Origin of the sequence: Mesorhizobium sp. M7A.F.Ca.US.011.01.1.1 (genome assembly GCF_003998295.1) — a bacterium.
Lineage (GTDB): Bacteria > Pseudomonadota > Alphaproteobacteria > Rhizobiales > Rhizobiaceae > Mesorhizobium.
The window spans coordinates 68,650-125,419 of record NZ_RZRT01000012.1; the positions used below are offsets into that span (position 1 = coordinate 68,650).

General features: G+C 63.2%; 51 protein-coding genes and 1 tRNA gene (2 of these 52 running past the window's edge). 22 read left to right on the top strand and 30 right to left on the bottom strand.

Annotation, left to right across the window (positions count from 1 at the left end):
* Positions 1–1,885: the 3' portion of a M23 family metallopeptidase gene (locus tag EOA13_RS14860; protein WP_023811173.1), read on the top strand. The gene continues 83 nt to the left of window position 1, outside the view; 1,885 of the gene's 1,968 nt are visible here — the last part of the coding sequence; the start codon falls outside the window, past its left edge; it ends in the stop codon at positions 1,883–1,885.
* 6 nt (positions 1,886–1,891) lie between these two features.
* Here the strand turns inward: EOA13_RS14860 and EOA13_RS14865 are convergent, their stop codons facing one another.
* The 9 genes from EOA13_RS14865 to EOA13_RS14905 all read right to left on the bottom strand — a co-directional run bounded on the left by EOA13_RS14865 (position 1,892) and on the right by EOA13_RS14905 (position 15,422).
* Complete coding sequence (locus tag EOA13_RS14865) at positions 1,892–3,451, bottom strand: MFS transporter (protein ID WP_127293591.1); 1,560 nt, start codon at positions 3,449–3,451, stop codon at positions 1,892–1,894.
* 220 nt (positions 3,452–3,671) lie between these two features.
* Entirely contained in the window at positions 3,672–5,177 is a 1,506-nt protein-coding gene (locus tag EOA13_RS14870; RefSeq protein WP_127293687.1) for a L,D-transpeptidase family protein, read from the bottom strand.
* 148 nt (positions 5,178–5,325) lie between these two features.
* Entirely contained in the window at positions 5,326–5,691 is a 366-nt protein-coding gene (locus tag EOA13_RS14875; protein ID WP_127293593.1) for an MmcQ/YjbR family DNA-binding protein, read from the bottom strand.
* A 115-nt stretch (positions 5,692–5,806) separates the two neighbouring features.
* Entirely contained in the window at positions 5,807–8,413 is a 2,607-nt protein-coding gene (gene clpB, locus EOA13_RS14880) for an ATP-dependent chaperone ClpB (RefSeq protein ID WP_127293595.1), read from the bottom strand.
* Positions 8,414–8,632: 219 nt separating this feature from the next.
* Positions 8,633–9,556 (bottom strand): DUF4167 domain-containing protein, encoded by a 924-nt coding sequence (locus tag EOA13_RS14885; RefSeq protein WP_127293597.1) that lies wholly within the window; start codon positions 9,554–9,556, stop codon positions 8,633–8,635.
* Positions 9,557–9,859: 303 nt separating this feature from the next.
* Complete coding sequence (gene prmC, locus EOA13_RS14890; protein ID WP_127293599.1) at positions 9,860–10,732, bottom strand: peptide chain release factor N(5)-glutamine methyltransferase; 873 nt, start codon at positions 10,730–10,732, stop codon at positions 9,860–9,862.
* The gene (prfA, locus tag EOA13_RS14895; protein ID WP_127293601.1) at positions 10,725–11,804 is read right to left on the bottom strand and encodes a peptide chain release factor 1; all 1,080 of its coding nucleotides are present in this window, start codon (positions 11,802–11,804) and stop codon (positions 10,725–10,727) included. Before prfA ends, prmC begins: the two co-directional genes overlap by 8 nt.
* A 10-nt stretch (positions 11,805–11,814) precedes the next feature.
* Positions 11,815–14,085, bottom strand: coding sequence for a phosphoenolpyruvate--protein phosphotransferase (gene ptsP / locus EOA13_RS14900; protein ID WP_127293603.1), 2,271 nt, complete (start codon positions 14,083–14,085; stop codon positions 11,815–11,817).
* Between the two features lie 83 nt (positions 14,086–14,168).
* Entirely contained in the window at positions 14,169–15,422 is a 1,254-nt protein-coding gene (locus tag EOA13_RS14905) for an aspartate kinase (RefSeq protein ID WP_127293605.1), read from the bottom strand.
* Positions 15,423–15,679: 257 nt separating this feature from the next.
* On the opposite strand from EOA13_RS14905, the gene EOA13_RS14910 reads away from it, so the two are divergent.
* The 3 genes from EOA13_RS14910 (at position 15,680) to EOA13_RS14920 (ending at position 18,850) form a co-directional block, all read left to right on the top strand.
* Complete coding sequence (locus tag EOA13_RS14910) at positions 15,680–17,521, top strand: CHASE3 domain-containing protein (RefSeq protein WP_127293607.1); 1,842 nt, start codon at positions 15,680–15,682, stop codon at positions 17,519–17,521.
* A gap of 211 nt (positions 17,522–17,732) precedes the next feature.
* Complete coding sequence (ubiG, locus tag EOA13_RS14915) at positions 17,733–18,482, top strand: bifunctional 2-polyprenyl-6-hydroxyphenol methylase/3-demethylubiquinol 3-O-methyltransferase UbiG (RefSeq protein ID WP_023811162.1); 750 nt, start codon at positions 17,733–17,735, stop codon at positions 18,480–18,482.
* Between the two features lie 50 nt (positions 18,483–18,532).
* The gene (locus tag EOA13_RS14920) at positions 18,533–18,850 is read left to right on the top strand and encodes an MmcQ/YjbR family DNA-binding protein (RefSeq protein WP_245490379.1); all 318 of its coding nucleotides are present in this window, start codon (positions 18,533–18,535) and stop codon (positions 18,848–18,850) included.
* On the opposite strand, the gene EOA13_RS14925 is transcribed toward EOA13_RS14920, so the two are convergent.
* On the bottom strand, positions 18,847–19,773 hold the full coding sequence (locus EOA13_RS14925) for a DMT family transporter (protein ID WP_127293611.1): 927 nt from the start codon (positions 19,771–19,773) through the stop codon (positions 18,847–18,849). The two genes, EOA13_RS14920 and EOA13_RS14925, sit on opposite strands and share 4 nt — an antisense overlap.
* A gap of 96 nt (positions 19,774–19,869) precedes the next feature.
* Between EOA13_RS14925 and EOA13_RS14930 the strand changes: the two genes are divergently transcribed.
* A complete protein-coding gene (locus EOA13_RS14930; RefSeq protein ID WP_127293613.1) occupies positions 19,870–20,355 on the top strand; it encodes a MarR family transcriptional regulator in 486 nt (161 codons plus the stop codon).
* 4 nt (positions 20,356–20,359) lie between these two features.
* Here EOA13_RS14930 and EOA13_RS14935 read toward each other — a convergent pair whose 3' ends face one another.
* From EOA13_RS14935 to EOA13_RS14950, 4 genes are read right to left on the bottom strand one after another with little or no spacing between them, the layout of a single operon-like run.
* Entirely contained in the window at positions 20,360–20,785 is a 426-nt protein-coding gene (locus EOA13_RS14935; RefSeq protein WP_127293615.1) for a DUF1178 family protein, read from the bottom strand.
* Entirely contained in the window at positions 20,782–21,648 is an 867-nt protein-coding gene (locus tag EOA13_RS14940) for a carbon-nitrogen hydrolase family protein (RefSeq protein WP_127293617.1), read from the bottom strand. The genes EOA13_RS14935 and EOA13_RS14940 overlap by 4 nt, the downstream gene beginning before the upstream one ends.
* 10 nt (positions 21,649–21,658) lie before the next feature.
* The gene (grxC, locus tag EOA13_RS14945) at positions 21,659–21,928 is read right to left on the bottom strand and encodes a glutaredoxin 3 (RefSeq protein WP_127293619.1); all 270 of its coding nucleotides are present in this window, start codon (positions 21,926–21,928) and stop codon (positions 21,659–21,661) included.
* 27 nt (positions 21,929–21,955) lie between these two features.
* Complete coding sequence (locus EOA13_RS14950) at positions 21,956–22,756, bottom strand: ComF family protein (RefSeq protein WP_127293621.1); 801 nt, start codon at positions 22,754–22,756, stop codon at positions 21,956–21,958.
* Between the two features lie 65 nt (positions 22,757–22,821).
* Here EOA13_RS14950 and EOA13_RS14955 point away from each other — a divergent pair, with 65 nt between their 5' ends.
* A complete protein-coding gene (locus EOA13_RS14955) occupies positions 22,822–23,697 on the top strand; it encodes a methyltransferase domain-containing protein (protein WP_127293623.1) in 876 nt (291 codons plus the stop codon).
* 28 nt (positions 23,698–23,725) lie between these two features.
* Here the strand turns inward: EOA13_RS14955 and EOA13_RS14960 are convergent, their stop codons facing one another.
* The 5 genes from EOA13_RS14960 to argJ all read right to left on the bottom strand — a co-directional run bounded on the left by EOA13_RS14960 (position 23,726) and on the right by argJ (position 26,896).
* Entirely contained in the window at positions 23,726–23,905 is a 180-nt protein-coding gene (locus EOA13_RS14960) for a Flp family type IVb pilin (protein WP_127293625.1), read from the bottom strand.
* A gap of 109 nt (positions 23,906–24,014) precedes the next feature.
* Positions 24,015–24,329 (bottom strand): hypothetical protein, encoded by a 315-nt coding sequence (locus EOA13_RS14965; protein ID WP_127293627.1) that lies wholly within the window; start codon positions 24,327–24,329, stop codon positions 24,015–24,017.
* 128 nt (positions 24,330–24,457) lie between these two features.
* Positions 24,458–24,880, bottom strand: a complete 423-nt coding sequence (locus EOA13_RS14970) for a (deoxy)nucleoside triphosphate pyrophosphohydrolase (protein ID WP_023811151.1) — start codon at positions 24,878–24,880, stop codon at positions 24,458–24,460.
* Entirely contained in the window at positions 24,873–25,625 is a 753-nt protein-coding gene (locus EOA13_RS14975) for a GNAT family N-acetyltransferase (RefSeq protein ID WP_127293629.1), read from the bottom strand. The genes EOA13_RS14970 and EOA13_RS14975 overlap by 8 nt, the downstream gene beginning before the upstream one ends.
* Positions 25,626–25,654: 29 nt before the next feature.
* Positions 25,655–26,896 carry a bifunctional glutamate N-acetyltransferase/amino-acid acetyltransferase ArgJ gene (gene argJ / locus EOA13_RS14980; RefSeq protein WP_127293631.1) on the bottom strand — a complete coding sequence of 414 codons (1,242 nt, stop codon included), beginning with the start codon at positions 26,894–26,896 and terminating at the stop codon, positions 25,655–25,657.
* Here argJ and EOA13_RS38730 point away from each other — a divergent pair.
* Positions 26,826–27,329: a caspase family protein gene (locus tag EOA13_RS38730; RefSeq protein WP_245490380.1), complete on the top strand. Its 504-nt coding sequence runs from the start codon at positions 26,826–26,828 to the stop codon at positions 27,327–27,329. The two genes, argJ and EOA13_RS38730, sit on opposite strands and share 71 nt — an antisense overlap.
* A gap of 272 nt (positions 27,330–27,601) precedes the next feature.
* Entirely contained in the window at positions 27,602–28,216 is a 615-nt protein-coding gene (locus tag EOA13_RS14990) for a TetR/AcrR family transcriptional regulator (RefSeq protein WP_127293633.1), read from the top strand.
* 54 nt (positions 28,217–28,270) lie between these two features.
* Here EOA13_RS14990 and EOA13_RS14995 read toward each other — a convergent pair whose 3' ends face one another.
* Positions 28,271–29,188 (bottom strand): peptidylprolyl isomerase, encoded by a 918-nt coding sequence (locus EOA13_RS14995; RefSeq protein ID WP_127293635.1) that lies wholly within the window; start codon positions 29,186–29,188, stop codon positions 28,271–28,273.
* A 268-nt stretch (positions 29,189–29,456) separates the two neighbouring features.
* Here EOA13_RS14995 and secA point away from each other — a divergent pair, with 268 nt between their 5' ends.
* Positions 29,457–32,189, top strand: a complete 2,733-nt coding sequence (gene secA / locus EOA13_RS15000; protein ID WP_127293637.1) for a preprotein translocase subunit SecA — start codon at positions 29,457–29,459, stop codon at positions 32,187–32,189.
* A gap of 102 nt (positions 32,190–32,291) precedes the next feature.
* Here secA and EOA13_RS15005 read toward each other — a convergent pair whose 3' ends face one another.
* Entirely contained in the window at positions 32,292–32,576 is a 285-nt protein-coding gene (locus EOA13_RS15005; protein ID WP_127293639.1) for a hypothetical protein, read from the bottom strand.
* A gap of 89 nt (positions 32,577–32,665) precedes the next feature.
* Positions 32,666–36,202 carry an AAA family ATPase gene (locus tag EOA13_RS15010; RefSeq protein WP_127293641.1) on the bottom strand — a complete coding sequence of 1,179 codons (3,537 nt, stop codon included), beginning with the start codon at positions 36,200–36,202 and terminating at the stop codon, positions 32,666–32,668.
* A gap of 387 nt (positions 36,203–36,589) precedes the next feature.
* Here EOA13_RS15010 and EOA13_RS15015 point away from each other — a divergent pair, with 387 nt between their 5' ends.
* Entirely contained in the window at positions 36,590–37,990 is a 1,401-nt protein-coding gene (locus EOA13_RS15015; protein ID WP_127293643.1) for a lipopolysaccharide biosynthesis protein, read from the top strand.
* Positions 37,990–39,270 carry a GNAT family N-acetyltransferase gene (locus tag EOA13_RS15020; protein ID WP_127293645.1) on the top strand — a complete coding sequence of 427 codons (1,281 nt, stop codon included), beginning with the start codon at positions 37,990–37,992 and terminating at the stop codon, positions 39,268–39,270. The genes EOA13_RS15015 and EOA13_RS15020 overlap by 1 nt, the downstream gene beginning before the upstream one ends.
* Before the next feature lie 47 nt (positions 39,271–39,317).
* Here the strand turns inward: EOA13_RS15020 and EOA13_RS15025 are convergent, their stop codons facing one another.
* On the bottom strand, positions 39,318–41,063 hold the full coding sequence (locus EOA13_RS15025; protein ID WP_127293647.1) for an adenylate/guanylate cyclase domain-containing protein: 1,746 nt from the start codon (positions 41,061–41,063) through the stop codon (positions 39,318–39,320).
* Between the two features lie 629 nt (positions 41,064–41,692).
* Positions 41,693–41,777: transfer RNA gene (locus EOA13_RS15030), tRNA-Leu, on the bottom strand.
* A gap of 225 nt (positions 41,778–42,002) precedes the next feature.
* On the opposite strand from EOA13_RS15030, the gene EOA13_RS15035 reads away from it, so the two are divergent.
* Positions 42,003–42,590, top strand: coding sequence for a YqaA family protein (locus tag EOA13_RS15035; protein ID WP_127293649.1), 588 nt, complete (start codon positions 42,003–42,005; stop codon positions 42,588–42,590).
* A 34-nt stretch (positions 42,591–42,624) separates the two neighbouring features.
* The gene (locus EOA13_RS15040) at positions 42,625–43,143 is read left to right on the top strand and encodes a disulfide bond formation protein B (RefSeq protein ID WP_013529434.1); all 519 of its coding nucleotides are present in this window, start codon (positions 42,625–42,627) and stop codon (positions 43,141–43,143) included.
* A 361-nt stretch (positions 43,144–43,504) separates the two neighbouring features.
* Here the strand turns inward: EOA13_RS15040 and EOA13_RS15045 are convergent, their stop codons facing one another.
* A complete protein-coding gene (locus EOA13_RS15045) occupies positions 43,505–44,062 on the bottom strand; it encodes an HNH endonuclease (RefSeq protein ID WP_006328497.1) in 558 nt (185 codons plus the stop codon).
* Positions 44,063–44,190: 128 nt separating this feature from the next.
* Positions 44,191–44,832, bottom strand: a complete 642-nt coding sequence (locus EOA13_RS15050) for a DNA-3-methyladenine glycosylase (RefSeq protein ID WP_127293651.1) — start codon at positions 44,830–44,832, stop codon at positions 44,191–44,193.
* Positions 44,833–44,905: 73 nt separating this feature from the next.
* On the opposite strand from EOA13_RS15050, the gene gluQRS reads away from it, so the two are divergent.
* Positions 44,906–45,781 carry a tRNA glutamyl-Q(34) synthetase GluQRS gene (gluQRS, locus tag EOA13_RS15055; RefSeq protein WP_127293653.1) on the top strand — a complete coding sequence of 292 codons (876 nt, stop codon included), beginning with the start codon at positions 44,906–44,908 and terminating at the stop codon, positions 45,779–45,781.
* 143 nt (positions 45,782–45,924) lie between these two features.
* Positions 45,925–46,818, top strand: coding sequence for a DMT family transporter (locus EOA13_RS15060; RefSeq protein ID WP_127293655.1), 894 nt, complete (start codon positions 45,925–45,927; stop codon positions 46,816–46,818).
* A 127-nt stretch (positions 46,819–46,945) separates the two neighbouring features.
* Here EOA13_RS15060 and EOA13_RS15065 read toward each other — a convergent pair whose 3' ends face one another.
* On the bottom strand, positions 46,946–47,797 hold the full coding sequence (locus tag EOA13_RS15065) for a YihY/virulence factor BrkB family protein (protein ID WP_013529430.1): 852 nt from the start codon (positions 47,795–47,797) through the stop codon (positions 46,946–46,948).
* A gap of 55 nt (positions 47,798–47,852) precedes the next feature.
* Between EOA13_RS15065 and EOA13_RS15070 the strand changes: the two genes are divergently transcribed.
* The 7 genes from EOA13_RS15070 (at position 47,853) to EOA13_RS15100 (ending at position 53,368) form a co-directional block, all read left to right on the top strand.
* Positions 47,853–48,719, top strand: a complete 867-nt coding sequence (locus tag EOA13_RS15070; RefSeq protein ID WP_127293657.1) for an SDR family oxidoreductase — start codon at positions 47,853–47,855, stop codon at positions 48,717–48,719.
* Between the two features lie 24 nt (positions 48,720–48,743).
* Complete coding sequence (locus tag EOA13_RS15075; protein ID WP_013529428.1) at positions 48,744–48,935, top strand: twin transmembrane helix small protein; 192 nt, start codon at positions 48,744–48,746, stop codon at positions 48,933–48,935.
* Between the two features lie 25 nt (positions 48,936–48,960).
* Positions 48,961–49,542 (top strand): cob(I)yrinic acid a,c-diamide adenosyltransferase, encoded by a 582-nt coding sequence (locus tag EOA13_RS15080; protein ID WP_127293659.1) that lies wholly within the window; start codon positions 48,961–48,963, stop codon positions 49,540–49,542.
* Between the two features lie 28 nt (positions 49,543–49,570).
* Complete coding sequence (locus EOA13_RS15085) at positions 49,571–50,371, top strand: rhomboid family intramembrane serine protease (RefSeq protein ID WP_023811131.1); 801 nt, start codon at positions 49,571–49,573, stop codon at positions 50,369–50,371.
* Positions 50,372–50,552: 181 nt separating this feature from the next.
* Positions 50,553–51,302 carry an electron transfer flavoprotein subunit beta/FixA family protein gene (locus EOA13_RS15090; RefSeq protein WP_027038146.1) on the top strand — a complete coding sequence of 250 codons (750 nt, stop codon included), beginning with the start codon at positions 50,553–50,555 and terminating at the stop codon, positions 51,300–51,302.
* Positions 51,303–51,326: 24 nt separating this feature from the next.
* Positions 51,327–52,256, top strand: a complete 930-nt coding sequence (locus EOA13_RS15095; protein WP_127293661.1) for an electron transfer flavoprotein subunit alpha/FixB family protein — start codon at positions 51,327–51,329, stop codon at positions 52,254–52,256.
* Between the two features lie 233 nt (positions 52,257–52,489).
* Positions 52,490–53,368 carry a 3-hydroxybutyryl-CoA dehydrogenase gene (locus tag EOA13_RS15100; protein ID WP_013529423.1) on the top strand — a complete coding sequence of 293 codons (879 nt, stop codon included), beginning with the start codon at positions 52,490–52,492 and terminating at the stop codon, positions 53,366–53,368.
* 48 nt (positions 53,369–53,416) lie between these two features.
* Here EOA13_RS15100 and EOA13_RS15105 read toward each other — a convergent pair whose 3' ends face one another.
* The 3 genes from EOA13_RS15105 to EOA13_RS15115 form a co-directional block, all read right to left on the bottom strand.
* Positions 53,417–55,465: a PAS domain S-box protein gene (locus tag EOA13_RS15105; protein WP_127293663.1), complete on the bottom strand. Its 2,049-nt coding sequence runs from the start codon at positions 55,463–55,465 to the stop codon at positions 53,417–53,419.
* A gap of 133 nt (positions 55,466–55,598) precedes the next feature.
* Entirely contained in the window at positions 55,599–56,237 is a 639-nt protein-coding gene (locus EOA13_RS15110; protein WP_127293665.1) for an NrsF family protein, read from the bottom strand.
* 1 nt (position 56,238) lies between these two features.
* On the bottom strand, positions 56,239–56,770 hold the 3' portion of the coding sequence (locus EOA13_RS15115) for a sigma-70 family RNA polymerase sigma factor (RefSeq protein ID WP_127293667.1). Its footprint extends 20 nt past the window's final position; only the last 532 of its 552 coding nucleotides appear in the window; its start codon lies off the right edge, out of view; its stop codon occupies positions 56,239–56,241.

The following is a 56,770-nucleotide window of genomic DNA, read 5'->3' on the forward strand; positions in this document are numbered from 1 at the left end:
GCGCGAGGTTTCTGCACGCTGGCTGTCGGGAACATTTCTCACTGGCGTGACCTCGAGCGTGCTGATGGGCGTGGCGCTGTTCGCCGCCCTTGACGGCCGCCAGCAGCTGGCCACCCCACCCGAGATCGCCGAGTTGATCAGCCTTGCCGGCAACGGGGATTCCGGCGAAGTCGCCAAGACCACCAGGCTGGTGGCGCCGCGTCAAATCGCAAAGGCCAAGGACCGCCGTCGCATGGAAGTGTCGATGGTCACCAAGGTCGGCGACCGCGATGTCATCCACACCATGCCTTTCGTGCAGATCAAGATGGCCCTTGCCGCCGGCCACACCACCAGCCGCGCCTACCCACCCTTCGACCCGATGCAGGTGTTCGGCGACGACAGCGACGACAATGCCCAGCCGGCGACGGCCTCCGCCGCTTCCGGCCAAATCTACGGCGCCAAGGTCGAAAGCGAGATGAGCCTGAAGACCGTCGATTTTCCGATCGACACGGCTTCCTTCGACGAAAAGAGCGACCTCTCCGCCGACGAGGTGGAAAAGGTGGTGCGCGAAGCCGGCACCGACCTCAGCGACGGCGCCGTGCAGGTCGCTTCGCTCCACTATGTCGACCCGCAGCGATTCGGCGAAGCTTTTGCCGAGAGCATGGCCGGCTCCTACGACGTCAAGATCGTGCCGGAAAACGTCTCGGTGGCGCCGCGAGCCACCGTTGACGACCAGGCGCCGGCTTTTGCCGAGGAAATCATCCCCTTCACCAAGGATCTCGACGTCACCGAGGCTTTTGCCGATTCGGGCTACACAGGTGAAGATGCCACCGGAATGGCCGAAGCCATCGCCAAGTTGCTCAATGCGACGGCGCTCAAGGCTGGAACCGTACTGCGTGTCGGCCTCGAGGTTCACGGCGATGCCGCCAAGGTCGTGCGCACCAGCGTCTACGACCGGACCCAGCACATCGTCACCATCGCGCTCAACGATCGCGGCCAGTATGTGCCGGCGCAGGAACCGGATCCGAACCCCGAATTGCTGACGGCCTTCGATGATTCGTCGGCGCCGGTCGTGGTGCGCGGCAACCTGCCCAACGTCTATGACGGCATCTACCGCGCTGCCTATTCCTACGGCATGTCCAAGGCGATGACGCAGCGGTTGATCAAGCTGCTGGCGTCCGACGTCGACTTCCAGTCCCGCCTCAGCCCCGCCGACCGCATCGAAGTCCTGTTCTCGCAGCCCGACGGCGACGACCAGACCTCGGACAACTCCGAGCTTCTTTACGTCTCGGCGACGTTCGGCGGCCAGACCCGCAACTTCTACCGGTTCCAGATGCAGGACGGCGGCACCGACTATTTCGATGAGGACGGCTCGAGCGCCGAGCAGTTCCTGTTGCGCAATCCCCTGCCCGCCGGGAAATTCCGCTCCGGTTTCGGCGCCCGCAGGCATCCCATCCTCGGCTATGTCCGCATGCACACCGGCGTCGACTGGGCAGCCCCCATCGGCACGCCGATCATCGCCGCCGGCAACGGCACGGTCGAGAAGGTCGGCTGGGCCGGCGGTTACGGCAAGCAGATCATCATCCGCCACGCCAATGGCTACGAAACGTCCTACAATCACCAGAGCGCCTTTGCCAAAGGCATCGAACCGGGCGTGCACGTCCGCCAGGGCCAGACCATCGGCTTCCTCGGCCAGACCGGCCTCGCCACCGGCCCGCATCTTCACTACGAGCTGATCGTCAACGGCACCAAGGTTGATCCGATGCGTGTCCGCTTGCCGGTCGGCAAGGTGCTGAAGGGCGATGACCTCGTTGCCTTCAAGCGCGAGCGCGAGCGCATCGACGAACTGCTGAAGCAGGAAGACAGCGATTCGCTGAAGGTTGCGAGCGCCAAGATCGACGGTTGACCCGCTTCAGCCTGGCGTATCTTCGGCCTGTCGCGGCCATGGCAATCGCTCACCGGGAATGGTCGTCCAGGCGATGACAGCCGCAAGCAGGCAAAGCAGCGCGGTCACCGAAGAGACCGCGGCAAAAGCGGCGTCGCTGGCGGCGAGCCTCGCCGCATCGATGGCCGGCGCAAGCCCGGCTGGCGCCGGTTCACCAAATCCTGGGATGCCCGGCGTTGCGCTCGCGTCCAGCGCATTCGCGTAAACCCATGCGGCAAGCGAGCCCATCGCCGCCACCGCGATCAAACCGCCGATGCGTGAGACGGCATTGTTGATGCCGGAGGCCGCCCCCGTGTCCTTGTCTTCCACCGCCGTCATGATCGCGGTCGACAAAGGCGATACGACCAGAGCCATGCCGAGCCCCATCAGGCCCATCAGCGGGAATGTTCCGGTCCAGAAATTATGGATACCGGCGTAGGTGAGCAAGGCCAGCCCGGCAAACGCAAAAGCCACGACCAGGCTGCCGCAGGCGATCGGAAAACGCGGTCCGATCCGGTCCGACAGCTTGCCGACAGGTCCCGACAAAAGCGCGATCGCTGCCGACAAGGGCAGGAAGATGAAGCCGACCTCGGCCGTGCTCAGTCCCCAGCCGGCGATCAGCAGCATCGGCAGATAGAAAAGGTTGGCCGATAGCGCGAAATAGAGGAAGAACGTCGCCACATTGGCGCCGGCGAAAGCACCGACACGAAACAGGCTGAGGTCGATCATTGGCTCACGCTGCCGAAGCTCGAAGAAGATGAAGGCAGCCAGCAATACGACGCCTGCCGCAATGCTCGGCCCTGCCATGAGGCCCTCGCCGCTGGCCCTCATCGAGGTCAGCCCGTAGGCAAGCGCGCCGAAGGCCAATGTCGCGAGCGCTGCACCGCCGAGATCCAGGCTGCGTTTCTCCGTCGGCGTATCGGCTGGAACCTTGGCCAGCAGCAGCCAGATCGAAATAAGCCCGAGCGGCAGGTTGATGGCGAAGATCGCCCGCCAGATGCCGTCGCCGAAGGCTGACAGCACGAAGCCGCCGAGCACCGGGCCAAGTGCCGTGGTCAGCGCCGAAGCCGCCGCCCAGATGCCGATAGCGCGGCCGCGTTCTTTCTTCGGGTAGGCCTTGGCGATGATGGCGAGGCTGCCGGGCACCATGATCGCTGCGCCAATGCCCTGGACGGCACGAAATGCGATCAGCACTATGGCATTCGGCGCCAGCGCACAGGCAAGCGAAGCGACGATGAACAGCGCAATGCCGGCCACGAAGGCGCGGCGCAGGCCGAATCGGTCGCCGGCGGCACCCCCGGCCAGGATCAGCGCCGACAGCGTCAACGCATAGGCATTGGAAATCCACTGCGCCTCGGCTAGGCTGGCGCCGAGATTGACTCGGATCGCTGGTGTGGCGATGGCCAGGATCGAGCCGTCTATGAAGCCAAGCGCCGAGGCCAGAATTGCCGCGATCAGCACAAATCGCCGCTGCGACTGCGGACAGAACGTCCCATTCCTGACCGGGCTGGTCAGCGGGACGGCGGCAGCTTTACTCGGTGAATGCATGAAATCTTGCTTAAACCCCTAGCGCACCGGCAACAACCAGCCAGTGGCTTGCTGTCGCTGAAACCAGCCGTTTGGCCAGGTCGCACTCTGTCAGGGCGCAAATGGCACAGTCATGCTGGCGCCGTTACACGCAGCCGGCGGGGATTTCGATGAGGCGACCACTTGAAAGCTCGGCTTCATCCTGATCATGCAGCTGGTCTATGCCGCCGCACTTCACAGTTCACTGCTGCGCAAGGCTATCGGCTGAAGGTCCGCCGACAAACTCCACCGTGACACCCGGTGAAACCAGCTTGGCCAACTCCCGCGCATCCCAGTTGGTCAGGCGTACGCAGCCATGGCTTTCGGTCTTGCCGATCTTCGACGGATCCGGCGTGCCGTGGATGCCATAGGTCGGCTTGTCCAGGGCGATCCAGACCGAGCCGACGGGACCGTTCGGGCCCGGCGGAATGGTCAGGACCTTGTCGTTCTGGCCCTGCTTGAAATTGATGCTGGGATTGTAGGTGTAGTTCGGATCGAGCGCGACGCGCGACACCGTGTGAATGCCGGACGGTGACGGCGTGTCCGATGAGCCGATGGTTGCGGGATAGGCCGCGACCAGTCTGCCGCCGGCATCATAGGCGAAAACCTCTTTCTTGTCCTTGTCCGCGACGATGCGGGCCACCGGCGTCGAAACCAGTTTTCCAAAATTGGCGACCTTGATGGTCGCGCCGGGACGATTGAAATCGACGTCCGGGTTGAGCGCTTTGAGATAATTCTCGTCCATGTGGAAGCGCTCCGCGAGCGCCTCGGTCACCGACGTGTAACCCATGCGGTCGAGTTGCGCCTTCTGGCTGTAGTCTTCCGGGATCGACGCGACATAGGGACCGGCCGCATCCTCCGCTGTGATCGTGTAGTTGGCGAAGGCATCGCCGCCGGATTGCGCAAGTGCCGCCTGGATGGCGACCGCGTCGGTCGATCGCAGATTGGCGCCGGTGATCTGGTTGTAGGCAGCGAGCGCCTTGTCGACATTCGAACCGAAACGCCCGTCGATGACGCCAGGCGAAGCGCCACCCCGGTCGAGCAGCACCTGAAGGGCGGCGACATCCTGGCGCGCTCCCAGCGAAAGTGCCGGGGCAACAGTGGTCTTGTCGCCAGCCTTTGGTGGCAGAGCCGCCTGATCGGCGGGTATCGCCGGCTGGGCAGGGTCTATCGAGGCCTCGTTCAGCGGCTGGCGCTTGATGGTGCCCGGCTTCGCCGGCCGCGGCGCGTCGGGATAATTGTCGTCGTAGCTGCCATCGTCCCGCGGCGCCGGCGGGTAGGCTTCGACGGAATTGTCCCCATAGGGATCGTACTCGTCCGCCGGCGGCGGGATAACGCGGCCTTCCTCTTCCAACTGCTGGCGGCGGAACCGCGCCATGTCTTCCGGATCGTCGAGATAGTAGCGGTCGTCGCCGTCGGGGGCGCGGCCCAGTTCGCGCAGTCGTGTCTCACGGCGCAAGGCGCGGCGGTCGAGCCGGGTCTGCGGCGGCTGGATGGCGATGACCTTGCCGGTATCGGCGTCGACGATGACGCGATTGCCCCTGGCGTCGTAGTAGATGTCGAGATTGCCGTCCTGGGCGACAAGGATGCCCCCGGTATCGGCGGCACGGACAATCGGTGGTGCGCTGTCCTGCGTTGGGGCAGCGATTGCATTGGCAGACAAAAGCCCGCCGGCAAGTACCGAAAGGGTGAAGATCGTACGCAGCATAGTGGCGAAACTCTCCGGTCCGTAATTGCCGCCGCCCGGCATTGTTCTCTGGCGAAGCCCCTCGCCAGCAAACCAGTTACCCACCATATGGTTCCAACATGAACCGGGCATGAAGATGGCGGTTTTCCGGCGCCTCGAGGAATATAGACTAGCTTGCGGCAAGTCCCAATTCCTTGCGCGCCTGCCTGGTCAGTTTCAGGGCTACAAGGCGATGGCTCTCGCGCAAATAGTCCTTCAGCGCGGCATCATCAATGCTCTGGCTTGTCCGACGCTGGATCCATGTCATGCCGCGCGAGGCAAGATAGGGCGCGGGCCGCAGGCCCGGCTGCTCCTTGAGCACGTCATAGGCGATATCGGAGCATTTGAAGGTGACGAAGAGCTGCTGGCCCTGGTCCCAGCCGCCGATCGCGAAGACCTTGGCCCCGACTTTCCAGACATGGGCGCCGCCCCACTGGACGACATGGCTCGTCGCGGGCAGCGAGGCGCAGAAGCTGTTGTAATCGTCCAGTGTCATCCGCGCCCGCTTTTTTGCGCATGTCGCCCAAAAGTGGCCCCGGTTTTGGGAGAACGACATGCATATGACAAAGACCTAAAAAGCCGCGCGTCCGGGATGGACGCGCGGCTTTGGATCAGGCTGCCACTTCCGCCGCCACAATCGTCGGCTTCGAGCGGAAGTTCAGCCGGTCGGAACCGGCTGTTACCTTGACGGTCGAGCCGTCGAGGATGTCGCCGAGCAGGATCTTCTCCGCCAGCGGGTCCTGCAATTCCTTCTGCATCACTCGCTTCAGCGGTCGCGCGCCATAGGCAGGGTCGTAGCCCTTGGCCGCCAGCCAATCGACCGCCTCCTGGTCCAACGAAAGTGTGATCTTGCGGTCGACAAGCAGGCTCTCCAGCCGCTTGAGCTGGATCTCGACGATGCGGCCCATATCCTGCCGGCGCAGGCGGTGGAACAGGATCACCTCGTCGACGCGGTTGAGGAACTCCGGCCGGAACGACGCCCTGACGACACCCATCACCTCGTCGCGAACCAGATCGACGTCCTGATCATCGGTGAGATTGACGAGATATTCGGCGCCCAGGTTCGACGTCATGATGATCAGCGTGTTGCGGAAGTCGACCGTGCGGCCCTGGCCATCGGTCAGGCGGCCATCGTCGAGCACCTGCAACAGCACGTTGAACACATCGGGATGCGCCTTCTCGATCTCGTCGAACAGCACGACCTGATAAGGCCGGCGCCGCACCGCTTCGGTCAGCGCGCCGCCTTCCTCATAGCCGACATAGCCGGGAGGCGCACCGATCAGCCGGGCGACCGAGTGCTTTTCCATGAACTCCGACATGTCGATGCGCACCATCGCGCTGTCGTCGTCGAACAGGAAGCTTGCCAGCGCTTTGGTCAACTCGGTCTTGCCGACGCCCGTCGGCCCGAGGAACATGAACGAGCCGATCGGCCGGTGCGGGTCCTGCAAGCCCGCGCGGGCGCGCCGCACCGCTTTGGAAACAGCCTGCACCGCCTCGCCCTGGCCGACGACACGCTTGCCGATCTCGTCTTCCATGCGCAGCAGCTTGTCGCGCTCGCCCTGCAGCATCTTGTCGACCGGAATGCCGGTCCAGCGCGAGACGATATGGGCGACATGATCGGGGGTGACCACCTCTTCGACCATGCCGGCTTTGCCGTCCTGGGTTTCGGCCTCCTTCAGCTTCTTTTCCAGCTCCGGGATCTTGCCATAGGCAAGCTCGCCGGCGCGCTGGAATTCACCCTTGCGCTGGGCAATGGCAAGGTCGTTGCGCGCCTCGTCGAGCTGCTTCTTCAGATCGGCGGCAAGCCCGAGCTTCTGCTTCTCGGCCTGCCATTTGGCGGTGATCTCGGTCGATTCTTCCTCAAGGCCGACGAGTTCCTTTTCCAGGCGGGCAAGCCGATCCTTCGAGGCGTCGTCCGTCTCGACCTTCAGCGCCTCGCGTTCGATCTTGAGCTGCATGATGCGGCGATCGATCTCGTCCAGCGCCTCGGGCTTGGAATCGACCTGCATGCGCAGCCGCGATGCGGCTTCGTCGACCAAGTCGATCGCCTTGTCCGGCAGGAAGCGATCGGCGATGTAGCGGTTGGACAGCGTCGCCGCCGCCACCAGCGCCGAATCCGAAATGCGCACCTTGTGGTGCTGCTCGTACTTCTCTTTCAGGCCGCGCAGGATCGAGACGGTGTCTTCCACCGTCGGCTCGTCGACGAACACCGGCTGGAAGCGGCGGGCAAGCGCTGCATCCTTCTCGACATGCTTGCGATACTCATCGAGCGTGGTGGCACCGACGCAGTGCAACTCGCCCCGCGCCAAAGCCGGCTTCAACAGGTTCGACGCATCCATGGCGCCATCCGCCTTGCCGGCGCCGACCAGCGTGTGCATCTCGTCGATGAACAGGATGATGTTGCCGTTGGCCGAGGTGACTTCGGAGAGCACGGCCTTCAGCCGCTCCTCGAACTCGCCGCGATATTTGGCGCCGGCAATCAGCGCGCCCATGTCGAGCGCCATCAGCTGCTTGTCCTTCAGCGATTCCGGTACGTCGCCATTGACGATGCGCAGCGCCAGGCCCTCGGCGATCGCCGTCTTGCCGACGCCGGGTTCGCCGATCAGCACGGGATTGTTCTTGGTGCGGCGCGACAGCACCTGAATGGTGCGGCGGATCTCGTCGTCACGGCCAATGACCGGATCGAGCTTGCCGGCACGGGCATCCGCGGTCAGGTCGCGCGCGTATTTCTTCAGCGCGTCGTAGCCCTGTTCGGCACTCGCCGAATCGGCGGTGCGGCCCTTGCGGACATCGTTGATGACCTGGTTGAGCGCCTGCGCGGTGACGCCGGCCTTGGCCAGTATGTCGGCGGTCTTGGCCGATTTCTCCATGGCGAGCGCCTGCAAGAGCCGCTCCACCGTGACAAAGCTGTCGCCGGCTTTCTTGGCCAGTTCCTCGGCGGTCGAAAACACTTTTGCCAGCGGCTGGGCCAGATAGAGTTGGCCATTGCCGCCCTCGACCTTGGGCATCGCTTCGAGCGCCGCCTCGACGCCAAGCTTGACGTCGCGGACGTTGCCGCCGGCGCCTTCGATCAGCGACGCGGCCAGGCCCTCATCGTCGTCGACGAGCACTTTCAGGATATGTTCAGGAGTGAATTGCTGATGGTTGCGGGAAAGCGCCATAGTCTGCGCGGACTGGATAAAGCCGCGCACGCGCTCTGAGTATTTCTCGAGGTTCATATCTGTCTCCTTCCATCACCGGCCCGCTTTGCGGCACCGGATCCGATTGCGGTGACGGACCCGCCCATTCGAGCCGGGTCCAGTTCAGGCTGATATGGTACACAAGCTCCGAACCCTCAAGACGTCTCGGTATCGGCAACTTCATAATATTGCACGGCCGCCCAAACGAAAACGGCGGAGATTTCTCCCCGCCGTTCTATGTCTTGAGGTGCCGTTCGATCAGTTGTCGATATCGACATTGACCGGCTGGGCATTGCCGCTTTCGACCGGGGCCGCCTCGGCACTTTCGCCACCGCCATCAACCTGATCGGGGTTGACGCGCGGGCGGCGCGGACGACGCGGACGACGGGCAGCCCCGCTTTCGGCGGCCGCCTCGTTGAGTTCGGCCTGGGCGGCAAGACCTGCCGGGGAAAGATTCTCGAACGACGGAGCCGGTTCGGCCGGCGCTACAGATTCGGTCGGCGAAACGGCTTCGCCCTGAACCGGGGTCTCGTTGCCCTGGGGCTGACCACCTTGCTCCACGGGTGAACCAAAGTCGCGCTGGCCGTTCTGACCATAACCGCCATTGGGGCGACGATCGCGATGGCGCCCGCCATTGTTGTCGCGGCCACCATTGTTACGCCCGCCATTGTTATCGCGGGCCTCGCGGCCACCTTCCCGGTTGAGCGCAACCTCGGCAGGCGTCCCTTCGATGACCGGCTGCGGGCCGGCGCCATGGTTGATCACCGGGATCTGGACGTCGGAAACAGTGTTGCTGTTGTTGTTGCCGCCATTGTCGAAATCGTCGCGATCCTCGTCGCCGTCATCGTCGAAATCATCGCGATTCTGCTGCGCGTTCTGGATCGGCATCTGCGCCTGTGCGGCCGCGATGATGCGATTGTAGTGCTCGGCGTGCTGGAGATAGTTCTCCGCCATGACCCGGTCGCCGGAGCTGTGAGAATCGCGGGCAAGGGTGGCGTATTTTTCGGCGATCTGCTGAGCCGAACCGCGGATCTTCACATCCGGGCCATTGCTCTCGTAGTTGCGCGTCAGGGGATTAGGCCCCTTGCGGTTGTTGTTGTTATTGTTGTTGTTATTGTTACCACCGCCGCCGCCACTATTGTTGCGACCGCGCATGCGCCTGTTCTGCTGTTGTGGCCTCATCAAACTCTCTTCATTTTGAAATTTTCGAAAAACTCTTCACGAACGGAGGCGCTCATGCAGCCAGCCGTTTCGTCTCTTCACCGGCGTTCGCCCGCATCGATTGCGTTGGCGCCACGTGCCATCCTGTTCCGGTTACATCACTTGCCGGACGATTCCCGCACGAAGCTTGGGCATCGTTTGCGCAAGAAGGCAGCTATTTCCAAGGAAAACCGAATCGCTAAGAGCACTGCCTGCTTCGTCTCATCCGGTTAAGGCGACCCTAGCCGCATTCCCCGGCATTGCCAAGCGCTTTTTTGCATTGCGTCAAGGCTTTATCCTTACAAAGACAACGACCCTGTCGTTTCCACCGAGGTCACGAAAAGCACCGCCCGGCACATAGCCGGCTGCAGCGAATATCTCGCAGACCTCGTTGCGTTGCGTATGGCCGATCTCGACCGCAATCTTGCCTTCAGTTTCCAAAAACCTTGCCGCTTCCGCAGCGATGGTTCTGTAGGGGTTCAGACCGTCCGCGCCGCCATCCAAGGCCAGACGCGGGTCGAAATTGCGGACTTCGTCCTGCAGATTTCCAATGTCTTCCGTGGTTATATAGGGAGGGTTTGCGACAATTACATGGTACCGGCCGGAAACTTTTTCGAACCAGTCCGACTGCAGCGTCGTGAACCGGCCTGCAAGACCCAGTTGCCCGGCATTGCGCGCCGCCGTCGCCAGCGCACCCGCGGACAGATCGACGCCCGTGGCGTTAGCCGTCGGCACGACACTGAGCAGCGCCAGCGCAATGGCGCCGGTGCCGGTGCCGAGATCGAGGATGCGGCACTCGCCTTCCCGCGCCGCAACTGCCTTGACGAAGGGCAATATTGCCTCGACCAGCGTTTCGGTATCCGGCCGCGGCTCCAGCGTTTCCGGCGACAGCGACAGGCGCAAACCGTAGAATTCACGATAGCCGAGGATGCGATGCACCGGTTCGCCGCCAGCGCGGCGTCTCAAGGCGGCATCGATTTCGGCAACAACGCCGGCGCCGAGCTTGCGTTCGGGGTCCGCAATGGCTTGCGTGCGCGTGGTGCCGGAAAAATGCTCGACGATCAGCCTCGCATCGAGCGCCGGGTCGTCGACGGCAGCGGCAAGCCGAGCCTGCGCTTCCCGCAGCAGCGGCCCGAGTGCATCGGGCAGGTCAGCCATCGATGCCGATGTCGGCGAGCAATTTCGACTGGTGATCGGCGATCAGCGCGTTGATGATCTCGTCGAGTTCGCCCATCATTACCCGGTCGAGCTTGTAGAGCGTCAAATTGATGCGGTGGTCGGTGACGCGGCCTTGCGGGAAATTATAGGTGCGGATGCGTTCCGAGCGGTCACCGGAACCGACCTGCGACTTGCGCGATTCGGAACGCTCCTCGTCGGCCTTTCCGCGCTCCAGATCATAGAGCCGGGCCCGCAGGATCTGCATGGCCTTGGCGCGGTTCTGATGCTGCGATTTCTCCGCCTGCACGACCATGATGCCGGTCGGCAGATGGGTGATGCGGACGGCCGAATCGGTGGTGTTGACGTGCTGGCCGCCCGAACCCGAGGCGCGCATCGTGTCGATGCGGATGTCTTCGGCCCTGATGTCGATGTCGACCTCTTCGGCTTCGGGCAGCACCGCGACGGTTGCGGCCGAGGTGTGGATGCGCCCGCTCGCCTCGGTCGCCGGCACGCGCTGCACGCGGTGCACGCCGGATTCGAACTTCAGATGCGCAAAGACGCCCTTGCCCGACACCGTCGCGATGATTTCCTTATAGCCGCCGGCATCGCCATCGCTGGCCGAGGCGGTCTCGAAACGCCAGCCGCGTTCGGCAGCGTAGCGCTCATACATGCGAAACAGGTCGCCGGCGAAAAGCGCGGCCTCGTCGCCGCCGGTGCCGGCGCGGATTTCGAGAATGGCGTTCTTGTCGTCGGCGGCATCCCTGGGCAACAGCAGGATCTGGATGTCCTTCTGCAACGCCTCGATACGGTCCTCGACCTCGGGCAGCTCGGCCTCGGCGAGCGCCCGCATCTCGGCATCGGTGCCCTTGTCTGCAAGCATGGCTTCGAGGTCGGCCTGCTCACGCTCGGCCAGGCGCAGTGCCCTGACCTTGGCAACCATGTCCTGGATTTCGGCATATTCGGACGCCATGCGCACATAGGCATCCGGCGCCGGGCCGGCTGACATCTGCGCTTCGAGCATCTCGAAACGCTTGACGACTTGATCCATACGATCGCGGGGCAAATTGACCATGATGAGGCTGCTATAACGGGATCGAACGGTCGTCGGCAAAGGCCTGCAGCAGCGCTCGCATCGGCAAGCCCTGTGCCGGAGCCATCAGATTGTCGTCGAAAAACGCCTTCAACTCGTCCATCGGCAGTTCCGTCAGCATCGCCTTGACCGGACCGATCGATGCCGGCGACATCGAGATCGAACGGAAGCCGAGTCCGATCAGCGCCATCGCCGAAATCGGCTTGCCTGCGAGTTCGCCGCACAGCGTCACCGGCGTATTGTTGCGGACGCCGGCATCGGCGATCTGCTTGAGCACCCGCAGGAACGGCGCCGACAGCGTGTCGAAGCGGTTGGCCAGTTGCGTGTTGCCGCGGTCGACGGCCATGACGAACTGGAACAGGTCGTTCGAACCGACCGAGACGAAATCGACCGCCTTCATCAGTTCATCGAGCTGGAACAGGAGCGACGGCACTTCCAACATGGCGCCCAACTTCAGACTGGTCGGCAAATGATGGGCAAAGCGCGAGAGATGCCGCACCTCGCGGTCGATGATCTCGCGTGCCTGGGCGATCTCGCCAAGCTCGGTCACCATTGGCAGCATCAGCTTCAGCTCACGCCCGCCGCTGGCCTTGAGCAAAGCGCGGATCTGGGTGCGCAGCAATCCCGGCCGGTCGAGCGTCAGTCGGATCGCCCGCCAGCCAAGTGCCGGGTTCTCTTCCTGGATCGCACCCTTGAAATAGGGCAGCACCTTGTCGCCGCCAATATCGATGGTGCGGAAGGTGACCGGCTTGCCGCGCGCCGCCTCGAGCACGTCGCGGTAGAGCTTTTCCTGGGCTTCGGCCCGGGGAAATGTCGAGGCGACCATGAACTGAAGTTCGGTGCGGAACAGGCCGATGCCGGCCGCACCCGCTTCGGCAAGCTGCGGCAGGTCGACGGCAAGACCAGCATTCATCAGCAAATCGACCTGGACACCATCTCTGGTCGTCGACGGCTTCTTGCGCAGCTCGCGGTAGACCTCTTGCCGGCGCGCCCTGAAACGCACCTTTTCGGCGTAGGCGGCCTCGAGATCTGGCTGCGGCCGCAAATGGATCACGCCCTCTTCGCCGTCGACGATGATGGCATCGCCGTTTTCCGCCATGGAAACGGCGCCCTTCATCTGGCCGGCGACGGGAATGCCCATGGCACGCGCGACGATGACGACGTGGCTGGTCGCCGCACCATCCTCGAGCACCAGCCCGCGCATCTTGTCGCGGGGATAATCGAGCAGCTCGGCGGCCCCCATCGAACGGGCGACGATGATGGCGTCCTTCGGCAGCGATGCCGCGACATCTTCCGGCCCGCGCCCCATCAGCTGGCGCAGCAGGCGGTTGGCGAGGTCGTCGAAATCGCTCATCCGCTCGCGCAGATAGGGATCGGTCATGTGCAGCATGCGGGCGCGCATATCGCTCTGCACCTTTTCCACCGCGGCTTCCGCCGTCAGGCCGTTGCGGATGGCCTCTTCCAGCCGCCGCACCCAGCCGCGATCGTTGGCGAACATGCGATAGGCTTCCAGCACCTGGCGATGCTCGCCTTCGAAGGCGACGTCGCGGCGTTCCAGCATGTCGTCGATGGACAGCCTGAGCGAGCTGAGTGAGGTCTCGAGCCGGCGGACCTCTTCCTCGCTGTCTTCGTTGAACAGATTGGTGACGACGATGCGCGGCTCGTGCAGCACGACATGGCCGAGCCCGACGCCCTCATTGAAGGACAGGCCGGTAAAGCTGACAGGACGGCGCAGATCGAGTTCAAGGCCGGGCCGGGTCAGCCGCGCCAGATCGCCGGTGGCGATCATCTCGGCGATCACCATCGCCGTGGTTTCCAGCGCCTCGACCTCGTCGTCGCGGTAGTGGCGCATGGTCTTGTTTTGCACCACCAGCACGCCCAGCGTGCGCCCTGCCCGCAGCACCGGCACGCCGAGAAACGAGTTGTAGATCTCTTCCCCAGTCTCCGGCAGATAGGCGAAGGCAGGGTGTTCCTGCGCATTGGACAGGTTGAGCGGCCGCGCGCTGGCGGCGATCGTGCCGACCAGACCTTGGCCCAGCCGCAACTGCGCCAAATGGACGGCGTTCGGGTTCAGACCTTCGGTGGCATAGAGCTCGAGCACCGAATCGGCGCGCAGCACATAGAGCGAGCAGACTTCCGCGACCATGTTGGAGGCGATGTCGCGCACAATCCGGTCAAGCCGCTCCTGCGGCTCCAGCGGCTCCTGCATGAGCTCGCGGAGCCGTTTGAGCAAAACGCGCGGGCCACTGGCCTGATCACGCATCGCGGCTTGTTCTCCAATGGGCATTCTGCCCGCCGCAGTTTCCACCGCGACCGGCGCACACGCAACAACTCAAATCGTTCTCGCTACTGCTTATCCAGACCGTAGACGGAATGCAAAGTACGAACCGCAAGTTCCGTATATGGACCGTCGATCAGGATCGAAATCTTGATCTCGGAGGTCGTGATGGCGCGGATGTTGATCGATTTGTCGGCCAGCGCCTTGAAAGCGGTGGCGGCGACGCCGGCATGGCTCCTCATGCCGATGCCGATGACCGAAACCTTCGACATGCCGGCTTCCGACTGCACGACGTCGTAGCCGATCTCGGCTTTTAGCCGTTCAAGCACGGCCAGCGCCTTGTCGACATCGCCCGACGGCACGGTGAAGGTCATGTCGGTGAACTTGCCGTCCTCGGAAATGTTCTGGACGATCATGTCGACATTGATGTTGGCCTCGGCCAGCGGCCCGAAGATGCCGGCGGCAACGCCCGGCCGGTCGCCGACCCGGCGCAGCGAAATCTGCGCTTCATCCTTGGCGTAGGCAATTCCGGTGACGACCTGCTGTTCCACGATCTCTTCCTCGTCGCAAATGAGCGTTCCGGGTGGATTGAGCAAATCCCCCATTCCGGGCGCGTCGGGATCGTCGAAGGACGACCGCACGAAGGTACGCACCCTGTGCACCATGGCAAGCTCGACCGAACGCACCTGCAGAACCTTGGCGCCGAGCGAGGCCATTTCAAGCATTTCCTCGAACGAGATCTTGGCCAGCCGCCGCGCCTTGGGCTCGATCCGCGGATCGGTGGTGTAGACACCGTCGACGTCGGTATAGATGTCGCAGCGATCGGCCTTGACCGCCGCGGCGATGGCGACAGCACTGGTGTCGGAGCCGCCGCGGCCGAGCGTGGCGATACGATTGTCCGGGCCGATGCCCTGGAACCCGGCGATCACCGCCACCTGGCCCTCGCCGAAGCGCTTGATCAGGAACGCGCCGTCGATGTCGAGGATGCGCGCCGCTCCATGCGCATTGTCGGTCTTGATGGGGATCTGCCAACCCTGCCAGGAACGTGCATGCACGCCCATGTTCTGCAAGGTGATGGCCAGAAGGCCGGCCGTGACCTGTTCGCCGCAAGCGACGACCGCATCATATTCGCGTGCGTCATGCATCGGCGAGGCCTCACGCGTCCAGCCGACCAGTTCATTGGTTTTCCCGGCCATCGCCGAAACGACCACCGCCACCTCATGGCCGGCGTCGACCTCGCGTTTGACGTGACGCGCCACGTTGCGGATGCGGGCGATGTCGGCGACCGAGGTTCCGCCGAATTTCATCACGATGCGCGCCATGGGAGCGAAATGCCTTTGCCTGAAGCCGAATCCCGGCCAAAAGCCGGAATCCCGAAAAGCGGAAGGCCGGCTGACGCCGGCCGCTGAATGCGCGGCCTCCTTAGCCAAATGATGAAGGTTTCGCAAGGCTGGCGACCGATTGCCGGCCCAGAAGCCGGCATATTGCCTTCCGCCCCGCCGCCGCTTACGAAATGCAGCCTGCGGGGAATTCTTTTGGTTCGGCATAACAGATGATGATTGCTCGTCTTCGACGTGCCATGCGATGGCAATCGCTCCCGCTTGTCGCCGGCTTTGCCGTGCTGGCGCTGATTGTCGGCAGCCGTGCCATGCTGGTCGAGGAACAGCGGGCCAACCGCGCCGCCGCGCGCGAGGCAATCGAATATCAGCAATTGCTTTCGGGACTGCTTTCGCTGGCGCAAGATGCAGAGAGCGGCCAACGCGGCTATTTGCTGACCGGCGAGAAATCCTATCTCGATCCCTATCAGCGCGCTGTCGGCGCCATTCCGGGGCAACTTGCCCGCATCGACAGCTTGACTGCCCCTGACGACCAACTCGTCCAGCAGATCAGCCATATGAAGGACGCGCTTTCGCAAAAGCAGGCTGAACTGGCCGAGACAATTGCCCTGTACGACCAGGGCAATGCGACGAATGCGCTGGATCTGGTTCGCAGCGGCCAGGGCAAGGCCGTCATGGAGGAAATCCGGACCAGCATGGATACGGTCCGACGCATCAGCGCCGCAGCCGTCGCCGCGCGCGATGCGCATACCGACCAGGTCGAGGCCTGGTTACGCATCGGTTCGGTGGCGGCGCTGCTGGCGATCTTCCTGCTTGCCGGCTACGCGATCAGGGAATCGCGCCGCCGCTTCCGTGAGGTTGCCGTTGCCCAGGATGAGTTGGTGCGCAAGAACGTCGCCCTCGGCAAGGAGATCGAGACACGCGAAAAGGCCGAATCCCAGATCCGCCAGATGCACAAGATGGAGGCTGTCGGCCAGCTTACAGGCGGCATCGCCCACGACTTCAACAACATGCTGGCGGTGATCATCAGCGCCATGAACCTCGCCCAGCGCAAGCTGGCGCGTGGCGAGCACGACATCGCACAATTCGTCGATGCGGCGATCGATGCCGCGACCCGTGCCGCCAATCTGACGGCCCGGCTGCTCGCCTTCTCGCGCCAGCAGCCGCTGGCGCCGCAGATCGTCGACGCCAACCGTCTGCTGACCGGCATGTCCGACCTGATCCGTCGGGCACTCGGCGAAACCATCCGCATCGAAACGGTGTTGGCGGGAGGCTTGTGGAAAACCCATGCCGACCCGAGCCAGATCGAGAACGCCGTTCTCAACCTGGCCGTCAACGCGCGCGACGCCATGGGCGATGATGGCAAGCTGACCATCGAGACCGCCAACAGCCATCTCGATGAGAGCTACGCCGCCGCCCATGCCGAAGTCGCGGCCGGCCAGTATGTGATGATCGCCGTCAGCGACACCGGTTCGGGCATGACCCCCGATGTCATGGCCAAGGCCTTTGAACCCTTCTTCACCACCAAGCCGGTCAACAAGGGCACCGGCCTGGGATTGAGCCAGGTGTTCGGCTTCGTCAAACAGTCGGGCGGCCACGTCAATATCTATTCCGAACCCGGCGAAGGCACGACGATCAAGATCTACTTGCCGCGGTATTTCGGCGCCGATGAGCCGGCCGTGCCCGCCAGGCGAGGCGACAACCCCGCCGCACCGGTCACCGAAACGATCCTTGTCGTCGAGGATGATGCCCGCGTGAGGGTCTCCACCACCGAGGCCATACGCGAACTCGGATACACCGTCATTCATGCCGCGAGCGGCGAGGAAGCGTTGCAGAAACTGGCGGAGCGCCCGAACGTCGGCCTTCTGTTCACCGACATCGTCATGCCCGTCATAAACGGCCGCAAGCTGGCGGAAGAGGCCGTTGCCCGCATGCCGCAGCTGAAGGTGATCTTCACCACCGGCTTCACCAGGAACGCCGTGGTCCACAATGGCGTGCTCGACCACGACGTGCATTTCCTCGCCAAGCCCTTCACCATCGAGCAACTGGCGGCGAAACTGCGTGACGTGCTCGGCACGAACTAGGCACGCTGCCAGCTCGGCCAGTCTGTCAGTCCCTTGGGCAGCATCGAAAATTGTTGCCTTGACATTCGCGGCCTCACGCCCGACTTCCTAGCGCATGACCCCGAAATCGAAGTCGATTTCGGAAAGGATCATGCGCAGAATCTAAAGTGCTACAGCGTCCTTTGCGCGTCCAAGAGGACGCGCGGCGCTATAGTGTCGAGGAGACCTATCGATGCCAGAGCCCCGACGATCGACGATCGATGCCGGAGAAGTGGAACGCTTTTCCGCCCTTGCCGCCGAATGGTGGAACCCGAACGGCAAATTCCGTCCCCTGCACAAATTCAATCCGGTCCGGCTGGCCTATATCCGCGACCAGATAGCGACGCGCTTCGGCCGTGACCCGCGCGCTGCAAGGCCTTTCGAGGGCCTGCGCATCCTCGACATCGGCTGCGGCGGCGGACTTCTGTGCGAGCCGATGGCGCGGCTTGGCGCCGAGGTTGTGGGCGCGGATGCCTCCGAAACCAACATCGAAGTGGCCAAGCTGCACGCTGCCGAGGGAAATGTCAGCGTCGACTATCGCGCCACGACGGCCGAGGACCTTGCCGACGCCGGCGAGAAATTCGACGTCATCCTTAACATGGAAGTGGTCGAGCATGTCGCCGACATCGACCTGTTCGTCGCCAAATGCGGCGAGATGGTGCGGCCCGGCGGCATCATGTTCGTGGCCACCATCAACCGCACGCTGAAGGCGCTGGGCTTAGCCATCATCGGGGCCGAATATGTGCTGCGCTGGCTGCCGCGCGGCACCCACCAGTTCGGCAAGCTGGTGCGCCCGGAAGAGCTCGAAAAGGCGCTTGGCGGCGCCGGCCTCACCATCATCGACCGCACCGGCGTCACCTACAACCCGCTGGCCGACCGCTGGGCGCGGTCGAAGGACATGGACGTCAACTACATGGTCCTGGCGGAAAAAGGCTCGGTCTGAAGGCTGATCTGGAGATTTGTCGGGCCGTGGACAGTGTGAGAGCCCGACAATTGGCGCTTGAGCTTCCCGAAGCGGCCGAGAAATCGCATTTCGGCAAGGCCGACTTCCGGGTACGCAATCGCATCTTCATGTCGCTGCCCGAAAACGATCGCGCCGTCATAAAGCTCGACACCGGCCAGCAAGAGATGACGACTGCAGCCGAACCGCTGGTTTTCAAGCCAGTGCCTGGTGGATGGGGACGAAAGGGCTGGACGTCGATCATTCTTGACGCATGCGATGAACAGACATTTCGCAGCGCAATACGGATGTCATGGCGAAATGTTGCCCCGCCGGCTCTCAGGAAAATCTTTGACGCGAGCCAGGCCTAACGGATCGGCAAGGCGGTTCCGGCTGCAGGAACTCGACCCTTCTGGCTTTGTGCCCTGGTGGTGATGAACACGCCGGCAGTGATGATGAGCGCGCCTGCCCAGGTCAGCAGCTGATACTGCTCGCCGAGGAAGATGGTTCCGGCAAACAGGCCGACGGCGGCCGCCACATAACCGATCTGGCTGAGATAGACCGGACCGCCAACCGCCTGCAGCCGGAAGAAGAAGGCAAACATCGCCGACGCCGACGCAACCTGCGCGACCACCACCAGCGGCACGCCGCCGAGTGGCACGAAAGCCTCGCCGCCGAACAGGAGAAGAATGCCGGCAAACAGCATCGCCGCTGACGCCAGATGGCTGCCGACGGCAAGCTCGATCGGGCCGGTGCCGTTCGGCCAGTCGACCGTGCGGTAGATGTTGCCGACGGCAAGGCTGACCGGAATGAGCAACCCCATCGCCACCCAGAACAAATCGGCCGGCTGGCCGGCCTCGCCGCGCGTCACCGCGACCATGACGGCGCCGACGAAGCCGACGGCGATGCCGACAATGCCCAGCATGTTGGGGCGCCGGACACGCAACAGGATCGAGAACACCAGTGTGATGACCGGCGACAGCGTGAACATGATGCCGGTGTAGCCGGCGCCAAGATATGGGATGGCCGAGAACATCAGGAGATTCGGCACGGCGTAGGAAACCGCAGCGGTGACGAAGAAATAGCGCAATTTGTGCGCGGTGAGCCGGACCCGCTTGCCGCGAGCCAGGAGCACGCACAGCAAGACCCCGCCGGCGCCGAGCGAGATGACGAAGGCCCAGACCATGGCCGGCACGCCGGCAGCCGTGGCGAGCTTGCCGAAGGGCAGCGTCAGGCCGAGCAGGCCGCCAGTGACGACCAGCAGGCCGAGCGCCGAATCCCAGAGAAGTTTCATTGACCGAATCCTGTAGCGCGGCTCTTGGCCGGCATTGTACGTTACGATAAGATAATGGAAAGATTCTTAACGTCAAGATATATGATGGTGAGACAATTGGACAGGGCAGCAAGAGCGATCGAGCAATGGAAGCGGGAGCGACCCGATCTGGACGTCTCGCCGATGGCCGTGCTCGGACGGCTGAACGAGGCCGCCTCGCTGATCGCCCGCGAACGGCTCGCGCCGCTGTTTGCCCGTTATGGATTGCAGTCCGGGGAATTCGATGTGCTGGCAACGCTGCGCCGCTCGGGCTTACCTTACGCGCTGACGCCGACCGCTCTCTATGAGGCGACGATGGTGACGTCGGGCGCCATGACCAACAGGCTCGACCGGCTCGAGACGTCCGGATTGATCCTGCGCGGGCCTCATCCCAACGATCGGCGCGGCATTGTCGTGCGGCTGACCGAAAAGGGTCTGGCGCTGATCGACGAGGCCGTTACCGCCCACGTGGCCAACGAACACGCGGTGCTTTCGGGCTTCACGCAGGCGGAACGCGAAACGCTCTCTCGGCTGCTTGAGAAATTGATCGGCAGCGTCAGCTAGTTGGTCAATTGCGATCGTCCGGAAACACCGGGATCGGCATGAACTCGACGCCATCCTCGGCCAGGCTCTTGGCCTCGTCCAGGGTCGCCTCGCCATAGATGCCGCGCGGGTCGCTCTCGCCGAAATGGATCTTTCGCGCTTCCTCGGCGAACTTGTCGCCGACATAGTCGGCATTCTCGCGCACCTTCTCGGCCATCGCCTTCAGCTGCGCCAGAGCCTGCTTCTGCGCCTCGCCCATGGCGAGCGCTATGGTTTCCTGCTTGCGCGCCGTGGAGACAGCCGGCGCCATCAGCGCTTTCTGCACCTTCTGCGAGCCGCAGGTCGGGCAATCGACAAAGCCGCGCTTCTTCTGGGTGTCGAAATCGGCGTTGCTGCGGAACCAGCCTTCGAATTCGTGCTCGTGCTCGCAGATCAGGGCAAAACGGATCAAGAGGCTGCACCCCTGAGACGCGGCGCCTCGCCCAAGCCGGCATTGACGGCAAAATCCCGCGCATTCCTGAGATTGGGGATCTTCTTGCGTGCCGCAAGCGACTGCGCCGGGTCGATCTCGGCGACGATCACCGCCGGCTCGTCATGCGCGGCTTCCGCGATGACACGGCCCCACGGATCGACGATCAGCGAATGACCGTAGGTCTCGCGGCCATCCTCATGCAAGCCGCCTTGCGCGGCGGCAACGACATAGGCACCGTTCTCGATGGCGCGCGCCCTGAGCAGCACGTGCCAGTGCGCCTCGCCCGTCTGTCGGGTGAAGGCAGCCGGTACGGAAAGCAGGTCGGCGCCGGCCAGTGCCTCGGCGCGGAAGAGTTGCGGAAAGCGCAGATCATAGCAAACGGCGAAGCCGAGCTTTGCACCCTCGATCTCGGTGACGACGGCCTCGGTGCCCGGTTCGTAGGCGGCCGATTCGCGCCACGACTCGCCATTGTCGAGGTCGACGTCGAACATGTGGATCTTGTCGTAGGTGGCGAGCGTGGCGCCGTCCGGCCCGAACAGCAGCGCCCGGTTGGCGAGCTTGCCGTCGGCGCGCAAAATCGCGGTCGAGCCGATATGCAGGAAGATGCCGAGCTCCCTGGCCAGCCTGCGCGCGGTCGCGACGACGATGTCCTTGTCCTCGGAGGTGAAGGAGGCGGCGCGCGCTTCCTTGTCGCGGATCAGCGCGCCGGTCATTTCCGGCGTCTGGATGTAGGCGGCACCTTGGCCAGCTGCTTCGCGCACCAGCCGTTCGAGATCGACGGCGTTGCGCTCGGGGCTCTCGCCTGAACGCATCTGGATCGCAGCGGCTTTGAAAACACCCATCGTCATTCCCTCAATTCGTCGCGCCGTTGGCGAGCAGTTTGTCCAGCCGGCCTTCGGCCTCCAGCTCGTGGAGGTCGTCGCAGCCGCCGACATGCGTATCGCCGATGAAAATCTGCGGAAAGGTCGTGCGGCCATGCGCCCGGGAGATCATCTCCTGGCGCAGTTCCGGCGAGAAGGAGGCATCGTGCTCGGTAAAGGCTATGCCCTTGCCCTCGAGCAGCCGCTTGGCTGCCGTGCAATAGCCGCACATCATGCGGGTGTAGATGGTGACATCGGCCATGACGAATTTCCGCTGTTCGTTGCCGACTTATATAGTCGCGGACTCGTCCGCCCGGAAGTCCCCCGGCAACACACGGGCAAAGGTCAGCACGTCGACGGCGGCCGCACCTCCCCTTTTCAGCGCCTTGCTGGCGGAACGCACCGTGGCGCCGGTGGTGTAGACATCATCGATCAAAAGCACCCTGCGGCCGGCGATCTCGATTTCCGCCTCGGCGGGTACCCGAAAGGCGGCCCGCACATTTTCCTCGCGTTCCCCGCGCTCCAGCCCGACCTGCTGGCGGGTGAGTTTCACGCGCCGCACCGCCGAGGGGGCGAAGGGCAATTCACTGAGCGTCGAGACGGCCCTCGCCAGTTCCGCAGATTGGTTGAAGCGCCGCCTGAAAAAGCGCCGCCAGTGCAGCGGCACCGGCACCACCACATCCGCCTCGGCGATGAGATCGGCACCCGCGCGCACCATCCAGCGCGCCATCCATGGTGCCAGATCCGTGCGATCCTGGTATTTCAGCCCCTGCACCATCTGTCGGGCAACGCCGGAATAGGCGACCGCCGCCCGCGCCCGCTGGAAAGGCGGCGGATCGGCAATCGCCTCGGCCGACAGAAAGCCTTCGCCCATATGGTGGGTGAACGGCGTGCCCATGACCGGGCACCATGGCCGCTCCAGCAGCCTGAGCTTCGGCCAGCAGGCGCCGCACAGCACGCCCGGCTGCGAGACATGCCGGCGGCAACCGGCGCAGACCGGCGGAAACAGCATCCGCGCCGGCCAGCCGACAACCGACCGGGCCAGGTTCGCGATCCCGATGGACTTGATCTTGGGCATCGGATCGGCCACGTGGTTGCTCCTGCACGCCACTATATCAACGATCTCGGAGCGTGGACAAACAAAGGATCTGCCCGTTGCAGCCGATAATGGATACCTCTCTGTGGCTGGCGCACAAGCGGCGCGCCCTTGCCCATCCGGTCGACGGCGCGGACTTCCTCATGCGCCGCACGGCCGAGGACCTTGCCGACCGGCTGGGCGCCGTCGAGCGCAGGTTCGGCAAGGCGGCTGTGCTGTTTTGCCAGACGCCGGCGGCGGCCGAAACGCTCGCCGAAAGCAGCAAGGTCGCCGACATTGTCCGCGTCGAGGCGGACACGGCCTTCCTGAGCGGTGGCGGCGCCGGCTTGATCGCACCGCTCGAAACCGTGCCGTTCGAAGCGGAAAGCCTCGATCTGGCGGTGTCGCTTCTGTCGCTGCAGGCCATGAACGACATCCCCGGCATGCTGATCCAGATCCGCCGTGCGTTGCGGCCGGATGGGCTTTTCCTCGGCGCCTTTGCCGGCACCGGTACGCTTTTCGAGTTGCGCGAAAGCCTGCTTTCGGCCGAGACCGAGCTTTACGGCGGCGCCAGCCCGCGTGTCGCCCCGTTCACCGACGTGCGCGATGCCGGTGCGCTGCTGCAGCGCGCCGGTCTCGCTCTGCCGGTCGCCGACGTCGAGACGGTGACCGTGCGCTATGCCAGCCTGTTTAACCTTATGGCGGATTTGAGGGCCATGGGCGAGACCAATGCGCTCACCGATCGCAGCCGGCGGCCGGGCTCGCGCAAGCTGTTTGCCCGTGCGGCGGAAATCTACGCCGAGCGGTTTTCCGACCCCGACGGCCGCGTGAGGGCAAGTTTCTCGATTGTCTGGATGTCCGGCTGGGCGCCCGATGCATCGCAGCAGAAACCGCTGAAGCCGGGTTCGGCCAAGGTGTCGCTGAAGTCGATCCTGGAGGCTCCCGACGGGCAATGATCTTGTCCGCAGGCGCGGAAAAGCCACGTCAGGGTGCGAAGGCGTTCGCAAGCCTGCTGGTATTATCGCTGAACAGCCAGATGAGCGAGTCGAAGACCCGGCCGATACCGCCGACGATGGCCAGCGATAGCACGGCGACGATCAGGCCATATTCGACGGCCGTGGCGCCAGTCTCGTCCTTCAGAAAACGCAGCAGAACTGCTTTCATGGCATGAACCCCTCTCGCCCGGACATTACCGCTGATCTGTTAAGAAAGGTTAACGGCAAAGGCTTAACAGGCTGTGAAACCGCCGCCTTTGCGAAAACTCTTAACCATGTCAGCAATCGCCGCTGCGTCTGCCATTGGACCTGATGATGCAAACTGAACTGGGCTGCGGCTGCAGCACGCTGCGGCGCAGCGTGTAGGTTTCGCGATGGCCGATCGAGCCTGTCGCCGCCATATCGAGCCCGCCGAGACCATCACGGGCCGAGAGCGAGCGTGTCTGGCTGTCGAGGAAGGGGGTTGCGATCAGCGCCAGCGCCACCGCGGCCGAACCGAACAGCAGCGTGATGCGCAATATGCCCATGCCCGCATCGGCGGCGCGAAAGCCGCGCTCGGGCCGGATCGAGTCCCAATCCCTGTCTAGGCTCATGCTATCGCTCCCCGGCAAATCGACGGCTCGGCCGCGAACGGCCATGCTTCAATTTTTCACGACGAGATAAATCTTCCATTAACGCTGACTGATACACGCCTCGGCCAGGAACCGACCGGACGCGAGCCTCAGAGAAGATCGATGAGGAACGGGATCAGCGGCGCATCGGCCGGCGGCATCGGGTAGTCGCGCATCTGCTTCGGCCGCACCCATTTCAGCGTCTGCCCTTCCCTGGGCTGGGCTATGCCGCGAAAGCGGCGGCAGACGAACAGCGGCATCAGCAGGTGGAAATCGTCGTAGGAATGGCTGGCGAAAGTAAGCGGCGCCAGGCATGGGATGTCGGTTTCGATGCCGATTTCCTCATGCAGTTCGCGAATGATGCATTGTTCGGGCGTCTCGCCGGGCTCGACCTTGCCGCCGGGAAATTCCCACAACCCGGCAAGTTGCTTGCCCTGAGGCCGCTGCGCCAGAAGCACCCGGCCGTCGGCATCGACCAGCGCGCAGGCGGCGACCAGGAGCAGGCGCTTGCCGGCGGTCACGACATCATTCATGACCCGGCGGCCGGCGGTAGTGGTAGCGATAGACTTCCTCGAAGCCGAGCGAATGGTAGAGCGCCAGCGCCGGCACATTGTTGGCCTCGACCTGCAGCCAGGCTTCCCGCGCGCCCCGCAGCCGCGCCCATTTGAGCGCCGACAAGATCAGGTTGCGGCCATGGCCCCTGTTGCGCGCCGACTTGTCGGTGGCGACCTCGAACAGGCCGGCGAGATCGCCGTCATGCACGCAGATAAGCGTCGCCAGCGCCTCGGCTCCATCTTCGAGCGCGAACAGCCCGGCTTCGGGCTGGATGGCGCCGATGATCTCCGACAGGCCGGGCCGCAGCGAAACATCCGAACCGCTGACCTTGAGCGACGCGCCGATGAAGCGGCTGATGTCCTTGAGCGGAATCTGGTCCATGGCGGCGTCGAGCTGCGCGCCGGCCAGCGGCAGCCGCATGACCAGCGACTCGTCGAACCGGCTCCAGCCCTCGCGGTCGAGATGGCTGGCGAGATCTGGACCCGAAAGCGGCGACATGCGGAACGTCAGCGGCCTGCCATAGGCATCGAAACGGCGGCTGGCCCGGCCGATACGGTCGGCCATGTGCATGATATCGCCGGGATCGAGCGGATTGACCGAGTTCAGCCGCTTGGCAGGATGGCCGGCGGTCAGCCGCACCACCCAGGTGCCGTCATAGTGGACGGCGGCTGCCGGCCAGGCGCGAAAGCCGGCCGCCTCGTAGCGGCGTACGATCGCGAGCATGCTTGCCGGATGCCTGGAGCTCAAAACCGTCAGCTCCGATAATCGCCATTGATGGCGACATATTCCTTGGTGAGATCGCAGGTCCACACCGTCGCCTTGCCGCGACCGATGCCGATATCGGCACGGATGCGGATGTCGTCGCGCTTCATGTAGGTCGACGTCGCGGCCTCGGAGTAGCCGGGGTCGCGCTCGCCTTCATGCGCCAGCCTGTTGTCGCCGAACCAGATCGACAGCCGGTCGCGATCAGCGGGTTCGCCGGCCTTGCCGACGGCCATCACGACGCGGCCCCAATTGGCGTCCTCGCCGGCGACCGCCGTCTTGACCAGCGGCGAATTGGCGATCGACAGCGCAATGCGCTTGGCCGAGCGCGCCGATTTGGCGCCGGTGACGGTGACTTCGACCTGCTTGCGGGCGCCCTCGCCATCGCGCACCACTTGCAGCGCCAGCGATTTCAGCACCTTGCCGAGCGCCCGGCGGAACGCGCCGAGACGGGCATCCCTGGGATCGGTTATCTCCGGCGCGCCGCGCCTGGCGGCCTTGCCGGTGGCGAAGATCAGCAGCGTGTCGCTGGTCGACGTGTCGCTGTCGACGGTGACCGCGTTGAAGGTCTTGGCCGTGCCGCGCGACAACAGATCCTGCAGGACAGGGGCGGCGATCGGCGCATCGGTGGCGATGAAGGAGAGCATCGTCGCCATGTCGGGCGCGATCATGCCGGCGCCCTTGGAAATGCCGTTGATGGTGACATCGGCGTCGCCGAGCTTGACGGTCGCAGTCGCCAGTTTCGGATAGGTATCCGTGGTCATGATCGCCTTTGCCGCCTCGGTCCACAGCCCGGGCTTGCCGTTGCTGACCAGTCCCGCGAGCAGATGGCTGAATTTGCTGGTGTCGAGCGGCTCGCCGATGACGCCGGTCGAGGCCAGGAAAACCTCCGCTGCCGTGCAGCCGGCCGCCTTCGCCGCGGCCTCGCCGGTCAGCGCGGTCGACTCGCGGCCTCTCTTGCCGGTGAAGGCGTTGGCGTTGCCGGAATTGACGACCAGCACCCGGGCCTTGCCCGCGCCGAGATTCTGCCGGCAGAAATCGACCGGCGCCGAAGGGCATTTCGATTTCGTGAACACGCCGGCGATCGCGGTGCCTTCATCGAAGACCATGGTCAAAAGATCGGTGCGGTTCTTGTACTTTATCCCTGCCTCGGCGGTGGCGATGCGCACCCCTTCGATTTCCGGCATTTTGGGGTATTTCTTCGGCGCGAGCGGCGAAATCGTCGTGGACATGGAGGCCTCGGGCGGGAAAAATCGCAGGGGAAGGCCGGTTTGCCCGATAGACCGCGCGGGCGCAAGGGCGTTTTCGTCGCTCTTGCCCGGGAGCTCGAACCGCTCGTGGTTAGGCCTGCATTTCAAATCCGATGGCGTCGCCGGGGCCGATGGCGTTATGATCTGCCCCATGGGCAGGCTTGCGATCCTTGCATGGGCATTTCTGGGACTTTTGCTGCTGAGCGCGGATGCGCAGCCGCAACGGCGCGTGGCGCTTGTCATCGGCAACGGCAGTTACGCCGAAGCCGGCACGCTGGCCAATCCTGTAAACGACGCCCTCGACATCGCCGACAAGCTGCGCTCGATCGGCTTCGAGGTCATCGAGGGCAATGATCTCGGCAAGCGTGAACTCGAACGCAGTAGGCGTGATCCCACGGCCAGCCGGGCAATTTAAGCCGGCAGCGTCTCATGGCGATAGGAATTTTTTCTTGACTTGGTGAGGGCAGCTATGCTACATTTTTGCCCATGGTGCTGATTTGCGCCAGTGACCCGCCGCCCGGCGGGTTTTTGCGTTTGGAGCTTCGCCAACCGACACGCCGGTAGACTTCCAGAGAATAAACTTGACCCCTGCCGCCACCACCCGTTCCTGAAGCTTGAAAACGCGCCGTTTCGTTTGAGCGTCGGGTCGCCTATATTGCCGGCGATAGTGTTGGCGAGGAGACAGAGATGGCCGAGGACGCCGATCCGGCGCGCAGATCGATCGGTGCGCGGCGCAACCCCGACAGCGCCGATGCCATTCTCGAAGCCGCCGAGGCCGTGCTGGTCGAAGCCGGCTATGCCGGTTTCTCGATCGAGGCGGTGGCGCGGCGGGCCCGCGCCGGCAAACCCACCATCTATCGCTGGTGGCCAAGCAAGGCGGCGTTGCTGCTTGAGGTCTACCAGCGCCAGAAGCGCGTCGAGGTTCCCGATACCGGGCGGCTGGAGGAGGATCTCGTCGGCTTCCTGAAAAACCTGTTCACCCACTGGCGCGAGACATCGTCGGGAAGCGTGTTCCGGTCGCTGATCGCCGAGGCACAGTCGGACGAGACCGCTGCCGCGGCCCTTGCCGACTACTCACTGGGCCGACGCTCCCATACCGGCCAGATCATCGAACGCGCCAAGGCAAGGGGCGAAATCCCGGCCGAAATCGATTCAGCTGTTGTCGCAGACCTCATCGCCTCCTTCGCCTGGAGACATCTGTTGACCAACCGGCTCGACGAGGACGAAGCCACCATCGGCAAGGCGGTCAACTACGTGATGCGAGGCATAGCGGCGCCCCGCCCCCTGAAAATACAGCAATGAAAAAGGGCGCGGCAACCCCTGGCTGCCGCGCCCTTTTTCAAGGAGCTATCAGTCTTACTTGGCGCTTTCCAGCGTATCGACCGTCTTTTTCAGGTTCGCGTCGGGGATCTCGATCTTGGCGCCGGCGCGCAGCGACTTGACCAGTGCGAAATACTTGTCGCGGATGACCGCCTGCTTGGCCTGGTCCTTGACGTCGTCGAAGGCCGGCGGCTGCTTGGTGCGCTTGTCCTCGAGCTTGATGACATGCCAGCCGAACTGCGTTTGCACCGGCTGCTCGGTGTATTTGCCGACCTCGAGCGCGGAGGCCGCCTTGTCGAACTCCGGCACCATCTGGCCAGGTCCGAACCAGCCGAGATCGCCGCCGCTGGTCTTGCCCGAGGGATCGCTGGTGTGCTCGTTGGCGAGCTTCTGGAAGTCGGCGCCGCCATCGAGCTGCTTGATGATGGCCTCGGCCTCTTCCTTCGTCTTCACGAGGATGTGACGGGCATGCAGCTCATTGGTGGGCGGCGTGTTGGCGATTTCCTGGTCGTAACGGGCGCGGACCTCGGCGTCGGTGACCTTGTCGACGACGCCCTTCTCGACCATCTCGCCATGCAGCGCGCGCTGCTGCAGGAAAGCCATGCGGCGCTGGAAGTCGGGATCCTTGTCGAGCCCTGTGGTGACCGCCTCGGCGGCCATGACGCGGATCTCGATGGCAGCCGAAAGGGCGGCGGCACGGCGCTGCTCGGGCGGCAATTGCGCGAACTGCTGCGACAATTCCCCTTCGGCAAGCACCAGATCTGCTTCGGTCAGGGGCTGGCCGTTGACCGTGGCGATAACCTTATTCGGATCGACCGGTGCCGCGGCTGGCGCTGCTGCATCCGCCGGAGCGGGAGCGGTTTGCTGCGCCATCACAGGCGAGAGCGAAAGGGCCGACAGGCCGACGGCCAAGCCAAGGCTGGCGAGCGACGCGCGGCGGAACAACAGGGACATAGGGCGACTCCGGTGGGGATTGTTAAGAGGGGTGCTTCCAGATCGGCCAGATTGTGGCGGAATTTGGCGCAGCCAGCAGGGCCGGCGCGGCGTTGACATCAGTTGAGCCCCCTCTTATCTGTCCAACGACTTTGCGTCCAGAACCGTTTTCCGGGCGCTTTTTGTGTTTGCCAGTGTTCACTAATGTGTTTGCCAGTGTTCACGTGGAATTGATGGGGCCGGCCGGCGCTCATCTCAAGATTGAGAATTCTATCGAAAGGACCATTGGATGGTCAGTCTCGGCGGTCTCGCCCGTAAGGTTTTCGGTTCCTCCAACGACCGTCGGGTCAAATCGACCCGGCCTCGTGTCGAGGCGATCAACGCCATGGAAAACGAGATGCGGGCGCTTTCCGACGAGGAGTTGGTCGGCCGCACCGCGAAATTCCGCCAGGACATCGCCAATGGCGCCACGCTCGACGACCTGTTGATCCCGGCCTTCGCTACCGCCCGCGAGGCAGCGCGCCGCGTGCTCGGCATGCGCCCCTTCGATGTCCAGCTGATCGGCGGCATGGTGCTTCACAATGGCGGCATTGCCGAGATGCGCACCGGCGAGGGCAAGACCCTGGTCGCGACGCTGCCGGTCTACCTCAATGCGCTCGCCGGCAAGGGCGTCCACGTCGTCACCGTCAACGATTACCTGGCCACCCGCGACTCCGAATGGATGGGCCGCGTCTACAAGTTCCTCGGCCTCTCGGTCGGCGTCATCGTCCACGGCCTTTCCGACGAGGAGCGCAGCGCCGCCTACGCCGCCGATGTCACCTACGCCACCAACAACGAGCTTGGCTTCGACTACCTGCGCGACAACATGAAATACGAGCGCGCCCAGATGGTGCAGCGCGGTCACAATTACGCGATCGTCGACGAAGTCGATTCCATCCTGGTCGACGAGGCGCGCACGCCGCTGATCATTTCCGGTCCGCTCGAGGACCGTTCGGAAATGTACAACACCATCGACACCTTCATCATCCAGCTGCAGCCGCAGGATTATGAGATCGACGAGAAGCAGAAGACCTCGATCTTCACCGAGGAAGGCACCGAGAAGCTCGAGAACCTTTTGCGCGACGCCGGCCTGCTCAAGGGCGAGTCGCTCTACGACGTGGAGAACGTCGCCATCGTCCACCACGTCAACAATGCGCTGAAGGCGCACCGGCTGTTCCAGAAGGACAAGGACTATATCGTGCGCAACGGCGAGATCGTCATCATCGACGAGTTCACCGGCCGCATGATGCCGGGCCGCCGCTATTCGGAAGGCCTGCACCAGGCGCTCGAAGCCAAGGAGCATGTGGCGATCCAGCCGGAGAACCAGACGCTGGCCTCCGTCACCTTCCAGAACTATTTCCGCCTCTACAAGAAGCTCTCCGGCATGACCGGCACGGCGCTGACCGAGGCCGAGGAATTCGGCAACATCTACGGCCTCGAAGTCACCGAGATCCCGACCAATCTGCCCGTCGTGCGCATCGACGAGGACGACGAGGTCTACCGGACGGTCGAGGAGAAATACAAGGCGATCGTCAGGGAGATCCGCGAAGCCAGCGCCAAGGGCCAGCCGACGCTGGTCGGCACCACTTCCATCGAAAAGTCCGAGCAGTTGGCCGAGCGCCTGCGCAAGGAAGGTTTTACCGATTTCGAAGTGCTGAACGCCCGCCATCACGAGCGCGAGGCGGCAATCGTCGCCCAGGCCGGCAAGCCCGGCGCCATCACCATCGCCACCAACATGGCCGGCCGCGGCACCGACATCAAGCTCGGCGGCAATGCCGAGATGCGCATCGAGGAAGAACTCGGCGACATGCCGGCCGGACCCGAGCGCGAGGCGCGGGAAAAGGAAATCATTGCCGACATCGAGCGGCTGAAGGAAAAGGCGCTGGCCGCCGGCGGCCTCTACGTGCTGGCCACCGAACGCCACGAATCGCGCCGCATCGACAACCAGTTGCGCGGCCGTTCCGGCCGTCAGGGCGACCCCGGCCGCTCGAAATTCTTCCTGTCGCTGCAGGACGATCTGATGCGCATCTTCGGCTCCGAGCGCATGGACGGCATGCTGCAGAAGCTCGGCCTCAAGGAAGACGAGGCGATCATCCATCCGTGGATCAACAAGGCGCTGGAAAAGGCGCAGAAGAAGGTCGAGGCGCGCAACTTCGACATCCGCAAGAACCTTTTGAAATATGACGACGTCTCCAACGACCAGCGCAAGGTGGTGTTCGAGCAGCGCATCGAACTGATGGACGGCGAAGGCCTGTCCGAAACGATCGCCGAGATGCGCGAAGGCGTCATCGACGAGATCGTCGCTAAGGCCATTCCCGAAAACGCCTATGCCGAGCAGTGGAACGTTGCCGGGCTGAAGGCCGAGATCGCCGAGTTCCTGAACCTCGACCTGCCGGTCGAAGACTGGGCCAAGGAAGAGGGCATCGCCGAGGACGACATCCGCGAGCGCATCGCGCAGGCCGCCGAAGCCGCCGCCAAGGAGCGCGCCGAGCGTTTTGGCCCCGAGGTGATGAACTACGTCGAGCGCTCGGTTGTGTTGCAGACGCTCGACCATCTGTGGCGCGAGCACATCGTCAATCTCGACCATCTGCGTTCGGTCGTCGGCTTCCGCGGCTACGCCCAGCGCGATCCGCTGCAGGAATACAAGGGCGAGGCGTTCGAGCTGTTCCAGGCCATGCTGGGCAATCTGCGCCAGGCCGTCACCGCGCAGCTGATGCGCGTCGAACTGGTCCGCCAGGCCGCTGAAGCACCGCCCCCGGAAGCCCCCGACATGTTCGGCACCCATATTGACGGCACCACCGGCGAGAACGACTTCGAAGGCGGCGAGACCGCCCTTCTGGTCCGCCCGGAGACAACCGCCATCGTCGCCCCCGAAGACCGCGACCCCAACAACCCTGCCACCTGGGGCAAGGTCGGCCGCAACGAAGCCTGCCCCTGCGGCTCGGGGAAGAAGTACAAGCATTGCCATGGGGCGTTTGCGTAAGGGAGCGCTTTTTTCCCTTCTCCCCGTCCCTATACGGGGAGAAGGTGGCCCGTAGGGCCGGATGAGGGCGGATCGGCTCAGGCGGGTTTGCACCCACCAATTTCAACCGTTGTAGATCACACCAATAATTCGGCGCACGTGTTGCACTTCAGGGACGCCAGATTGCGCCTTTCCAATGGAGAGGACTTCCGATGAGCCAAGACCGCCTATGCTCTCGAATTGGCGCAGATGACTGAGATTTCCGGGCAGAGCCAACCCTATCCGCTTGAAGATTCCGGATCCATTGTCGAGAGCCAGCGCGACTAATGTTCCCTCGTGACGCCCAATTTCGGCAAGACTGATCGAAGGCCCTCCGAGCACTACCTGCTTTGGAAGAGCAAGCGGCACAGCACTCTCATCAACAACGCGAAATGCGACCTCAACACGATCTAAAACTTTGGACGCATCGACAAGAACTGCCTCATCCTGCCCTTGATCTACCTTGATGTCGTGGTCAAATAAAACTCCATAACCTGATGGACAGCGACTTCTACTTCATGAAAAAATACCGTTGAGGGGCTTCTTGTTCGAGGATCTGGGACTTCTGCTGTTAGCCCAACAAGGTCCGAGCCCTTTGAACGCAGGAGACGGCGTGCGAAGACCGACTGACCATGACGCGCAATGACAAGACGGCGATCGAGGACCGGTCCAGGTTGAGCCTCGACGATCGCCAAGGCTCCCTGTGGAGCTGCAAAGCCAAAATTATGGCGGCGCAGATAAAATACAGCCTTTCCAACCAATAACTTAGGATCGAACGGTTCCGTAGCTTCCTGCGAACCCTCAGTGGGAGAGTGTTGGGTGAATGCTGCAAGATCGGGATAGACTACCACGTCGAGCGGCGGCGGCGGCATCGGATCCAGCGCCGGCGGCGCATCAGCTGCCCCTACGCTTGGTTGAATGGCGGCCCTACGTTTCCATCGATCGCATTCCTCGTACATTCGCCCGGTAAGCACGACGAGTTGCCCAAGATCATCGGCACATTGTGCAACTTCGCCAGGTCGAATGTCCTGACGATTGCCGTGGTGCGCTTTGTTCATCAGCTGCAGCACTGGCGAGCCCTCGACCAACGCTGGATGCGCAATGAAGTCCGCAAACACCTGCATCCCAAACATCCCTTGCGGACCGGCCTTTATGTAAGATCGCAAACGATCCACAAAGGTTTTCAATGTAGGATCGGGATTTGCTTTTGCCCAAGCTAGGTGGGCAGGATCGTCGAATACGTCGCCCAATACCCCTTCAAAGAAAAATCGGCACCCGTCCGCAAAAGATCGGGCCGGCTCTTCAGCATCTCGATCCTTATCATATAATATCTTGCGGACCTCAATCTCGGCCTGATGAGGCGTAGTTCTAATCACAGGTTGATTCAGCGTCGCCGGATGAACGGCGAGGTGCTCCACGGTAGGAACAACCGGTAGGCGGCCAACTGCGCCAGCAAAGCGCCTATCGTAGGACGTGATAATTAGCTGTGCACCTATTTCGACCAGCGTTCCAAGAGAGTCCGCTAATTGTCGTCGATTTTCATCGTCGAGCAATTCTTGCGGATCATCGAGCAAGAGAGTCTTCAGGCCTCCATGGGTCTTCAGCACATATTCCCAAAACGCAAAAAAGAATCCGACTAAACTGGCCCGCAGTGCCGACGCGTTTGTCACGTGCTGAGCGGGCGCAGACACGCCACCCGCACGTACGACGAGATCGAGTTCGCCCTTCCGTCCCATGGCGGTGTCGACCAATTCATGTGCGGTGCTGGGAAAAGTGCTGACATAAATTCGTGACCGCCATAGGGCTGCTTCGGTGCGGAGGATCTTACGAAGTTGATCGACTTGCCAGTCCGCCAACTCGCCTAACTTTGAAAGATTTACGAGCGCGGCGCTCGCAGTCTCGTATTCGGTGATCCGCTTTTCGGCAGCACGCCGCAGTTTAATTTCATCTTTCAAGCGGGTGCACTTCGATAGAGCTTTGGTAATTGGCTCAGCGCCTTTCACTGTGGCGTCAAGCTCCAAGAGCTTGCCCATGAGCGTGTTCTTTTCTGAAGCTTCACCTGCTTTGCGCCTGCGACCGAGGACACTCTCAAAGACTTGACGCGCGAAAACGTCGTTTCCCTGTCGCCACCGGGCAAAACGCAACGCTAAATCGAGACGCCTCAAGCCCTCTGCCAAGGCGGCACAACTCGCAGGGAGCGAGACAGGCGTGGCGGCAGCGAGATCGGGTCTGTGCCTAACGGCCTCGTCAAATGCCTTAGCCGTTTCACTTTTGAGAGTGGCCAATTCACCCGAGAACGCGTCGAGTGCGTAAAGCTCATCGACAAGAGCTTTGCGTATTAGGTCAATGGGATGGGCCGGGAGGTCCCGTTTGAGTTCAGCTTGCAACGCTTCCGGTAGAACGCTGTTGAGCTTGCCAAGGGCGGCTTGCGACCATCGATTTAGCGTCTGGGCAAACAGAGCCGCGTCCGCGCTTGCTTCATGGAGATGCGTCTTGACCAGCCGGCCGCTGATGGGATCGAACGCTTCAACCAGGGAACCGCCGCATACCGCGCAAAGATCTTCACTGCGACCGAGGTCGGGGTGTTCTTCAAGCCACGTAGCCACGTGAGCGTAAAGACGCGAACGAGCCGCAGACGATGGATCTTGTGCCAAGGTCTCGAGTAATTTTGCCTCTCGCAGTATCTCGCTAATTTTGGTCTCGGCGGCGTTCAACTGCTCCAGCGTGAGTTCGCGAAAACCTCGCAACCTTGCCATCGAGGGAAGTCGTTGGGGCTGGCCTACTTCGTTGACTGCTGGCGAAATCGAACTCTCAAGATCCGCACCACGTTTGGGGTCCGCAGGATCGAATCCTTCACCAAGGATGTTCCGAACGGACTCATAGGCGGTGGCCTTTGTGGTTTCAAAATACCGGGTGATTTCGTCAACAGTTTCTTCAACAGCCGCGTCACCAGGTTCCGGCACCGCCTTTGGCGGCACGAGCGCCGGATAGGGCTTTAGCTCCGCCGCAAGGTCATCCCGCGCAGTTCTGTAAATCCGATCAATTCCCTCCAACTCTTTAGTTTTGGCCTTGATAAAGTCCTTTATCTTGTTCTTGGCGCGCTGAGCGTGCCCTGCGAGGTCCACCAGCGCCGAAAGGCCGGTCAACTCCGCAACGGCTCGGCCAAGTTCGGATTCGCTTCCAACTTTGATGAGCGGGAGAAGGCCTGGCATAACTGTACCGATCCGCACGGCGATCGGATCAATGCCGAGGCCAGTCAATTCCGGCGGTATCTCCTCAAGGGCACCACGCGCAGTTCGTCTCTGAGTACGGCGGATGGGAGGCAATAGCTCTCCTTCTTCGTCAGCAAAGGTCAGCTCCACCCATGTGTCGGCTGGAACCCATCCCTGATCCGGTCGATATTGAGAAATATCAGGCATTGGGGTAACTGGAGAAAGACGGTGCGCCGTTTGATCGTCCCCTCCATCTGCATTCGCTATCCAGCAGTTGAAGTCTACGTCCGCCTTTTCTGGCTCGCGCTGTGGGCGTAGGATCTCACCTGTTAGACCCCAAATGATGGCATTTAGAAGTGAGGTTTTTCCGGAGCCATTGCGGCCTTCGAACAGGGTCACCGGTGCTGCAAATTCATGAACATAGTTTTGCGGCGGCGCGCCAGGAGTTCCAAATTTGTGAAGTCCCGCAAACCTGTGAGCTTCAACCTTTGCCAGTGTCAGGCGCCTATTGTTTGCATTGGCCGGGCGCGCCGGATTCGCCGCCACTTCTGGCGGCTTCGCGAGAATTACATCTACCAATTGCTCAGCATGCGCGGCACTAACATTGGCTATCCAATTTGCCGCGCCTCTCGTTCGGTACCATTGCAGAGCGCTGCGTGCCCGGTCATCTGGTAACGAAAATAATACATCGCCACCAATAGTAACCGCCCGTCCGCTAACTAGATCTGCCAGCAGAGATTCGAGAGTATGGAGGTGGAGAAGTTGCGGTGTAAATTCAATCATTTTCCCCCCTAATAATTTTTCCGCGAACGTTGTTCACGCCAGATCTCTGATGGTCACGTTGAGCTCAACGGTTTCGGCTCAACGATTATATTTTCAGAGATACGTCAGCCAGCCCCAAAACTGCGCAATGGAACTTTGTCCATAAAGCAAAATTTGTCTACACCCTTGCAATCCCCTAAGTTAGTCCGCACGTTTTATTTTGGGAACGTTGGTCACAACCGGCACGACGGCGCAAAATCTCCGAAAGCCCGCGTCGCCCCTCATCCGCCTGCCGGCACCTTCTCCCCGTATAGTGACGGGGCGAAGGGGAAGCTCACCCAACCGTTTCTTAATGTGTCTCCGCTACACCCAACCCTGAAAAGAAGCGGAAAACGGAGAGAAATCGGGGTGCGCTTTTCCGCGGCCACGACTGCCGGGCGGTTCTTGCCGCAGCGTTGGGCGCTGCGCATGGGGCCGTTGCTTGGCCGCATCGATGCCGTGCTTTTCACCGCCGACGAGCGCGGCGAGGCGAGCCGCATGTCGGTCATCGCCTTCTCGGTCCGCATCGTCAGCGCCGTCATCGCCTTCGTCAGCCAGGTGCTGATGGCACGCTGGATGGGCTCGTTCGAATATGGCATCTTCGTCCTCGTCTGGGTGACGATGGTCATCGTCGGCAATCTCGCCTGCCTGGGCTTCCACACCTCGGTCATCCGCTACATTCCCGAATACCGCGAACGCGGCTTGATGGATGAGCTGCGCGGCATCGTGCTGGCCAGCCGTCTGTTCGTGCTGATCGCCTCCACGCTGATTGCTGGGCTCGGCGCGCTCGGCGTCTGGCTGGCGGCACCCTGGATCGAAAGCTACTATGTGATCCCGTTCATCCTCGGCGTCATCTGCCTGCCGATGATCGCCATGTCCGACCTTCTGTCGGGCCTGGCGCGCGCCAACAGCTGGGCGCTGTTTGCCCTGTCGCCGACCTATCTGGTGCGGCCCGTGCTGATCCTTCTGTTCATGGCGCTGATGCTGTTTGCGGGCTACGCACCTGATGCCAGGACCGCCATCTTCGCCTCGATCGCCGCCACCTACGCCACCACGCTGGGACAACTCATCGGTGTCACCCAGCGCATGGAAAGGCAGATCCCGGCCGGGCCGATGAAGGTGCATTTCGCGCAATGGTTCATCGTCTCGCTGCCGATCTTCCTGGTCGAGAGCTTCTTCTTCCTGCTGACCAATGCCGATGTGCTGATGGTCGGCGCCTATATGGATCCCAACGACGTCGCCGTTTATTTCGCCACCGTGAAGACGCTGGCGCTGGTGCATTTCGTCTACTTCGCCGTCAAGGCCGGCGTTGCCCAGCGCTACGCCCAGTTCACCCATGGCGACCCGCAAAGGCTCGCCGCCTTTGCCCGCGAGACGGTGTCGTGGACGTTCTGGCCATCGCTGTTGATGGCGCTGCTGGTGCTGGCGCTCGGCGAGCCGATGCTGGCGCTGTTCGGCCCGGAATTCAGCAGCGGCTATCCCTTGCTGTTCCTGCTCGTCTTCGGCGTCGTGGCGCGGGCCGCCGTCGGCCCCTGCGAAAGCCTGCTGACGATGAGCGGCAACCAGAACATCTGCGCCGCTGTCTATGCCATGACGCTGGCCTTCAACATCGTCCTCAATGTGGTGCTCATCCCGATGTTCGGCCTGTGGGGCGCGGCGATGGCCACCGCCTTTGCCATGATCTTCGAAGCCGGCGCGCTCTCCTTCACGGTATGGCGCAAGCTCGGCATCGTCATGCTCATCTTCGTGCCTGCGAAAGGAGCCGCGTGATGGCTGCCATCCCGTTGCTTGAGGAAACCAGCGGCGGCACCGCCGGCGCCATGGTGTCGGGCCTTGCCGGGCTGACCCGCGACGCCGACCCCGCCCATATCGAGATCCTCGCCAACAACCGGCCCGAGCGCAAGCTCGCCATCTACCCGGCATCCGCCGGTTTCGACCTGGTGGAGGAGCTGGATTATCTCTGCGCCCGCACGGTCGAGTCCAACGTGTTCTTCAACCCGCGCTTCCTGGCGCCCGCCATGCCGCGGCTGGAGGATCGCGAGGTGCGGCTGGCAGTCATCCGCGACGGCGACGAATACCGCAACCGGCTGCGCCTTCTGGTGCCGTTCTCGGTTGAGCGGCCGGTGGTGCCGCTCGGCGTTCCGGTCATGCGCACATGGTCGAGCCCGTTCGGTCCGCTCGGCACGCCGCTGGTCGACCGCGACGACCCGGTCGGCGTCGTCGAGGACTTCTTCGCGATGCTGTCGCGCCCGCATCTCAAGCTGCCGAAAGTGTTCGTCCTGCCCGACATCCGGCTCGATGGCCCGGTGGCGAGCCTGCTTGCCACCGTGGCCGAGGCGCGCGGCCTGACGCTGGTCACCACCGGCCAGAGCCAGCGCCCGGCGCTGGAGAGCGAGCTCGATGGAGACGATTATCTGAAGGCCTCGCTGCGCTCGCACCATTATCGCGAGTTCCGCCGCCTGAAGCGGCGCCTTGGCGACCTTGGCAAGCTTGAGCATGTCGTGGCGCGCGGCCCCGAAGACATCCGCCATGCCATCGAAGGCTTCCTGTCGCTGGAAGCGGCCGGCTGGAAAGGCCGCGAACGCACCGCCATGGCGATCGACCGCTTCCGCGCCGCCTTCGCCCGCGAAGCCGTGCACCGGCTGGCCGAACAGGACATGTGCCGCATCCATTCGCTGATGCTCGACGGCCGCACCATCGCCTGCCTGATCGTCTTCGTCGAAGCCGGCATCGCCTACACCTGGAAGACCGCCTATGACGAGACGCTGGCCAGCTATTCGCCGGGCACGCTGCTGATGATCGAGGTGACCAGGCAGCATCTCGACGATCCCAACATCATGATGACCGATTCCTGCGCGGTGCCCGACCATCCGGTGATGAGCCGGCTGTGGGCCGAGCGCAAGCCGATGGGCACGCTGGTGATCGGCCTGGCGCCGGACGCCGACCGCCTCACCCGCCAGGCCGCCTCGCAACTGCACCTCTACCGCGAAACCCGCAACATGGCCCGCCTGCTGCGCAATAGGATGAAGAGCTTGCTGGGACGGCGGTAGACCAGAGCTTGGTGTCCGCAGCCACGATTAGTTCGTCCTTCCGAAGATCACTCCGGCACGCCGGAGATGCCCAGCGCCTCGACGTAACGCTCGGCGAACACCTTGTCCAGCCATGGGTTGATCTGTCTCTGCAGGGTGAGCGTGTAGGTCGGAAACGCCTCCATCAGCCGCCGCGCCGCCGCCTGCGCCTCGTGCAGCCGGTTGAGTTTGACCAGCGCCATGATCACCACCCGGTGCGAGGAGCCGTAGTTCGGCATTTCGTGCAGCGCGCGTTCTCCCCATGCCAGCGCTTCCTCGTAGCGCTCGAGCATCAGGTAGCTCATCCCGATACCGGAGAGCGCGATGCCCTTCTCGGGGTCGACCGGGCTCAGCCGCATTGCCCTGTGGAAGTGCTCGATCGCGACGAGCGGGCGGCTGGAATGTGCGTTCACCCAGCCGCTGCCGGTATGGCCCTGGGCCGAATTGGGGTTGAGCAGCAGGGATCGTTCGATCGCGCCCAGCGCCATCTCGTAGTCCTTCGCGCTGTAGGCGATCACCTGCGCGGCGAAGCGCAGGCTCGTCGGGTCGTCGCGCGCTTCCGCCAGGATCTCGCGCGCCATGCGCACGGCGACTCGGACATCGTCGGGCTCGTGCCAGCACTGGCTCACGGACAGGCTGCGGATATAAGCGCCGAGTCCCTTTGCCAAGTTGAAGCCAGGGTCGATGCTGAGCGCCTCGTTGGTGAGCCGGCGCACGTCGGCAAAGCCTTCGCGCGTGATACTGTAGAAGCGCGGCAGCGCGCGTAGGTAGAGGTCGTAGGCGCTGATGTAGTCGGTCGGCTTCATGCGCGCCTGCTTGATCTCCTGCAGTCGGATGCTCGGCTCGACAGCGCCTACGACGCTCTCGGTCACCTTGTCCTGCAGGTCGAAGATGTCGCTCAAGTCGCCCTCGAAGCGGTCGGCCCAGACATGGTGACCGCTGATCGCGTCCACCAACTGCCCACTGATGCGTATCCGCGATCCTGCTCTGCGGATGCTGCCTTCGAGCACGTAGTGAACTCCCAGCTCGCGCCCGACCTGGCGCAGGTCCACCGCCCGGCCCTTGTAGGTGAACGACGAGTTGCGGGCGATCACGAAGAAGGAGTTCACCCGGCTCAAACCCGTGATGATGTCCTCCACCAGCCCGTCGGCGAAGTATTCCTGGTCGGGGTCGCCGCTCATGTTGGTGAAAGGCAGAACCGCGATCGAGGGTTTCTCGGGCAGGGGAGGCGGTTCAGGCACCGAGGCGCTGGCGTCGGTCTCGACGCGGTAGGCGCGCACGGGCCGCTCGATGTTCTTGAGGCGCAGGTTACCGAGCGGCGTGAAGCCGCAGTCGAGCTTGCCCTGAAGGTGGTCGTAGGCGGTGCCCGAGACGACCACGGTGCCGGGATCGGCGATGCTTTCGAGGCGGGCGGCGATGTTGACCCCGTCGCCGTAGAGGTCGCCGTCCTCCTCGCAGACCACGTCGCCGAGATTGACGCCGATGCGGAAGCGAATCCGCTCTTCCTCGGGCGTCTCCGCCTCATGTTCTGCCAGGGCCTGCTGGATCGCCATCGCCGAGGTCACCGCGTTAACGACGCTCGCGAACTCACACAGCATGCCATCGCCGGTGAGTTTGACGATCCGACCCTGGTGCTCGGAGACCAGCGGTTCGAGGAGGTCCTTGCGATAGATCTTCAGCCGCTCGAGCGTGCCGCGCTCGTCGCGTTCCGTCAGGCGCGAATAACCGACCACGTCGCAAGCCAGGATCGCTGCGAGGTGACGCTGCGCGGTCATTGCAACGCTCGGCAAAGCGCCTGCACGCGGGCCGCCCCGCGTCCATGTCCGGCCAACTTCCAGACGCCTCACCTGCATGGTATCCATCTCTCCCAGTCTCCGCCGGTCGCCGATACAGGACGGAGAACGCAGCCTGACCTTGCCTCCACGTGATTTCGCTATCCCGGGAGCGTTCCAGTCGCTGCGCTCGCAGCCAACCGACGACACGCCCACGCAGCCTCTGGGGGCGCTGACTCGCCACTCCCAGAAGGCCGGGATATTTCCTGACGTGTGTAACCGGCTGACGCCACCGTGGCGGTGTTTTTGTATCGGGTATCACCCAGACGTTCGTGCTTAGAGGTGCTGAGGTCAGCAACGCTGCCGTCCGACGCCGAAGTGTATCGGCTTGGGCCCAAAAAAGCGGGAGCCACCAAGCCCCGAAACCAGTTGCCACCTGACGACCTTGGCAGCCAGTTTTCCTAAGAGCGCGCCCGCGTCTGACCAACTGCATGCGTTCGCGGGCTATGGTGCAGGCCGGCACCCGACCCTCGTAGGGCAGGTAACGAAGCATTCTAAGGTGGATTTTCGGGTGGATGGAAGTCCCCAAATTTCCCGTATCATACTGAAAATAAAGCATTTTTAGTGTGAAATGGTGCCCCTAGCCGGAATCGAACCAGCACTCCTTGCGGAACTCGATTTTGAGTCGAGCGCGTCTACCAATTCCGCCATAGGGGCTCAGGCCGGGCGGCCTGGATGGCGCGGGACTATACGGTTGGAGGGCTGTTCGTCAACAGGCCAATTCTCCGGCATGCCGGATGCGACCAAACTGCGCCTTTCGATTTCGTGACGGGACTGCCATTGTGCAGTGCGGAAAATCTTTCTAGACAGGCGGCGCGTCAAAGCGCGGCATGTCTGAGAAGACCGCTGCGCATTTTTGGGCGACATGCATTAGGAGTGCCGATGCTTCGCGGACTTTACGACTGGACCTTGTCGCTGGCGGCCCGCAAATCCGCCGAATGGTGGCTGGCCTTCATCGCCTTCGTCGAAAGCTCGGTGTTCCTGGTGCCGGCCGACGTGCTCTATCTGCCGATGGCGCTGTCGCGACCGGATCGCGCCTACCGCTATGCGCTGATCGCCACCGTCGCCTCGGTGCTGGGCGGCATCGCCGGCTGGTTCATCGGCCACTACGCCTATGACGCGGTGGCGCGGCCGATCCTCGAATTCTACGGCAAATACGACGAGTTCGAGACGCTGCGCGCGGGGGCAGGCGTCGGCTTCATCGTCCTGATGCTGATCACGTCGGGCGCTGCCCACCTGCCACCGATCAAGGTGGTGACGATCCTGTCCGGCGTCATCGGCGTCAATTTGCTGCTGTTCATCGTTCTGGCGATCGTGGCCCGCGGTGGCCGTTTCCTGCTGCTCGCCTGGCTGCTGCGCCATTATGGCGAACCGATCCGCGAATTCATCGAAAAGCGCCTCGGCCTCATCGCCGGCGCCGGCGCGGCTGCCCTGATTTTGCTCTATATCCTGGTCAAATACGCGTTCTGAACAGAACCATTGCGAGCCGGACGGACCGATTGAAATGACAGCGACCATGAATGCCGACACCGGACGCCAGCGCACGCTAACCGCCTTGTTCCTCGCCGTCGCCATGGCCGCAACCGTCGGCTCGGCGCTCGGCTTCCAGTATCTCGGCGGCTACATCCCCTGCCACCTCTGCCTCGAACAGCGCACGCCCTATTATATCGGCGTGCCGCTGATGGTGCTGGCGGTGATTGCGTCGATGCTGCACGCACCCAGCTGGCTGACGCGCGGCCTGCTGGCCGTCGGCGGCATCCTGATGCTCTACGGCCTCTATCTCGGCGTCTACCACTCCGGCGTCGAATGGCAGTGGTGGGCCGGCCCGACCGATTGTACCGCAGGCGCCGGGCCGGTCGACACCGGCGGCAAGGGCGTGCTCGACGCGCTGGACAAATTCGTGCCGCCGTCCTGTGACAAGGCCGCCTTGCGCATCCTCGGCCTGTCGCTGGCCGGCTGGAACGCCATCGCCAGCCTGATCCTCGCCGCCGTAGCCTTCCGCGGCGCCCTCACCCGCGACTGATTGAGCAGCGCGACGCAGAGTTCCAGCAAAAATTCGCCAGACTGAGCCGGATGGCGCGACTTTCGACGTCCGAGCAAGATCGACCCCCACTCCGTCTCGGCTTCGCCGAGCCACCTCTCCCCCGATCGACGGGGTAGAGGAAAGGCGCGAGCCTATTGAGCCAGCGCTCCTTACGCTGGGCTCCCTTCCTCTCCCTCCGGAGGGGGAGAGGTGGCGCTGCGAAGCAGCGACGGAGTGGGGGAAGCCGGTCCTTAAGCGCGAAGCCGCTGATAGGTGAGTGCCACCGTGCTGGCCCGATACCGGGGAGTGGTAGGCATGTGAATCGCTCCAGACGGCCAGCCTCCCGAATTCTCGAACGATCTCAAGGCTCCAGTTCGACATCCCAGTACAGATAATCCATCCAGCTCTCATGCAGATGGTTGGGCGGGAACAGGCGGCCATTGTTGTGCAGATCGTGCACCGTCGGCTGGAAAGGCTTCTGCAGCGGCCACATCTTGGCATGCGCCGGCATCATGCCGCCCTTCCTCAAATTGCAGGGCGAACAGGCGGCAACGACATTCTCCCATGTCGTCGCGCCGCCGCGATGGCGGGGAATGACGTGATCGAAGGTCAGATCCTCCGGCGTGCCGCAATACTGGCACTGGAAACGGTCGCGCAGGAAGACGTTGAAGCGGGTGAAGGCCGGGTGCCTGGAGGGCTTCACATAGGCCTTCAGGCTGACCACGCTCGGCAGCTTCATCGAGAAGGTCGGCGAGGAGACGGCGTGCTCGTATTCGGCGACGATGTTCACCCGGTCGAGGAACACCGCTTTGATGGCATCCTGCCACGACCAGAGCGACAAGGGGTAATAGCTGAGCGGACGGTAATCCGCATTCAGCACCAGTGCTGGAAGCCCATCCGGAGATACGGCAACCGTCACGTGTTCACCTCCTTGGTTCTAGACCCGAACGGCGCGGATACTGTAAGCCCGACATGACAGGGATGTGAAGCGGATTGTCGCGTCGCCGAAGCGCCAAAAATGCATGATTTTTAGGATTTTTTGCGGATTCAGGCCGGCGGCGCGGCGTCCCGCCCTCTGGTTTCACGATAATAGGACCAGAAAAGCCGCGATGCGACACCTCGCCACGGGCTCCATGATTCGGCCAATGCGATCAGGGTTTTCTCCGGCGGACGCGGCACGATGCCGAGCGCGTGGCCGACCGCGCTCTGCAGCGCGACGTCGCGCGCGGGGAAGATGTCGGGATGCCCGGCGGCGAATAAAAGGTACACTTCCGCCGTCCACGGGCCGATGCCGGACACCGCCGTCATCGTCGTGATCGCCTCCTGGGCATCGAGCGAACAGAGGTGATGAAGGTCGAGGCCGTCGGCCACCGCCTGGGCAATTGCGATCAGGCCGCGCTGCTTGGGCCGCGACAGGCCGGCCTCGCGAAACATGTCCTCGCCGGCGGCCAGGATCGCTTGCGGCGTCAGCGGATCGACGAGCTTGGTCAGCCGGCCGAAGATCGCATCGGCACTGGCGCGGGACACTTGCTGCGAGACGACGATCGACGCCAGGCTTCGAAACCCCGGCTCGGACAGCCGCAGCGGCACCTCGCCGGCCATGCCGCGCACCTTTTCCAGGCGCGGGTCGATCACGCAAAGCGCATCGAGCCCCCGGGCAATGTCGTCTGATGTCACGATACGGCGCATGCTTTCTTGTTCCTCGACCGTCGACAGGGTAGCAATTGGCGAAGCGCCGCAAAACATGATTGCCGCCTGAGAGATGACACTCCTGACATTCCGCTTCGCGCCCAGCCCCAACGGCGACCTGCATCTCGGCCACGCCTATTCGGCGCTGCTCAACCAGAAGCTGGCGGCACAGGCGGACGGACGCTTGCTGCTGCGCATCGAGGATATCGACACGACGCGCTGCACGCCGCAATTCGAGGCCGGCGTGCTTGCCGACCTCAAATGGCTGGGACTTGGCTGGGAAGAGCCGGTGCGCCGACAATCCGAGCATTTCGCCGAATACCAGGCGGTGCTCGAGCGGCTGGTCCGGGAGGAACTCGTCTATCCCGCCTTCATGAGCCGTGGCGAGATCCGCGCCTTCATCACCGACAGCGAAAAGCGTGGGCGCGACTGGCCGCGCGATCCCGATGGCGTGCCGCTCTACCCCGCCACCGACAAGGCGCTGCCGCTGAAGGAACGCCAGCGGCGGATCGCCGAGAATGCACCCTTCGCCTGGCGGCTGGATGTCGATGCCGCCATGGCGCGTGTCGGCAAGGACCTTTCATGGACGGAGTATTCTGACGAGACGCTTTCCGCGACGCGCTCCGTCGAAGCCCGCCCGCGGGACTGGGGCGACGTGATCTTGGCGCGCCGAGACATTCCGACCAGTTACCACCTCGCCGTCGTCATGGACGATGCGCTGCAAGACGTCAGCCACGTCGTGCGCGGCCAGGATCTGTTTTCCGCCACTGGCGTGCAGCGCCTGCTGCAGCAACTCCTCGGACTGCCGCAACCGGCCTATTTCCATCATCGTCTCATCCTGGGACCAGACGGACGAAAATTGTCGAAGAGCCTGGGCGATACCGGCCTTGCCGCCTTGCGCCATGCCGGCGCATCACCTGACGACGTCAGGCGAATGATCGGGCTTTGAGCCCGGTGAGACCAGAGAGCCCAAATGCGCGGGCCGTTGAATTCCGGTGATCCATGGATCAACCGTTTCGCTTTGCGCGCCGGGGTGAACGGGATTAGAGCAGCGCCACGGTCAACTCCCCCCAACACGGCGGTCTCCGGAACATGCACAGCATCAAGCGGTTCATCCCCGCCACCTTCGTCGTCCTGTGGGCGACCGGCTTTATCGGCGCACGCTACGCCATGCCGTGGGCGGAACCGTTCACATTCCTCGCCGCGCGTTTCGTCATCGCCGCCATCCTGCTGGCCGTCCTGATGCTTGTGCTGGGCTCGAAAAGAGCCACCCGCCAGGAGGCGCTGCATGCCACCGGCGCCGGCATCCTGATGCACGGCGTCTATCTCGGCGCCGTCTTCTGGGCCATCCACAGGGGCATGCCGGCCGGATTTTCGGCCCTCATCGTCGGCCTGCAGCCGCTGATCACGGCGGTGCTTGCCGGTAAGTTTCTCGGCGAGGCGATCCTGCCGCGCCACTGGCTTGGCCTTGGTATCGGCCTCATCGGCATCGTCATCGTGCTGTGGCCGAAGCTCGGCGCGCTCGGCGGCGGCGTGACCGCGGCGACATTGATCGCCTCGCTGGTCTCGGTGCTCGGCATGAGCGCCGGCACCATCTGGCAAAAGCGCTTCGCTTCCGGCGGCAACCTCGTCGCGGCGACCATGTGGCAATATATCGGCGGTGGTTCGCTGATGCTCCTCGCCTCGCTCGCCTTCGAAACCCACACGGTCATCATCAATGGCGAACTGATCTTCGCCATGGCCTGGCTGGTGCTGGTGCTGTCGCTCGGCGCCATTTTCCTGCTGATGGTGATGATCCGCGACGGGGAGATGTCGAAGGTGGCGTCGCTGTTCTACCTGGTGCCGGCGGTGACGGCGGTCATCGCCTGGGCACTCTTCGACGAGCAGCTCAACGCGCTGCAGATCGTCGGCATGGCGATCACGACCTTCGGCGTTGGCCTGGCAACGGCTCGGCAGGCCAAGGGAGTTGGGGAATTGAAGAACTGAAGAATTGAGGAATTGAGGAATTGAGGAATTGAGGAAGATGGGGGCCATCTGGCGCTGGGTGCTACGTCAATTCTTCAATTCTTCAATTCCTCAATTCTCCCATTCCCCAGTTCCCCAATTCGACCTGTCATCCCACCCGCGCACGCGCCTCCAGATAGCGACTGATCGCGGCGTTGAGCTCGCCGCCGAGGATGAAGATCGCCGAGACCATGTAGAGGAAGACCACGGCGATCATGATCGAGGCCAGGCCGGCATAGGTCGTCACATAGGACGAGAAGTGGTCGAGATAGGTGGCGAAGATGGTCGAGCCGATAAGCCATGCCGCCAGCGTGAAGACGATGCCCGGCACCAGCGAGACGAAGCGGCGCTTGCCCGCCGGCAGCCAGAAATGCACGGCAAACAATCCGCCGACAATGACCGCCGAAGCGATGACGTAACGCCAAAGGGTGATGGTGCCCATATAGGGCTTGATCCAGTCGATATGGGCTTCGGCGAGCCGCGCCAGCAGCGGCGCGAACACCAGGAGCACGCTGATCGCCAGGAAACCGGCCGTGGCGATGAGAACGAAGATGATGCTCTGCACCCGGCGGTAGATGATGCCGCGCGTTTCCGAAACGCGATAGGCGCGGTTGAGCGACGTGCGCAGCGCCTCGATGCCGTTCGACGCAAAATAGGCCGCAAGCACAACACCATAGGTCAAAAGGTCGGTGCGCCTGACGGTCAGCACATTGAGCACTTCGCGCGCGATCGGCTTGGCGATCTGTTCGGGCCAGGTGTCGAAGACCAGATGCACGGCCGTGTCGGAGAACGCCTGCGCGCCCAGGAAGCTCGCCAGCGTCGTCGCGAAGATCAGGAACGGGAACAGCGCCATCAGCGATGTGATCGCCAGATGGCTGGCCATGGCCCAGCCGTCATCGGTGTTGAAATGGCCAAGCGCGTCGTAGAGAACCCGCTTGAGGGCTACGATCTTCCGCAACAAGAACCGCGCCCTCCAATTGTCTCCACGCCGGGAATATGGGAAGGGATTGCGGCAAATGGCAACCCTTGGCGAAACCACGAACAGTCCGGCGCAGAAGGTGCGCTCGATTATCATCACCGGTGCGTCTTCGGGAATAGGCGCGTACTGCGCCCGCACGTTGAAGGCGGAAGGCTGGCGGGTGTTCGCAACGGCGCGCAAGCCGCAGGACATCGCCGCGCTCGAAGCCGATGGCATCGAGGCCTTCTATCTCGATTATTGCGAGCCGGACTCCATCGCCTCGCTGGTGGCGGCGGTGCTCGACCGCACCGGCGGCCGGCTCGACGCCCTGTTCAACAACGGCGCCTATGCGCAGCCGGGCGCCGTCGAGGATCTGCCCGTTGCGGCGCTCAAGCAGCAGTTCGAGGCGAATTTCTTCGGCTGGCATGATTTGACCCGCCGGCTGGTGCCGGTGATGCGCCGCCAGGGTCAGGGCCGCATCGTCCACTGCTCGTCGATCCTTGGCCTCGTCCCGGTGCGCTTCCGCGGCGCCTATTCCGCGTCGAAGCATGCACTGGAGGCCTTGATGCTCTGCCAGCGCCAGGAACTGGCCGGCAGCGGCGTCCACGTTTCGCTGATCGAGCCGGGGCCGGTGAAATCGAAGATCGCCAGCAATGGCCTCATATGGTTTCTCAGGAATATCGACCACGAGAATTCCGTGCACTGCGTGGACTATGCGGCGCAACTCGAGCGGCTGCGGGCCGGCGGCAGCCAATCGGCCTTGAAACCAGGGCCGGAAGTGGTTCATGCGGCGCTTCGCCATGCACTTCTGTCGCGGCGCCCACGCCCGCACTATGTGGTAACAGTGCCCGCCAGGATCGGTGCGGTGCTCAAACGCGTCCTCCCGGCATCGATGCTTTACCGCCTGATGGCCAAACGCGCCTGAACACCAAACAACTGGAACGAAACAATGGCAACCGTCTTCAACATTCTCGCCATTCTGGTCATGGTCGCCGTTGCGGTCGTGCTTGTTCGCGGCCTCATCAACATGATGCGCGGCGGTTCCGGCGTCACATCGAACAAGCTGATGCAGGCACGCGTCATGCTGCAGGCCGTGGCGCTGGTGCTGATCCTGCTTGCGGTGTATTTCACCCGCAAGTGAGGATATCGGCAGCCGGGGAGGCGAAATGGTCAAGCTCAACAAGATCTACACCCGCACCGGCGATGATGGCACCACGGGTCTCGGCACCGGCGAAAGGCGGCTGAAATCCGACCTGCGGGTAGAGGCCTACGGCACGGTCGACGAGGCCAATGCCTGCATCGGCATCGCCCGGGTCCACACGGCCGCGACCCATCCCGCGATCGATGCCATGCTTTCCCGCATCCAGAACGATCTGTTCGATCTCGGCGCCGATCTCGCCGTGCCCGACGACGGCAAGCCGCTCGGCTATGAGCCGCTTCGCATCGTCGCCGTGCAGACCGACCGGGTCGAAAAGGACATCGACCTTCTCAACAAGGAGCTTCAGCCGCTCAAATCCTTCGTGCTCAATGGCGGCACACCGGCAGCGGCGGCACTTCACCTTGCCCGCACCGTGGCAAGGCGAGCCGAAAGGCTGATGGTGGCACTGGCCCAGGACCCGGACGAACACGTCAACCGCGACGGTCTGAAGTACATCAACCGCATCTCGGATTTCCTGTTTGTCGCCGCCCGGGCGGTCAATGACAACGGAAACGCCGACGTGCTATGGGTTCCCGGCAAGAACCGCTGATCGTCGAAAGCGGAAGAGGGCCTGGGGCATGTTCATCCCGCTTTACGACACCAACAGGCTGCGCCACATCCGCCTGCAATATGTGACCATCGGGCTGATCGTGGTCAACGCCCTGGTCTACCTCGCCACCGCGCTCGGCGGCGAGAGTTTCTCCAATGCCGCCGTGCTTGGTCTCGGCTTCATCCCGTCGGTCGTCCATGACACCGCCGAGCTCGATCCCCGTTTCATCGTCATCCCCGAAAGCCTGAGCTATCTCACCTATTCCTTCCTGCATGCAGACATCTTCCATCTCGGCGGCAACATGCTGTTCCTGTGGGTGTTCGGCGACAATGTCGAGGATGCGCTCGGCCACATCCGCTACCTCATCTTCTACCTGTTGTGCGCGATCGCCGGCGCCGCTTTCCAGGGCCTCGTCGCCTGGGATTCGCAAGTGCCGCTGATCGGTGCCTCCGGCGCCATCGCCGGCGTGGTCGTCGCCTATCTGATCCTTTATCCCAGGGTGAAGGTCTGGGTGCTGGCCTTTGCCCGCATCCCGCTGCGGATTCCGGCCTTCATCCCGCTCATCTTGTGGGTGCTGTTCCAGGTGGTGATGTTTGCCGCCGGCGGCGAGGACCAGATTTCGTGGGCCTGCCATATCGGCGGCATCATTGCCGGCGCCGTTCTGGTGCTCGTCTTGCGCAGCCGCGGCGTGCCGCTGTTTGCCGGCGCCGACGAGGACGTCGCGCCCACCGCTCCCGACCAACCGCCGGTTGCCACGGAACCGCTGATCCCCGACCCGCCCGCCGCGACACCGCGCTGGGGGCGAGGAAACGCTTCCAGTTCGGACTGAACCGATTTGAGCGGCTTGCAGCGTATTGACGTGCAGGGTTGCCGCAACTACGGAAACGTCACCGCCGCAACCTAAGGCGGGCAAAGACCAGAATTTCCATCCGAAATGTCGGCTTTCGACAACTCAGAACGGGCGCAGGCTGTTATAGCGCGCCCAACTAGCGTGAAGAGGTGACAGGCAAATGAAGATCCTTGTGCCCGTGAAGCGGGTTGTGGATGCGAACGTCAAAGTTCGCGTGAAGGCTGACGGTTCGGCGGTGGAGCTCGCCAACGTCAAGATGGCGATGAACCCGTTCGACGAAATCGCGGTGGAAGAAGCAATCCGGCTGAAGGAAGCCGGCAAGGCGGAAGAAATCATCGTCGTCTCGATCGGCCCGCAGCAGGCGCAGGAAACCCTGCGTACCGCACTCGCCATGGGCGCCGACCGCGCCATCCTGGTCAAGACCGATGAACAAACCGAGCCGCTCGGCGTCGCCAAGGTGCTGAAGGGCGTCGTCGACGCCGAGCAGCCCGGCCTCGTCATTCTCGGCAAGCAGGCGATCGACGACGACTCCAACCAGACCGGCCAGATGCTGGCGGCACTGCTTGGCTGGGCGCAGGGCACCTTCGCTTCCAAGATCGTGCTCGACGGCGACAAGGCCAAGGTGACGCGCGAAGTCGATGGCGGCCTGCAGACCGTGGAACTGAAGATGCCGGTGATCGTCACCGCCGACCTTCGCCTCAACCAGCCGCGCTATGCCTCCTTGCCCAACATCATGAAGGCCAAGAAGAAGCAGCTCGACGAAAAGACCCCGGCCGACTACGGCGCCGACGTCAAGCCGCGGTTGAAGGTCATCAAGACCGAGGAGCCGAGTGGCCGCAAGGCAGGCGTAAAGGTCAAGAGCGTCGCTGAGCTGGTCGACAAGCTCAAGAACGAAGCCGGCGTGCTGTAAGCGATCGGGAAAGGAACAAGAAAAATGGCTATTCTCCTCATCGCAGAACACGACAACGCAACGCTTTCCGACCAGACCGCCAAGGCGCTGTCGGCCGCCCTGCAGATCGGCTCGGACGTGCATGTGCTGGTTGCCGGCAAGGGCGCCAAGCCGGCAGCGGACGCTGCCGCCAAGCTCAAGGGCGTGAGCAAGGTGCTGCTCGCCGAGGCCGACGAACTCGCCGAGCGCCTCGCCGAGCCGACGGCAGCACTGGTTGTGTCGCTGGCGGACGCTTACGACACCATCATCGCGCCGGCGACCTCGTCGGGCAAGAATGTCGCGCCGCGCGTGGCTGCGCTCCTCGATGTCGCGCAGGTGTCTGAGATCATCGAAGTCGTATCTCCCGACACCTTCAAGCGGCCGATCTATGCCGGCAACGCCATCCAGACGGTGCAGTCGAGCGACGCCAAGAAGGTGATCACGGTCCGCACCGCCTCCTTCCAGGCAGCCCCCGAAGGCGGCTCGGCGGCGGTCGAGGCTGTCAAGGCAGCAGCCAACCCCGGCCTCTCCACCTTCGTCGAGAACAAGCTTTCCGAGACCGACCGTCCGGAACTGACCTCGGCCAAGATCATCATCTCGGGTGGTCGTGCGCTGGGTTCGGCGGAGAAGTTCCAGGAGGTCATCCTGCCGGTCGCCGACAAGCTCGGTGCCGCCGTCGGCGCCTCCCGCGCCGCGGTCGATGCCGGCTATGCGCCGAACGACTGGCAGGTCGGCCAGACCGGCAAGGTCGTCGCCCCTGATCTCTACATTGCGGTGGGCATCTCCGGTGCCATCCAGCACCTCGCCGGCATGAAGGATTCGAAGGTCATCGTCGCCATCAACAAGGACGAGGAGGCGCCAATTTTCCAGGTTGCCGACTACGGCCTCGTCGGCGATCTCTTCGTCATTCTGCCGGAGCTGCAAAAGGCGCTTTGACGCTTTCTGCCAAAGCGTATTAAATGGTGAGGGTGGGGTAGACGAAGTCACCCCGCCCTTTTAGTTTGCACCGCACAAAAAGAGGCCGCAAAGGCTAAAAGCAATTCCAGCAAAAGTGCGCAGCGGTTTTCCCGGGAAAAGCGCGTAGCGCTTTCCCTAGGGAATTGCGGTAAAATAAAAAGGTGGAGCGCTTTCGCAGTTCAAGCGGAAGGGCTCAGGACGGGATCGGTGTAATGAGCAAGATCGAGACGATCGGCATCATCGGCGCGGGCCAGATGGGCGGCGGCATCGCCCATGTCTCCGCGCTTTCGGGCTACAAGGTGCTGATCTACGATATATCGCCCGACCGCATCGAGAAGGGCATCGCCACCATCAGCGGCAACATGGCCCGCCAGGTGGGGTCCGGCAAGCTCGACGAAAAGGTTCGCAACGACGCGATGGGCCGCATTTCGGCCGCCCCGGCGATGGCCGATCTTGCCGGCGCGGATCTGGTGATCGAAGCGGCGACCGAGGACGAGACGGTCAAGCGCAAGATCTACGCCCAGCTCTGCCCACAGCTCAATCCCGAAGCCATCCTGGCGACCAACACCTCGTCGATCTCGATCACGCGGCTTGCCGCGCAGACCGACCGGCCGGAGCGGTTCATCGGCATACATTTCATGAACCCGGTGCCGCTGATGAAGCTGGTCGAGCTGGTGCGCGGCATCGCTACCGAGGACCAGACCTTCGAGGCAGCCAAGACCTATGTGAAGCAACTCGACAAGACCATCACGGTCTCGGAGGATTTTCCGGCCTTCATCGTCAACCGCATCCTGCTGCCGATGATCAACGAGGCGATCTACACGCTCTATGAGGGTGTCGGCTCGGTCGATGCCATCGACACCGCCATGCGGCTCGGCGCCAACCATCCGATGGGGCCGCTGCAGCTGGCCGATTTCATCGGGCTCGATACATGCCTGTCCATCATGCAGGTGCTGCATGACGGCCTGTCGGACTCGAAATACCGCCCTTGCCCGCTGCTGGTGAAATATGTCGAGGCCGGCTGGCTCGGCCGCAAGACCGGGCGCGGCTTCTACGACTATCGCGGCGAGCATCCCGTTCCGACACGCTGATCAGATCCACGTCAGCAGCAGGCTTTCCGGACCGGCTCTGATCAGAGATCAGGAGGCTGCGGCCAGTGACTCGGGCGGTTCTTCTCGGTCGGCCATGCTCTCCCCGTCCGGCGCCACGCAAACGCAACCACGGCCGGCCGCCTTGGCCGCGTAGCATGCGGCGTCGGCTCGCGCGATGATCTCGTCGACCTCGCCGCAATTGGCGCGGATCGCGGCCAGCCCGATGCTGGCGCCGATCACGTGAGGACGGCCGTCCCAGGTGAAATCCAGGCTGCGTATCGCATCGATGATGGAGCGCGCGGCGATCTTGGCGCCGGCTGCCGAACCCGATTTCAGAATGACAGCGAATTCGTCGCCGCCGAGGCGAGCGACGATGTCGTCTGGACCAAGCACGCCGCGAACCGCCTCGGCAACCCGCTTCAGCAGCGCGTCTCCCGCCGCGTGGCCACCCGTATCGTTGACCAGTTTGAAGTGATCGAGATCGATGAACATGAACTGGTGCCCGGTGCCTCCGACCGACTTTGTCGTGTCGACGGTCGACTTTGTCGTGTCGGCGGTGCCGTCCTTGCGCGCCTGGCCGACCAGGCCCTCCATGGCGCGGATGAAGCTTGAGCGGTTGGCAAGGCCGGTCAGCGCATCGTGTGCCGCGGCGTGCGCCAGTTGGCGCTGCAGCGCGCGCGCATCGGTAAAGTCCTGGAAGACGATGACCAGCCCGCAGAATTCGTTCCGTTCGTTGATGATCGGCGACACGACCTGACGGATGCTGCAGCGCGTGTCGTCGCGCCGGATCAGGACGGCGCGGCTGTTCTGGTCGGCCGGCGCCTGAACGCCAACCGCGGGCCGGGTCACGCCGATCCTGTGCCCCGTCTCCTCGTCGACCGCCCAGTAGACATGGCCAAGCATCTTGCCGAGGGCCTCGCCGCCGGCAATCCCGGTCAGCTTTTCGGCGACCGGGTTCATGAAGGTGATGCGGTTTGCGGCATCGGTGCAGATGACGGCATCGCCGATCGATTGCAGCGTCACCCTCAGCCGCTCCTTTTCATCGGCAAGCATTGCCGCCGACACAGTGAGGCGCTCTTCGGCCTCCTTGCGGCGGGTGATGTCGGTCAGGCTGCCAATGGCCCTGATCAGCCGTCCATCCTCGTCGCGTTCGATAGCCTTGCCGCGGTCGAGTATCCACATCCAGTGGCCATCCTTGTGGCGCATCCTGAACTCGGCCTCAAAGAACGGTGTCTTGCCCTCGAGATGAGCGCGATCCGCTTCGGCGACAATCTCGCCATCGTCGGGATGGATCATCGTCAGCCAGCGGTCGGTGTCGCCATCCAGCTCGCCATCCGCATAGCCCAGCATCTTGACCCAGGTCGAGGAATAGGTCGTGCCGCCCTTGCGCATGTCGAGGTCCCAGACCCCTTGGCCGGCGCCGGCCAGGGCGAAATTCCAACGCGTTTCCGCCTCGGCAATGCGCGCCTCGGCCTGCTTGCGCGCGTCGATGTTCTCGATTTGGGAGACGAGATAGAGCGGACGGCCGCTGTTTTCATCGCGAATGACCGAGCCGGCAAGATGGGCCCAGACGGGCGTTCCGTCCTTCCTGAGATAGCGCTTCTCGAAATGGAAGGAATTGACCGTGCCCGCCTTCAGATCGTCCATCGTCTCCCGCCCGATCTGCAGATCGTCGGGATGCGTGATCTGGAAGAAAGTCAGCGCCTCGATCTCTTCGCTTGTGTAGCCAAGCATGGCGGCGAAGGCCGGATTGGTCTGGCGGATGCGCCCGTCAAGACCGACAACCACGATACCGATCGCCGAATCCTCCATGGCGCGGCGGAAGCGCAGCTCGCTCTCGGCGATCTGCTGGCGATCCCTGCTGATCCTGCGGATGGACAGGGCGGCGAGGAACAGCGCGCCCACCGCCACCGCCACAGCGATCTGCAGACAGAGCTTCAAGGCTTCGGTGCCGAAATCCAGGCGCGACAGCAGGATTGAGGTCGCCAGCACGCCCAGGCCGGCGACGAGCAACGCCAGCCCTGCATGCCCAAGAGATTTTCGGCTGGCCAATCCTCGCCACATCACGATACGTGCCACCCCCGTGCGCAAACGCATGTCAGACATCAACCTTGACGGATCGATTTTAAGGAAAGGTTGCGTCCGGCCTGCCGGCGCCATCGCTAACCGGCAAACAATTGCCGGCATGATTAAGGATCGGTGTGCATGGGCTCGCGATCGTGGCGGAACGCTACCAGCGCACGAAAAACCGTCCGCCGAGCGCGCCGAGCAATGCGAGCGCTGCAATGGCTATCGTGTACCAGGTGGCGACGAAAAGCGGCGAGTCGTCGAAGCAGTGCGCGGCATAGAAGGTTGCCGCCAGCCCGCCGGCTAGCAGGCCTGCCACCGCGCCGGCAAGCATCGGCCGTGTCGGCGCCCCGTAGCGCAGCATCCACAGGAAAATGGCAAGCGGGCCGAGGCCGATCAACGGGATGAAGCCCATGCAGATCATCATGTTGGAGCCGACCATTTTGGTTCCCCACAGCGCCTCCGGCACCATGAAAAGCTCCAGAAGCACCGCCACGGCTACCAGCACTGGCGCCGCAGCCATCCAGGCCATCGCCCGGCCCGTAGAGGCACCCGGCGTCGACAAGGCGCGGATCAGGGCAAAGGCGCTGACGGCAAGCACGATGGTGAAAACAAATTTGGAGAGGAAGCGCATCGTGTGCGCGGCTGCCATGAAGTCCGGGCGCGGGCCGATGGTCAGCAGGAAAACGACGGCCGCGATCACCGCTGCCGCGCCGGCGGCCATCCACCAGGCCGATTGCAGCGGCATCGCCTTGCTGCCTGCATCGGCGTCCAGCGCCTTGATGAGATTTTCCGTCCTCATGTCATTCCCGCCCGAACCGCCCCTGCCCGAATCGCTTGGCTATCGCGGCAAGTCCGCGATGCAGCGACACACGCACCGCCGTCTCGCTGATGCCGAACTTTGCCGCCGTCTCGCCGATGGACCGCCCTTCCACCGATACGGCCGAGACCACGGAGCGTTGTGCCGGCGACAGGCCGTCCAATGCACGGTTGATGTCGCGCTCGCTGACGGTCTCGGTTTCCGGCTCGGCGAACGTCTCGGCGATATCATCGACGTCGATCTCGATGCGTCGTCCGCGCCGCCGGAACGCATCGATCAGCTTGAAGCTGGCGATCGCATAGATCCACGGCAACACCGGCGCATCCTGGCGCCAGGTATGCCGTTTCACATGAATGGCCAGCAAGGTTTCCTGCACGATATCCTCGGGATCGACCCCGCCCTGCACGATCTTGCGCCGGGCAAAACCGCGGACCATCGCGGCAATCCGGTGCAGAAAGTCGGCGTAAGCCCTTTCATCTCCCGCGATCGCGGCCCGCATCAGCCGGGAAAGTTCG

What these genes read in the sequence shown, in the direction of transcription:
- EOA13_RS15040 (WP_013529434.1), top strand. Translation starts at nt 42,625, where the DNA reads ATGACAGCGACCATGAATGCCGACACCGGACGCCAGCGCACGCTAACC.
- EOA13_RS15070 (WP_127293657.1), top strand. Translation starts at nt 47,853, where the DNA reads ATGGCAACCCTTGGCGAAACCACGAACAGTCCGGCGCAGAAGGTGCGC.
- EOA13_RS15020 (WP_127293645.1), top strand. Translation starts at nt 37,990, where the DNA reads ATGGCTGCCATCCCGTTGCTTGAGGAAACCAGCGGCGGCACCGCCGGC.
- grxC (WP_127293619.1), bottom strand. Translation starts at nt 21,928, where the DNA reads ATGGCCGATGTCACCATCTACACCCGCATGATGTGCGGCTATTGCACG.
- EOA13_RS14995 (WP_127293635.1), bottom strand. Translation starts at nt 29,188, where the DNA reads ATGTCCCTGTTGTTCCGCCGCGCGTCGCTCGCCAGCCTTGGCTTGGCC.
- EOA13_RS15050 (WP_127293651.1), bottom strand. Translation starts at nt 44,832, where the DNA reads ATGCGCCGTATCGTGACATCAGACGACATTGCCCGGGGGCTCGATGCG.
- EOA13_RS15060 (WP_127293655.1), top strand. Translation starts at nt 45,925, where the DNA reads ATGCACAGCATCAAGCGGTTCATCCCCGCCACCTTCGTCGTCCTGTGG.
- EOA13_RS14870 (WP_127293687.1), bottom strand. Translation starts at nt 5,177, where the DNA reads ATGCTGCGTACGATCTTCACCCTTTCGGTACTTGCCGGCGGGCTTTTG.
- clpB (WP_127293595.1), bottom strand. Translation starts at nt 8,413, where the DNA reads ATGAACCTCGAGAAATACTCAGAGCGCGTGCGCGGCTTTATCCAGTCC.
- gluQRS (WP_127293653.1), top strand. Translation starts at nt 44,906, where the DNA reads ATGACACTCCTGACATTCCGCTTCGCGCCCAGCCCCAACGGCGACCTG.
- EOA13_RS15110 (WP_127293665.1), bottom strand. Translation starts at nt 56,237, where the DNA reads ATGAGGACGGAAAATCTCATCAAGGCGCTGGACGCCGATGCAGGCAGC.
- prmC (WP_127293599.1), bottom strand. Translation starts at nt 10,732, where the DNA reads ATGGCTGACCTGCCCGATGCACTCGGGCCGCTGCTGCGGGAAGCGCAG.
- EOA13_RS14965 (WP_127293627.1), bottom strand. Translation starts at nt 24,329, where the DNA reads ATGAGCCTAGACAGGGATTGGGACTCGATCCGGCCCGAGCGCGGCTTT.
- EOA13_RS15100 (WP_013529423.1), top strand. Translation starts at nt 52,490, where the DNA reads ATGAGCAAGATCGAGACGATCGGCATCATCGGCGCGGGCCAGATGGGC.
- EOA13_RS14885 (WP_127293597.1), bottom strand. Translation starts at nt 9,556, where the DNA reads ATGAGGCCACAACAGCAGAACAGGCGCATGCGCGGTCGCAACAATAGT.
- EOA13_RS14940 (WP_127293617.1), bottom strand. Translation starts at nt 21,648, where the DNA reads ATGGGTGTTTTCAAAGCCGCTGCGATCCAGATGCGTTCAGGCGAGAGC.
- EOA13_RS14905 (WP_127293605.1), bottom strand. Translation starts at nt 15,422, where the DNA reads ATGGCGCGCATCGTGATGAAATTCGGCGGAACCTCGGTCGCCGACATC.
- EOA13_RS14865 (WP_127293591.1), bottom strand. Translation starts at nt 3,451, where the DNA reads ATGCATTCACCGAGTAAAGCTGCCGCCGTCCCGCTGACCAGCCCGGTC.
- EOA13_RS15035 (WP_127293649.1), top strand. Translation starts at nt 42,003, where the DNA reads ATGCTTCGCGGACTTTACGACTGGACCTTGTCGCTGGCGGCCCGCAAA.
- EOA13_RS15105 (WP_127293663.1), bottom strand. Translation starts at nt 55,465, where the DNA reads ATGCGTTTGCGCACGGGGGTGGCACGTATCGTGATGTGGCGAGGATTG.
- EOA13_RS14910 (WP_127293607.1), top strand. Translation starts at nt 15,680, where the DNA reads ATGCGATGGCAATCGCTCCCGCTTGTCGCCGGCTTTGCCGTGCTGGCG.
- ptsP (WP_127293603.1), bottom strand. Translation starts at nt 14,085, where the DNA reads ATGCGTGATCAGGCCAGTGGCCCGCGCGTTTTGCTCAAACGGCTCCGC.
- EOA13_RS14875 (WP_127293593.1), bottom strand. Translation starts at nt 5,691, where the DNA reads ATGACACTGGACGATTACAACAGCTTCTGCGCCTCGCTGCCCGCGACG.
- EOA13_RS14960 (WP_127293625.1), bottom strand. Translation starts at nt 23,905, where the DNA reads ATGAAAGCAGTTCTGCTGCGTTTTCTGAAGGACGAGACTGGCGCCACG.
- EOA13_RS15085 (WP_023811131.1), top strand. Translation starts at nt 49,571, where the DNA reads ATGTTCATCCCGCTTTACGACACCAACAGGCTGCGCCACATCCGCCTG.
- EOA13_RS15075 (WP_013529428.1), top strand. Translation starts at nt 48,744, where the DNA reads ATGGCAACCGTCTTCAACATTCTCGCCATTCTGGTCATGGTCGCCGTT.
- EOA13_RS15025 (WP_127293647.1), bottom strand. Translation starts at nt 41,063, where the DNA reads ATGACCGCGCAGCGTCACCTCGCAGCGATCCTGGCTTGCGACGTGGTC.
- argJ (WP_127293631.1), bottom strand. Translation starts at nt 26,896, where the DNA reads ATGTCCACGACGATTTCGCCGCTCGCGCCGAAGAAATACCCCAAAATG.
- EOA13_RS38730 (WP_245490380.1), top strand. Translation starts at nt 26,826, where the DNA reads ATGCGCACCCCTTCGATTTCCGGCATTTTGGGGTATTTCTTCGGCGCG.
- secA (WP_127293637.1), top strand. Translation starts at nt 29,457, where the DNA reads ATGGTCAGTCTCGGCGGTCTCGCCCGTAAGGTTTTCGGTTCCTCCAAC.
- EOA13_RS14970 (WP_023811151.1), bottom strand. Translation starts at nt 24,880, where the DNA reads ATGAATGATGTCGTGACCGCCGGCAAGCGCCTGCTCCTGGTCGCCGCC.
- EOA13_RS15090 (WP_027038146.1), top strand. Translation starts at nt 50,553, where the DNA reads ATGAAGATCCTTGTGCCCGTGAAGCGGGTTGTGGATGCGAACGTCAAA.
- EOA13_RS15095 (WP_127293661.1), top strand. Translation starts at nt 51,327, where the DNA reads ATGGCTATTCTCCTCATCGCAGAACACGACAACGCAACGCTTTCCGAC.
- EOA13_RS14990 (WP_127293633.1), top strand. Translation starts at nt 27,602, where the DNA reads ATGGCCGAGGACGCCGATCCGGCGCGCAGATCGATCGGTGCGCGGCGC.
- EOA13_RS14975 (WP_127293629.1), bottom strand. Translation starts at nt 25,625, where the DNA reads ATGCTCGCGATCGTACGCCGCTACGAGGCGGCCGGCTTTCGCGCCTGG.
- ubiG (WP_023811162.1), top strand. Translation starts at nt 17,733, where the DNA reads ATGCCAGAGCCCCGACGATCGACGATCGATGCCGGAGAAGTGGAACGC.
- EOA13_RS14925 (WP_127293611.1), bottom strand. Translation starts at nt 19,773, where the DNA reads ATGAAACTTCTCTGGGATTCGGCGCTCGGCCTGCTGGTCGTCACTGGC.
- EOA13_RS15080 (WP_127293659.1), top strand. Translation starts at nt 48,961, where the DNA reads ATGGTCAAGCTCAACAAGATCTACACCCGCACCGGCGATGATGGCACC.
- prfA (WP_127293601.1), bottom strand. Translation starts at nt 11,804, where the DNA reads ATGGTCAATTTGCCCCGCGATCGTATGGATCAAGTCGTCAAGCGTTTC.
- EOA13_RS15010 (WP_127293641.1), bottom strand. Translation starts at nt 36,202, where the DNA reads ATGATTGAATTTACACCGCAACTTCTCCACCTCCATACTCTCGAATCT.